Genomic DNA, 55,539 nt, shown 5'->3' with positions numbered 1-55,539 from the left:
TTCGTTCGCGTCGAGGTAGGACGTTCCCAGGTGCAGGAGGGCGGCGCCCAGCCGGTAGCGGCCCGTCGCATGATCCTGTTCGACGAACTCGACCCGTTGCAGCGTACGGAGAATCCCGTGCGCGGTGCCCCGCGCGAGACCGAGCGAGTCGGCTATCTCCGTGAGACCGTGATGGCCGGAGCCACGCGCGAGCAGCCGCAGCACGGCGGCGGCGCGTTCGATCGACTGGATGGGTCCCGGCACGCGTGAAACGTAATTGAGACGACCCGTGTCGGCAATGTCGAACAGGTAGGGCGGGCATCACGCCTGGACACAGGCCTGAAACGCCTTGTCTGCGCGCAGCGTGACCGGTCGGTCACACCTTGGGTGGTCGCAGGTGTCGACATTGTCGAACCGCACCTGTTGAACAGCTGTTCAGGCAGTCATACGTTCCGCCTCAATCACCACGGGGTGATCAGCCGTTCAAAGACGAATGGGAGGCCAGCGTGGGTCTCGGGTCAGTGTTCCTCAGCGAGGTGCTCGGTACGGGCGTCCTGCTGTTGCTGGGTGCGGGCGTGGTGGCCAACGTGCTGCTCGCCAAGTCGAAGGGTTTCGACGGCGGTTGGCTGTTGATCAACTTCGGCTGGGGCCTCGGTGTCTTCGCCGGTGTGTACGTCGCCTACAAGTCGGGCGCGCACCTCAACCCGGCGGTGACGGTGGGCATTCTCACCAGCGGTGCGGCCGAGTACGCACCTGGTGTGCCGGTCAGCTTCGGCTCGACGATCATCTACTTCGCCGGTGAGTTCCTCGGCGCGTTCCTCGGTGCCGTCCTCGCGTGGCTCGCCTACAAGCCGCACTTCGAGGAGACGCCGGACCACGGCCTCAAGCTCGCCGTCTTCTCCACCGGCCCGGCGATCCGCAGCTACACCTGGAACCTGGTGTGCGAGGTCATCGGCACGTTCGTCCTGGTCTTCGTGATCCTCGCGTTCGGCAAGACGCCGACCCAGATCGGCCCGCTGGCCGCCGCACTGCTGGTCGTCGGCATCGGTGCCTCCCTCGGTGGCCCCACCGGCTACGCGATCAACCCGGCCCGCGACCTCGGCCCGCGCATCGCACACGCCCTGCTTCCCATGGGCTACAAGGGTTCCGAGGGTGAGGCGATCGGCGAGAAGGACTCCGACTGGGGTTACTCCTGGGTGCCGGTCGTCGGCCCGCTCATCGGTGGCGCGCTCGCCGGTGTGATCGCTTCGCTCGCGTTCTGACGCTGACCATCCGGAAAGGACTTCTTCGATGTCGCAGTACGTTCTCGCCGTCGACCAGGGCACGACCAGCACGCGGGCGATCATCTTCGACCACAGCGGCTCCATCGTCGCCGTGGGCCAGAAGGAGCACGAGCAGATCTTCCCGCGCGCCGGCTGGGTCGAGCACAACCCGGTGGAGATCTCCGAGAACACCCGGTTCGTGATCGGCCAGGCGCTCTCCACCGCCGACCTCAACACCGGTGACCTCGCCGCCGTCGGCATCACCAACCAGCGCGAGACCGCGGTGGTGTGGGACAAGAACACCGGCGAACCGGTCTACAACGCGATCGTCTGGCAGGACACCCGCACCCAGGCCATCGTCGAGGAGCTCGGTGCGCTCGGCGGCGGTGCCGAGCGCTACAAGGCGAAGGTCGGCCTGCCGCTGGCGACCTACTTCTCCGGCCCGAAGATCCGCTGGATCCTCGACAACGTCGAGGGCGCCCGTGAGCGTGCCGAGGCCGGCGACCTGCTGTTCGGCAACACCGACACGTGGACGCTGTGGAACCTCACCGGCGGCCCCAACGGCGGTGTGCACGCAACTGACGTCACCAACGCGTCGCGGACCATGCTGATGGACCTCGACACGTTGTCCTGGGACGCGGAGATCGCCTCCGACATGGGCATCCCGCTGTCCATGCTGCCGGAGATCCGTTCCTCCTCCGAGGTCTACGGCACCGGTGGCCCCGGCGGGGTGCTGAAGGGCGTGCCGATCGCGGGCATCCTCGGCGACCAGCAAGCCGCGACGTTCGGCCAGGTCTGCTACGAGCCGGGCACCGCGAAGAACACCTACGGCACCGGCAACTTCATGTTGCTCAACACCGGTACCGAGAAGGTCGCCTCGAAGAACGGTCTGCTCACGACCGTCTGCTACAAGATCGGCGACGAGGCTCCCGTCTACGCGCTGGAAGGCTCCATCGCCGTCACCGGTTCGCTGGTGCAGTGGCTGCGCGACAACCTCGGCATCATCGGCTCGGCGGCGGAGATCGAGGCGCTGGCGAAGACGGTGGACGACAACGGTGGCGCGTACTTCGTGCCGGCGTTCTCCGGTCTGTTCGCGCCGTACTGGCGAGCGGACGCGCGTGGCGCGGTCGTCGGCCTGACCCGGTTCGTCAACAAGGGTCACCTGGCACGGGCCGTGCTGGAGGCGACGGCGTTCCAGACCCGCGAGGTGCTGGACGCGATGAACGCCGACTCCGGCGTGCCGCTGACCGAGCTGAAGGTCGACGGCGGCATGGTCGCCAACGAGCTGCTGATGCAGTTCCAGGCCGACGTTCTGGACGTGCCGGTGGTGCGTCCGGTCGTCGCCGAGACGACCGCTCTCGGTGCCGCGTACGCCGCCGGTCTGGCCGTCGGCTACTGGTCGGGGCTCGACGAGCTGCGCGCCAACTGGGCCGAGGACAAGCGCTGGACGCCCGCACTCGAGTCCGACGAGCGCGAGCGCGAGTACCGCAACTGGAAGAAGGCCGTCACCAAGTCGTTCGACTGGGTCGACGCCGACGTTCGCTGACTTCTTTCTTTAGGAGCTGAAGAAGTTGTTCGCAAGGCTGGATCCGGCTCGGCGTGCTCGGTCCCTGGAGACGTTGGGCAGCACGGAGTTCGACGTCCTCGTCGTCGGAGGTGGTGTGGTCGGCGCGGGCGCTGCTCTCGACGCGGCGTCGCGCGGCCTCTCCGTCGCGCTGGTCGAGGCCGACGACTGGGCGGCGGGCACGTCGAGCCGGTCCAGCAAGCTCGTCCACGGCGGGCTGCGGTACCTGGAGCAGCTGGAGTTCAAGCTGGTCCGGGAAGCTCTGAAGGAACGCGGCCTGTTGCTGCGCCGGCTCGCACCGCACCTGGTGCGGCCGGTGCCGTTCCTCTTCCCGCTGAAGAAGCAGTGGGAACGCGCGTACGTCGGTGCGGGCGTGATGTTGTACGACTCGATCGGCGGCGCCGGGGCCGTGCCGATGCACCGGCACCTCTCCCGTCGCAAGATGGCCGCAGTGGGTCCGTCAATCGACTCTTCTGCGTTCGCCGGCGCGATTCGGTACTACGACGCGCAGATGGACGACGCCCGGCTCGTGTCGACGCTGGTCCGCACGGCCGCGCAGCACGGTGCGACGGTGGTGTCGCGGGCCCGCGTGACTTCTCTGCTGCGGGTCGACGGCCGGGTCACCGGTGCCTCGGTGCGGGACGAGCTGTCCGGCGTGACGCACGTGGTGCGGGCGCGGCGGGTCATCAGCGCCACCGGGGTGTGGACCGACTCGCTCAACTCGATGTCGCCGGGTGCTCCGCCGTTCCACGTGCGGATGTCCAAGGGCGTGCACGTGCTGGTGGAGCGTTCGAAGATCCAGCTGGACGGCGGGCTGATCACGCAGACCGAGAAGTCGGTGCTGTTCGTGATCCCGTGGGGTGCCTACTGGATCATCGGCACCACCGACACGCCCTACTCCGGTTCGCCGGAAGACGTCACCGCCACCTCGGAAGACGTCTCCTACATCTTGGACCACGTCAACGCAGTGCTGCGGTCTCCGCTGACCGTGGACGACGTCGTTGGCACGTATGCGGGTCTGCGGCCGTTGCTCGCCGGGGCTTCCAGCGACACGTCGAAGCTCTCCCGCGAGCACGCCGTCGCCGAGCCCGAGCCGGGGTTCTTCGTGATCGCGGGCGGCAAGTACACGACGTATCGCGTGATGGCCGCCGACGTCGTGAACGCCGCGGTGTCCGGTCTGGGGCGCGCGGTGGCGCCTTCGCTGACCGCCCGGCTGCCGTTGTGCGGCGCCGTCGGTTTCCAAGAGCTGTGGGCGGACCGGGCTCGAGTCGCTGCGGAGTCCGGCCTGCCCACGTCCACTGTGGAGCGTCTGCTGCGCCGGTACGGCTCGGCCGTGTCCGACGTGCTGGCGTTGATCGCACAGGACTCCTCGCTGGCCACACCGGTGGCGGGGTATCTGGCGGCGGAGATCGTCTACGCCGTGACGCACGAGGGTGCGTTGGGGCTGGAGGACGTTCTCGCGCGGCGGACGCGGATCGCCATGGAGCACCTGGACTTCGGTGCTTCGGTCGCCGGTGAGGTCGCTGACCTGATCGCCGGTCCGCTGGGCTGGTCTTCTGATGAACGTGTTGCTGCTGTGGAGTCTTATAGGGCTAGCACGGAGTTGGCGGCGAGATGAGATGGACAGCGCGGAGCTGATCGAGAGGTTGCGGCGGGAAGGTGGCTTCCGGCTGCTCCCGCTGCTCGGGAACACCGGGCAGGTCGCAGGGGTGCACCTGGCCCGGTTCCTTCCCGGCGGGCAACTCGACGTGATCCAGGCGTGGGACGAGCGGTGGGCCGTGTGGGCCCGGATGCCGGACGCGCTCGACCCCGCCGCGCCGTTCGCCGGACCTGAGGGCGGTGTCGTGCAGAGCGGCCCGTTCGCTCGCGTGGTCTCGCCGTTGCTGCCGCTTCAGCCCGGCCTCAGCCGCTGAACACGTCCCACTTGTCCCACCACCGCACGACGTGGGACGGCGGTACCGCGTAGTGGCGGCTGTCGGGGTTCTTGGGACGCGTGCCGACGCGTGCCAGGAACTCGGTGTACCGCTTCTCGACGTCGTGGCGGAACCAGTCGGCGGGCACCGGGTAGAACTCGGGGTGTTCGCCTTCCAGGTCCACGAACACCACGGCGTCGGTGTCCGGTGCCAACGGTTTCAACGCGTCGGACAGCTGCCACTCGTCCGAGCGCTTGCCGAACACCTGCACCAGCCGTCCGCCGACCTCGAGGCGGTAGCGGCGTGGCTCCGACCGCACCTCCACCGGGAGCAAGGTCTTCCGGACGGCTTCCGCCGCGGCGCAGTAGACCGCGTAGGCGTGCACCTGATCGTTGCTCAGCTTGGTGAGGCTCGTCGTCACTTCCGCATGGTTCACCGACGTGGTTTTGTGCGTCAACGAACTGTCCACTCCTGACTGGGAAGTGGTCGTTCACCGCCGAATAACCACGCCTTAAGCGCGCGGCGCGAGTGTGCCGGACATGATCAGAGCACTCGCGCTGGCCGTGCTGGCCGTCGTGGCCACGGCCCCGGCCGCCCACGCCGCCAGTCCCGTCGGCATGACCGACGGCTTCTACGTCGACCCGGACTCCAACCCCGCCGTGTGGGTGCGCGACCACGCGGGCGACGGCCGCCAGGCCGCGATCAGGGCGAACATCTCCTCCAAGCCGATCGCCCGCTGGTTCGGTGCCTGGAGCGGCGACATCAAGACCTCGGTGTCGGCCCACGTGAACAAGGCCGGCACCAAGCTGCCCGTCCTGGTCGCCTACAACATCCCCGGCCGCGACGCGTGCGGCGGCCACTCCGGAGGCGGTGCCGGCACGCCGGAGGCCTACCGGACCTGGATCTCCTCCTTCGCCACGGCCATCGGCACGCGCCCGGCCGTGGTGGTGATCGAGCCGGACTCGCTGGCGGACTTCAACTGCATGGACAGCGCGAAGATCGCCGAACGGACGGCGATGATCAGGTACGCCACGGAGCAGTTCAAGGCCAAGGCGCCCAACACGTGGGCCTACCTCGACGCCGGCAACGCGCAGTGGGTGCCGGCCGCGACGATGGCCACCCGCCTGGATTCAGCGGGCGTGCGCAACGTGCGCGGGTTCTCGATCAACGTGTCCAACTACCACACCACCGCGGCCTCGACGGCGTACGGCAACTCCGTCAGCGGCGCGCTTCCCGGCTACACCAAGCCGTACGTGATCGACACCAGCCGCAACGGCAACGGCCACAACGGCGAGTGGTGCAACCCCGGCGGACGGAAGCTGGGCACGTCCGCCCGCACCGGTGGCGGCGCGGAGATGTTGTTGTGGGTCAAGGTTCCCGGCGACTCGGACGGGCGCTGTGGCAAGGCACCGGGGGTCGACGCGGGCCAGTTCGATCCGCAGCTCGCGTTCGACCTGGTGTACGGCTACTGAGTCTTGACCAGGGCACGGATCGGTGTGGGCCCGCGGTACTCCGCGAGCTTGCGCCGCGACTGGTGCTCGTCCAGGGCGACGTCCTCGAGCAGGTCGAAGAGCCTCCTGCTCCGCTCGACGGCCGCCTCGCCCTGGGCGAAGACCCTGGTGTAGCCGGACTCCGCGAACACCAGCGGCGACGCCTTCTCGAACTCGAACAGCGTGCACGCCGACTGGAACGCCGCGGACGTCGCCTCCTCGGGCACGATCCGCAGGATGGCGGAGTTCGCCAGCAGCCACACGAACTGCTCCTCCATCACCTGGTCGTCGCCGAGCCGCATCCGCAACGCCAGCTCGTGCAGGTAGAAGACGCACTTGGGCCCGTCGGGGCGGCGCATGACCGCCTGCCTGTCCAGGTCCTCGAGCGGCTGTCCGGTCGCGGCCTGCACGGCCCGCGCGTACTTCGGCGTCCGCAGCAGGCTGTTGACGGTCAGGACGTCGTAGGCGGTGATGCCGGTGGCCATCGCCTCCGTCATCGTGAGGGTGCGCAGGCTGTCCGGCGCCTGCGCGAGGTACGGGTCGAAAGCGTTGTGGTAGCGGCGGAGGAAGTCGTCGAAGTAGTCGATGTCCTTGCCGCACACGGTGAGGTACTGCGCGAGGTCGACGTCGCTGCCCCTGATCTTGCCGTGCTCGAGGTTGGAGACCTTGCTCGGATCCCAGCCGAGCTGCAGCGCCATCGCGCGGCCCCTCAAGCCGGTGAACCTCTGCCTGAGCCGGCGCAGTTCGTCGCCCAGGTCCCTGCTGTACGCGGTGGAAGTCGTCACGGTCACGACCTCGAACGTATGGGTTGGAACAACTCCATGCCACAGGCTCGTTCGGGTGAAAACGCGCTCTTGATCGCGCCGCTATGGTGGGGTTGGCCGCCGCCCTGACGATGGGAGTTGCGTTGATGAGGCGGCCCTGGATCCCCGCTCTTCTCGCCGCACTACTGGCTCTGGCCTTCGCCGTACCGGCCTCCGCACAGGCGACACCGCGTTCGGCGGTCTTCGGCGGTGGCCCGTTCTACGCCGACGGCCAGGCCGTGATGAACACCCTGCGCTCCTCCGGGTTCACGACGGTGATCCTCTGGAGCATCCACGTGCACCCCAACGGCGATCTCTACTACAACGACATCCTGCTCGTGCAGAACGGCCGCTACGTCGGCGACTCCGGCTGGCCCGCGCGCCTGCGGACGTTGAAGCAGGCCCCGACCTCCGTCAACCGCATCGAGGTGTCGGTCGGCTCGTGGGGCGTGCGGGACTGGGAGAACATCGCCGCGCTGATCAGCTCCGGCGGCACCGGTTCGTCCTCGATCCTGTACCGCAACTTCCAGGCTCTGAAGACCGCCACCGGCGCCGACGCGATCAACAACGACGACGAGTCGTTCTACCAGGTGGCCCCGACCGCGGCCTTCGCGCGGATGGCGGCGGGCCTCGGGTACTCGAAGTTCACGTTCGCGCCGTACACGAACCAGTCGTTCTGGGCGAGCCTCAAGTCGAACCTCGGCTCACTGGTAGACCGCGCGTACCTGCAGGGCTACGCGGGCGGCGCGGGCAACAACCCGGCGACCTGGAACCGCGCCCTGGGCATGACGGTCGACCCCGGCCTGTGGAGCAAACACGGCTCAGGCTGCTCGGCCGGCGACTCACCCGCCACCGTGCAGAGCAAGATGCGGTCGTGGAAGACCTCGGCCGGCATCACCGGCGGCTTCATGTGGCTCTACGACGACATGAAGGCGTGCGCGTCCCAAGGCACCGCCGCGGCCTACGCGACGGCGATCCGCAACGGCGTCAGCTAGTCGGGTCGAGCAGCTTGCGGAGCTCGGCCTCGAAGTCGACGTAGTCGTTCTCACGACCGGGGGCGACTACGTCGTAGGTCGAGTTCAGGAACTCCTGCATCTCCGACGACTGGACGTGGAACACGGCGTGCGACACGTCAGAGCGCAGCTCGAGCACGGCGGTGGTGGAGTTGTGGGGCCGCAGCGTCACGTCGCCGGCACCACTGGTGGTGATCAACCCGTCGGCGAGCAGGTCCCGGCTCACGAGCCACACGGTCTCCTGGCGTCCCATGCGGAACGTCATGGTCACGGCGTGCGGGTCGTCGGCGCGGTAGCCCAGCTCGACCTCGACGGGCAAGGGGCGCCCGGAGGGGGCGATGAAGGCGAAGACGGACTCGGCGCCCACTCGTGTCACGTTCGTCATGCCCCCTAAGACGTACAGCAGCCTCCGTGGATGCCTCGATCAGGAAAAGCGATCAGAACGTGATTTTCAATGGTCCCGAAGTATGACTTTTGACAACCGGCTCGGCTCACCAGGTGAGACGGGGCTGTGTACCTGTTCTGACCTGCGGGTATGTGTTCTTTGTGCTGGTGGGGTTCGGTCATCTGTGGAAGAAATCACCAGCTGGGACGAGCTGGATGCGGTATGGGGAAGGCCCGGATGCTGAGACGGGGAAGCTCGTTACCTTAATTCGACTTAAATGTGGAAGTGCTTTCTGTAGTTAATTCGGCACGGAAAGTGATGACCGCAAGGCGGTGAGGTCGGCGACGAGTGCCGCGGCGTCGTCCACGTCGGTCAGGCCGGGTTGCCGCGCGGCCGCAGCCGCCCACCCGGCAGCGGCGGCGCCGGCAGGCGATCCCCGGGATAGCCCTCGACCCGCCCGAACCGGTCCGTCTCCGCCTGCCACTCCTCCCGGAACCCGGCGATCTCGTCGTGCGTGCGCCCGACGAAGTTCCACCACATGACGATCTCCTCGCCGAACGGCTCGCCACCCAGCAACACGACCCGCGCACCGTCAACCGACGAGAGCGTCAGCGTCGAACGCCCAGTGCCGACGTACCCGAGCGAGCCAGGAGACAGCGCGGTCGAACCCAGCGTCACGTCCCCGGTGTCGAGCAGGACGCCGTGCTCGAACGACGGCGCCACGTCCAAGGTCAGCGACGCACCCGCGGGCAGCACGATCTCGGCGCCGAGCAGCGGGGTGAAAGTGCGCACGGGCGACGTCGACCCGGCCAGCGAGCCGAGGAACACGCGCACAGCGGCACCGTCCACCAGCACGGTCTGCGGGATGTAGTGCTGGAAGTCGCGCGGGGCGTCGCGGTGGCCGTCGGGCAGGGCGAGCCAGAGCTGTACGCCGTGGAGCACGGAGGACGCGGCGGTGGACACCTCGGAGTGCGCGATGCCGCGGCCTCCGGTCATCAGGTTGAGTTCGCCTGGGCGCACGTAGGCGTGGACGCCGTGGCTGTCGCGGTGCTCGATCTCGCCGGTGAACAGCCAGCTGACGGTTTGCAGGCCCGTGTGGGGGTGCGGGGCCACGTCCATGCTGACGTCGTCGGGGCCGTAGTGGTCGCAGAAGCACCACGCGCCGATGAGCGATCGTTGTTTTTGGGGGAGCGTCCGGCGGACCGACATCGCTCGCGGGCCGCCCAGGGGGACGTCGCGCGGCGTCAGGACCTCCACGTCGCCGGGGGAGGAGGTGCACGTGACTTCCGCGGGCTCGGCCTCGACATTGCTCACGCCGGTGATCGTAAGCGGTTCAGCTGACTCACAGCTGGCTCTTCCCCTGCGTACAGCCGCGGCGTCGAGCATGGGGCGGAGAACGAAGGAGAGTCACATGGACGTCGACCCGAACACCTCCAGCGGGTCCCGCTGGGAGCCAGGCGCCGCCACGGTGCCGCCACCGGCGCAGCCTGTTCCCGCCGGGCGGCCATCGCGCCGGCTCACCGGACCGGTGGTCGCGGGGGCGCTCGGCCTAGCGGTGCTCACCGGGGCCGGCGGGTTCGCCCTGGGCCACGCGGTGGCGGGCGACGGCGCGAGCGAGGTGCGGCAGGACTCGGGCCGGCTTCCCGGCGAAGGACAGCTCCCCGGCGGCAGGCAGCTGCCCGGTGAGGGACGCGGTGACGGCAGGTTCGGCACGCCGCCGGACGGCACGCAGGGTGAACTTCCGGAACAGGACGGGCAGGGGACATGACGCCGGACGCCGGACGAAGACGTCCGCTCGACTCCGGGGTGCGGGGCGTCGCCGTCGTGCTCCTGTGGGCCGGGCTCGCGCTCGTCACGTACTGGTGGGCCGCGGGCGGCGGGATCGGCGACCTCGGCGGCTGGGAGTCCGGGCTGAACTCGCTGGGCCGCCTCACCGGCCTGCTCGGGTCGGACCTGCTGCTCGTGCAGGTGCTGCTGATGGCGCGATTGCCGCTGCTGGAACGGGCGTTCGGCCAGGACCGCCTGATCGCGGTGCACCGGCTCACCGGCTTCACCTCGTTCAACCTCGTGCTCGCGCATCTGGTGCTGATCACGTGGGGGTACGCGGCGGGAGACCTGACCCGGTTTCCCGCGGAGCTCTGGGAACTCGTCGTCGACTACCCGGCGATGCTGCTCGCGCTCGCGGGCACGGCGTGTCTGGTGCTGACGGTCGTCACGAGCATTCGGGCGGCCCGCGCGAAACTGCGCTACGAGTCGTGGCACCTGCTGCACCTCTACGGCTACCTCGGCGTCGGCCTCGCGCTGCCGCACCAGCTGTGGACCGGCCAGGAGTTCCTCACCTCGACGGCCGCCACCGTCTACTGGTGGAGCCTGTGGGCGGTCGCGCTGGTCGCGGTGCTGGTGTGGCGGCTCGGACTGCCGTTGTGGCGCAACGCGCGGCATCGTCTGCGCGTGACGTCGGTCGTGCCGGAGGACGACGACGTCGTGTCGGTCTACCTGACCGGACAGGACCTCGGCAGGATGCCGGCGCAGGCCGGGCAGTTCTTCGGCTGGCGCTTCCTGAACCGGGCGGGGTGGACGCGCGCCAACCCGTACTCGCTGTCGGCCGCACCGGACGGTCGCAGCCTGCGCATCACCGTGCGGGGGCTCGGCGACGGCAGCACGGCGTTGCGGGAGATGCGCCCCGGCACGCCGGTGTTGTTCGAAGGCCCGTTCGGCAGGCTCACCGACCGCGCGCGAACCCGCCGCAAGGTCGCGTTGGTCGGAGCCGGTGTCGGCGTGGCGCCGCTGCGCGCGCTCGCGGAGGGACTCGGGTACGGACCGGGGCAAGCGGTCCTGCTGCACCGCTTCGCGCGTCGCCCGCTGTTCGCGGCCGAGTTCGGCGCGCTGGTGCGCGAACGCGGCCTGCACGTCGTCGATCTGCCGGGCCACCGCAGATCGGCCGGGTCGTGGCTGGGCGACGGCGTGCCGGTCGACGACCTGTCCGCGTTGCGGCACCTGGTGCCGGACATCGCCGAGCGCGACGTCTACGTGTGCGGGCCCGCACCGTGGGCGGAGTCCGTGCGTCGCGCCGCGAGCGCCGCGGGCGTCCCCGCTGACCACGTCCACGTCGAGGAATTCAGGTGGTGACCGGATGAAGCGCGTTCTGGCCTGGCTCCTGGGCACGGCGACCGCCGTCGTCCTGCTGTTCGGGTACCGCACCTCGTTGTCGGGGCCGATGACGGTGGCGGCCCAGCCGCTCGCCGGGAGCGCCGGCACGTCGTCCGGCGGCGCGAACACGGTGACGGGCCCCGCCGTCGACACGCGCTGGGGTCCGGTCCAGGTGCGGATCACCCTGGACAGCGGCAAGATCACCGCCGTCACCGTGCCGCAGTACCCGGACGGCAACCGCAAGGACGAGCAGATCAACGCTCGCGCGTTGCCGATCCTCGTGCAGGAGACGTTGCAGGCGCAGAGCGCCGACATCGACACCGTCAGCGGGGCGACGGTCACCAGCGAGGGCTACGTCGAGTCGTTGCAGGCCGCCCTCGACCAGGCAGGGTGACGTGATGGGCGATCACCGGCCGGAGCTGATCAACACGACCGGGTGAACAGTTGGGCCGCCTCCGCCGCCGATAGGTAGCACAACCCCTGTCGTAGGAGCAGCAAGTGATGATGGTGCGCGCCCGCGTCGGCGAGCTCGTGGAGAGCAACCGGTTCCAGATGTTCATCGTCGGCGTGATCGTGATCAACGCGATCACGCTGGGAGCCGAGACGTCGACCGTGCTGGAGGCGAAGTTCGGTCCGCTGTTGACGACGATCGACCACCTGGCGCTGGCGATCTTCACGGCCGAACTCGCGGCCCGGCTGTACGCGTTCGGCTGGAAGTTCTTCAAGGACCCGTGGAACGTCTTCGACTTCATCATCGTGGGCATCGCGCTGATCCCGGCCGCGGGGCCGCTGTCCGTGCTGCGCAGTCTCCGGATCCTGCGCGCGCTGCGGCTCGTCGCGATGGTGCCGAGCATGCGCCGGGTCGTCACGGCGCTGGTGCGGTCGATTCCCGGCCTGGTCTCGTTGTCGGGACTGCTGGTGCTGCTCGTCTACATCGGCGGCGTGATCGCGAGCAACCTGTTCGGCGACACCGGGGACCCGCGCTTCACCGGTCTGGGACCGACGTTGCTGACCCTGTTCCAGATCACGACGGGCGACGGCTGGTCGGACGTCATGCGCGACCTGATGGTGCAGAAGCCGTTCGCGTGGATCTTCTTCCTGATCTACCTGATGGTCGGCACGTTCACGATGCTCAACCTGTTCATCGCGGTCGTGTGCAGCGCGATGCAGGAGGAGGTCACGGTGCCCGCACCCCGTTCCGCGAACCACGACGACCTCCTGCTGATGGAGGTCCGCGCGCTCAGGGAAGAAGTGCGGGCGATGCGGCAGAACGCTTAGAAAAGCCAGGGGTCCCGATCGGCGACGCCGCCGTACACCGATCGGGACCCCTGCAACCCCCGCCTTCTACGGGGTGACCGGGATGTTCGACACGCCCTTCTTGGCCTTGGTGGCCGTGTTCGAGGCGTGGACGACATTCGGGTTGGCCTTGCACTTCGACGTGGACGACACGTACACCGCGTACTCGCCGACGTTGCCGAGGTCGGACTTGTTGCCGCGCCACACGTTGCCGCAGCCGTTGCCGAACGCCGGCGTGGTGCTCGGGTTGTGCGTCTCGTAGCCGTTCGCGAACGTGCCGGGCGAGGAGAAGGTGCCGGTGTTGTTCTCGATCCGGTAGTCGAAGCCCTTGACGTCGATCCAGGAGTCAGCGGAGTTCGCGCCGGAGATTCCGGTGCCGTTGAACGTGTTGCCGCTGATCAGGCCGCCCTGCGTGCCTTCCTTGACGTCGATGTGCTCCGCCGACACACCAGGGCCGATCCTGTTGTTCAGCACCTGAACGCGGTCGGACTTGTCGACGCCGCCGGAGTTGCCGTGGCACTTCCAGTTCGAGTTCGCCGAGCCGATGTAGACGCCCTCGCCGTAGTCCTTCGTCACGACGCCGGCGTCCGTGATCGTCGAGTTCTTGATCACGCCGTCCGCGGAGGAACGCCGGAAGTGCACGCCTTCCTCGTCGGTCTTGCGCACGGTCACGCCGTCGATCGTGACGTGGTGGGAGTTGTCGAGGATGATGCCCTTCTTCGACTCCGCCACCGTGATGCCCTTGATGTTCCAGTAGGGCGCGTTGTACAGCCACAGGCCGTAGCCGGAGTCCCAGCCCGCGGTCGGCGCCGGGCAGGCCGGGGCCGTGCCGGACGGGCCGTCGTTGACCAGCACCGCCGACGAGGGTCCGGTGAGCGTGATCGGGTTGCTCGACGTGCCGGCCTTCTGTGAGACGAACGAACCGCGGTAGGTGCCTGCCGCGAGCTGGATGACGTCGCCTGCCTTGGCGTTGAGCAGCGCGGCCCTGAGCTGGTCGGCGTTGGACACCGGGATGGTGGCCTGGGCGCCGAAGTTGTCCTCAGTGGACCCCGCCGCGAAGGTCGCCGGGATGTTCTTGAGGAACAACGACTTCGCCGAGTCTGTCTTGGTCGCGTCGACGCCGTGACCGCCGGTGTAGTCGCGCTGCTCGTTCTTCGCCCAGTCCGCGATGGCCGTGCCGCCGACGTCCAGGTGCTGGTACGCGCTGCCGTTCCAGCCGAACTGGTAGATCCGCGACTTCTCGCTGTAGAACGGGTCGTAGGAGCCACCGGTCGACAGCTGCTTCGTCATGCCGTTGTTGAAGAACACGTTGCGCGGTCCGGAAGCGCCTGACCACTTGACAGCCTTCTTGCCCGCGCCCCACCAGATCGGGAACCAGTTCGAGTCGTCGGGCCCGCCGCCGCCCTCCTCACCGCAGTTCGCGCGGCAGTTGCCGGAGCGGTGCGCGTAGGAGATCTTCACGCTGTTGTTCTCGAACAGGTTGTTGCGCTCCCACCCGCCGTGCAGGTTCAGGTCGGAGTCGAAGTCGTTGCCCACCACGACGTTGCCCGACGCGGACCACTGGAACGTGAAGTGCCGCAGGTTGCGCGACGTGTTGCCGGCGTAGAGCGAGTCCCACACCCGCGAACCGCGGAAGTAGCCGTTGCCGCCCTTGCCCTTGTTCCACGAACCGTCCAGGTAGTTGTCGACGATCTGCAGGTTCTTGGCTTCCTCGGTGACGATCGGGTGCGACCCGGTCATCTCCGCACGGATGCCCTTGACCCACGAGTTCGCCGCCCACTTGAAGACGATGCCGTGCATCTCGTCCGCAGGAGCCATGTTGCCGTAGTTGTTGGTGGCCTCGGCGGGGTTGAGGTTCGGCATCGCCTGCGAGAAGCCGAAGTTCTCGAACCCGACGCCGAGGACCGGGTCCACCAGCGGCGACACCTTCGAGTCGTACGTCGCCCCGTCGATAGCCGGTGAACCGTCCGAGGTGGAGTTGACCGGAACGTCGAACTCCAGCGGTTTGTCGAGCGTGACGGTGGTGCCCGACACCGATGCGACAGTGAAGATCTGCTGCCGCATGTGCATGTTCAGCATCGGGTACGGGGTGCCCGTCGCGAACTGCTGCTCGTAGAACTTGACCGAGTTCGCGGCACGGACGTTGACGAACATGCCCGCCTTGATCGCACTGGCGGAGGCGACCTTGATGGTGCGGTCACCGGCCTTGGCGGCGGTGCTCACCTTCGCGCCGGCCTTCCAGTGCACGTTGATCGTGCCCTCGAAGATGTCCTTGCGGTTCTCCGGAGCCGCCGCGTAGTCGCTCGCGTAGCTGGAGTGCACGCCGCGCGACTGGACCCGGAACAGGCCGCGGCCCGGCCACAGCCAGCCGCCCTTGCCCTGCCCGGACGTCATCCCGTCCTCGTCCCAGTCCGAACCGTCCGGCGTCAGCGAGTCGTACCGGGTGTTCGCGTCGGGCGTGTAGACGATCTTCGTCGCCGTCGCGCCGGCACCCCTGATGATCAGGTAGTCGGCGTCGACGTGCAGTTCCTTCGACACCTTCAGCTGGCCCGCCGGCAGCGTGATGGTGCTGAGCTTCGTGTAGCTCGCGCTGGGCGAGCACTGCGTCCTGATCGCGTCGATCGCGGCCTGGAGCCCCGCCGTGTCGTCGGCCGCGTCATTCGGGCGCACGTTGAACTGAGAGGCGAGTTCCGCCGCCGTGATCTGACAGGCGGCGCTCGGGTTCACCTCATTGTTTCCCGGCAGCACGCCATTGCCGCGATACCCGGCTTTCGACCAGTCGTACAGGCCGGAAACAGGTGCGCGGCGATTGCCTGACGAGACGTCCAGGCCTGTCAGCGCAGGTGCGGCGATCGCGGTGGCAGCGGGGACGGCCATCGAACCTATTAGGAGCAGAGATAGCAGGGGCAGGGAGGTTCGCATCATTGATTACCCTCGTTTGGCAGGGCGGGGCCATTTCTTTGTAGTAGAGGTGTAGACCTCTGTCAAACTTTCACATTCATGAAATAGATAATGTTGCAATGGTTTTCAATGACGGTTTTTGCCCCATCGAACAGTTTCCGGGGCAGCTCACGCGTCTGAATCGTGTGAGTCGATCGGGCCGGCCGTCCTCCGGGGGCCTCCGCTGAGGTCTCGCGGGCCTTGTACCGGGATTTTTGCCCAACCCGCGTGGAATTCGGCCCGTCCTGTCATCCGGTCGGTCGCAGAGAACCCACGAAAGAGCGGATGGTGACCCTCTTGCACGGGTTACGAGGCCTACCGGAACGCGGTGTCCGGCCCACCCGTTCGTGTCCGAACCAAGCCTGAACGGCGGATCGCTGACTGGGCCATCAGCTGCAAAGGTCAGTTCCTGTTCGGCAGTGAGCGTTCCAACGAACAGGAGCCACCCAGACCATGGCGAGCCCCACCGTGAAGCCGGTTCTGCGCACCGACTACCAGCGTTCCGTGGCGGACTACTGGAACAAGGAGAAGGACCCGGTCAACATCAAGCTCGGTGAGGTGGACGGTCTCTACCACCACCACTACGGGCTCGGCCAGTACGACCCCGCGGTGCTGGAGGCCCCGCCCGCGGTGCGCGACCAGGCGATCATCGCCGAGATGCACCGGCTCGAGACCGCGCAGGCCGAGGTGCTGCTGGACGCGTTCGGCGACGTTCCCGTGCGCGGCCATCTGATGGACGGCGGCTCCGGCCGCGGCGGCACGAGCTTCATGGCCAACGCCCGATTCGGTGCCCTGATCGACGGCGTCAGCATCTCCGAGGAGCAGGTGGCGTTCGCCAACGACCAGGCGGTCGAGCGCGATGTCGCGGACCAGGTCCGGTTCCACTTCAAGAACATGCTCGACACCGGCTTCGAGACCGGCTCGTTCAACGGCATCTGGACCAACGAGACCACGATGTACGTGGACCTCCAGCAGCTGTACGGCGAGTTCGCGCGACTGATCGCGCCGGGCGGCCGGTACGTCTGCATCACCGGCTGCTCCAACGACCTGACGGGCCTGCGTTCGCGGGCGGTCAGCCAGATCGACCAGCACTACATCTGCAACATCCACCCGCGCAGCGAGTACTTCAGGGCGTTGGCGGACAACGGGTTCGTGCCGATCAGCGTGGTCGACCTGACGCCGGAGACCATCCCGTATTGGGAGCTGCGCGCCAAGTCGTCCGTCGCGACAGGAGTCGAGGACCCGTTCCTCACCGCCTACAAGGAAGGGTCGTTCCACTACCTGTTGATCGTCGCGGACCGCATCTGATGAGGGATCTCCTCACCGGGCCGTCCGGGCTGGGCACTTCTGCTGCCCGGCTCGGACGGCCAGAGGCCGTTGCGCCGCCGCCCGAACCCGGTTACGCCGAACGTCCCTGGGGCGACGGCACCGCGCCACCGCTGTACGTGCCGGTGCTCGAACGCGAGGACGCCGTGCTCGCGGCCGCCGTGGACGAACGCCTGGTCGCGTGGGCTGGGGAGTGCGGTTTCGAGGAGCCGGAACGGTTCCTGGGCGGCATGTTCGGCCGGCTCGCGGTGCTGACCCACGTGGACACCGACGACGTCGACCAGTTGCTGATCGCGGCGAAGCTGAACGCGGCGTGGTGGGCCGCCGACGACCTGTACGCCGACAGCACCGAGATGGGCGCGATCCCGGCCGAACTGCCGCCGCGCCTGGCGCTGGCGATGGCCGCGATGGACCCGGTCGCACCCGCCGCCGAGTTCACCGCGGACCTCGAGGACAGAATCGCGTCCGACCCGGTGCTCGTCGGCCTGCGCTCGGGCATCGCACACCTCACGTCCCGCAGCACGGCGACCGTGGTGCAACGGGTCTGCTACTCGACGTTCGCGATGTTCGTGTCGTGGGGCGCTTATGCGGCGTGGCGGCACACCGGCAACTACCCGCCCGCGTGGCAGTACCTCGCGACCAGGCAGCACGACACCTTCTACACGTCGATGACGCTGATCGACGCGGTCGGAGGCTACGAGCTGCCCGCGCCGCTGTACTACGACCCGCGGGTGCGGCAGCTGCTCACGGCCGCCGGCACGGCGTCGGTCATGGTGAACGACCTGGTGTCGGTGGAGAAGGACGCCGCCGACGAGCAACCCGTCTGCAACATGGTGCTGCAGATCGCCGCCGACCAGGAGTGCTCGATCGCCGAGGCCACCGCACGGACCGTGGAGCTGCACAACCAGCTGGTGCGCGACTTCGAGGCCGGGCACAAGGCGTTGCTCGCGGTGCCGTCGGTGGAGCTGCACCGGTTCCTGAAGGGCACCAAGGCCTGGATGGGCGGCGGCTTCGAATGGCACACCACGCACCCGCGTTACAGGTGAAGCGTCCGCCTGAGCCACGCCATGCGCGTGGCTCGGGCGCGCCGGGACAGCGCGGCCTCCGGTGCGAGGTGGTCGAATCCGTGGCAGCCGCCGGGCCACACGTGCAGCTCGGCGTCTCCACCGGCCTCCCAGATCCGGGACGCGTAGCCGACGGCCTCGTCGCGGAACACGTCCACCGAGCCGACGTCGACGTAGGTCGGCGGTAGCCCGGAAAGATCAGTCGCGCGTGCCGGAGCGGCGAACGGTGACACGTCCGGACCGCCCCGCGCGTCACCCAGCAACGCCGTCCAGCCGGTGATGTTCGACGAACGCACCCAGATCGTGCCGTCGAGGAACTGGTGGCTGGACGGGGTCTCGCACCGGTCGTCGAGCATCGGGTAGATCAGCAGCTGGCCGCGGATCGCCGGGCCGCCGTGGTCGCGGGCCATGAGCGTCACCGCCGCCGCCAGCCCGCCGCCCGCGGACGTGCCCGCGACGATCGGAGACGCGAAACCGTTGCGCTCCATCCACGTCAGCGTCCGGTAGCAGTCCTGCACGGGCGCCGGATGCGGGTTCTCGGGTGCCAGCCGGTACTCGGGGGAGACCAGCGTGACGCCGAGCTCCTCGACCCACTCGGCCAGCACGTGCAGGTCGGAGCGGCGGGTGCCCGCGACCATCCCGCCGCCGTGCACGTGCAGCACGGGCGGGCCCTCGGGGCCCCTGGCAGGGCGCAGCACGAGCACGGGCACGCCGTCCGCGTCCTGTTCGGTGAACGTGACCGTGCCGCCCCTGGACAGTTCGGCGTCGGTCACGACCCGGTTGGCGGCTCGCCTCGCCGGGATCCCGTCCGCCGTGAGCGGTGGCCGGGAGAGGTCGATCGCCGCCGCGAGCTCCGGGTCGATCATCCCTTCACGCCCGTGTGCGCGAGGCCCTCGATGAACTGCCGCTGTGCCAGCACGAACACCACCAGGATCGGCACCGCCGTCATCGTCGCGGCGGCCAGCTGGACGTTGAACATCGGACCCTCGTAGATGTCGACGAACTGGGTCAGCGCCTGGGGAAGCGTGAACATGTCCGGTGTGGAAAGGTACACGATCGGTTCCAGGTAGAGGTTCCACGAGTGCAGGAACGTGAAGATCGCGACCGCGCCCAGCGCGGGCTTCGACAACGGCAGCGCGATCCGCCAGAAGATGCCGGCCCGGCCGAGACCGTCCATCCGGGCAGCTTCCTCCAGTTCGGGAGGCAGCGCGATGAAGAACTGGCGCATGATGAAGATCGCCAGCACACACGGCGCCCCGAAGATCGGCACGATGATCAACGGCCAGTGCGTGTTCGTCATCCCCAACGACTGGAAGGCCTGGAACAGCGGGACGATCGTGACCTCGCTCGGGATGAGCAGGCCGGTCAGCACGACGACGAACAGCACGTTCTGGCCGGGGAACCTGATGCGCGCGAACGCGTACCCGGCCATCGCGGCGACGGCCATCGTGCCGACCGTGACGATCACCGCGATGTAAAGACTGTTCCAGTACTGCTGCCCGAACGGCTGCAACTGGAAGACCTTCTGATAGGTGGAGAAGGTCCATTCCCGAGGGAGCAGGGACAACGAGAAGATCTCGTTGATCGGCTTCATCGACGAGGTGACCATCCACCACGTCGGGAACACGAACGGTATGCACAGCACGCAAAGCAGCCCGTACAAAGCGACCCTACGCCTCATGGAGCACCCACTTCCGGCGCATCCGCCACTGCAGCAACGTCAGAGCGGCGACGATGACGAACAACAGCACCGAGATCGTCGCGCCGTAACCGAAGTGGTGGAACTGGAACGCCTGCTGGTACAGGTAGTAGATCAACACGGTCGTGGACGTGCCGGGACCGCCCTGGGTGAGCACCGCGATCTGCGCGAACACCTGCAACGAGCCGACGATCGTGATGATCGACGTGAGCAGGATCGTCGGGCTGATCAACGGGATCGTGATGCTCCGGAACCGCCGCCACGCGCCCGCGCCGTCGATCTTCGCGGCCTCGTACAGCGGCGCCGGAACCCCTTGCAGCGCCGCGAGGAACAGCACCATGTTCAGCCCGACGTTCTTGATCACCTGCACGACGATCACCGACACCATCGCTGTGGACTCGCCCCGCAGCCAGTTCGGTCCGTCCACGCCGAAGACGCCGAGCAGCCCGTTCACGCTGCCGTCCGGCTGCAACATGAGCTGCCAGACCAGCGTCCACGCCACCAGCGACACCAGCACGGGGGAGAAGAACAGCGTGCGGAACAGCGTGGTGCCGCGCAGTTTCTGGTTGAGCAGCACCGCGAGCAGCAGAGCCAGCGACAGGTTCAGCACCACCAGCCCGGCGGCGAACCAGGCGGTGGCGACGAGCGACTCGCGCAGCTTCTCGTCGGCGAGGAGCTGCTTGTAGTTGTCACCGCCGATGAACTCGAACGTCCCGCCGAGCACGTTCCACTCGTTGAGGCTGTACCAGGCGACCAGCCCCAGCGGGATGAGCACGAACGCGAGGCTGCCGAGCAGAGCAGGCGCGACGAACAGGTAGCCGACCAGGTTGTCGCGCCTGCGATACGTCCAGAACGTCACTGGCGCTCCAACAACGGCTTGATCTTCGCGCACACGCCGTCGAGCACCTGACCGACGTTCGCGTCCGGCTTCCACAACGGGTCGAGCGCCGCGCGGATCGTCTGGTTCAACTCCTCCTGGCCCTGGTGGCTCGGCTTCACGACACCCTTGTTGATGCCCTCGATCACGACCGACTGGAGCTGCTCCGGCCTGATCAGCGGGTTGCTCTTGGCCAGGGTCTCGGCGTTGAGCAACGACGCGCGCACCGGCGGGAAGAACTGGGCGAGCTTCGCCGAGTTGGCCTCGTTGGTGAGGAACCCGAGGAAGTCCGCGGCGGCGTCGGCGTTCTTCGAGCGCTTCAGCACGCCGACACCGGCCTGGCCGATCACCGCGTAGTCGCCCTTCGGGCCCTGCGGCAGCGGCACGAGGGTCCAGGTGAACTTGGCGTCCTTCAACGCGCCCGCCCGCGAGATCTGGCTGACCGCCATGGAGGCGTCACCCGCGAAGAAGTCCACGGTCGTGCCGGGGCCGGGGATCGCCTTGTCCGTGAAGATCGACTTGTGGACGAACGTCATGGCGTCCTTCATCTCCTTGCTGGAGAAGCCGCACGACCTGCCGTCCTCGCTCCAGGCGTTCGCGCCCCAGCCGCGCCAGATCGACGAGAGCACCGCCCAGTTCTGGTACTTGAAGTCCGGCAGCACCAAGCCCTTGCCGGACGCGGCGGCGGCCGCCATCGCCTGGTCCCACGTCCAGGTCTCCGGCACGTCCTTGACCAGGCTGGTGTTCACGAAGAGCCCGAACGGCGAGGTGGAGAACGGGTACGCGTACAGCTCGCCGTCCTTCTCCCAGAGCTTGGTGGCGGACGGGACGAGCTCGTCGGCCTTCTCGACCTTGCCCCTGATCGGCGCGAGCGCCCCGGAGGCGACGAAGTCCGGCGCCGACTCCTCCAGGATCCACGCCAGGTCCGGCGCGTTGCCGCCGGCGATCTGCGTGGTGAGCGTGGTGGTGTAGCCGTCGGCGGGGATCGAGTCGAACTTGATCTCGGTGACGTCCGGGTGCGAGGCCTTGTACTCGGTCGCGATGTCGTTGAGCAGCTTGAGATGTGCCTCGTTCGCGGTCCACACGGTCATGCGCAGCGACTTGGGGCCGGTGGCCGCCGATCCGCTGCAGGCCGTGAGCGCCAGCAGTGCTGTGCAGATGAGCGCAATGAGTCGGGACATCGTTGTCTCCCAGGACTAGTAGCCGGACACGTCCGGCCAGCGGAGCTCGACGCCGTCGCGTTCCAGCCGGTGCTGGAAGTCCGCGAGCAGGCCGGGGGTGTTGCGCACCGCGCGAGGGGTGACTCGGTGCGCCAGGCAGAAGTCCGCGAGCGCGCCCGCGACCTCGCCGACGTTCCACTCGACCGGGTGCAGCCGGTGGGAACCGTTGGTGATGTGGGTGGTGCCGATGTTCTTGCCCGCCGGGAGCAGGTTCTCGACGCGCTGGGGGATGAGCGCGCCGAGCGGGATCTCGAACGGGCAGCTGGCGACGTCGAGGTAGTTGTCGCCGCCGGTCGAGGGGTGCAGGTCGATGCGGTACATGCCGACACCCACGGCGTCGGCGTGCTGCACGGCGCCCTTGTCGCCGCGCACGGCGAGCGAGAGGTCCTGTTCGACGATCGTGTACTCGGTTTTCATCCGCCGTGACTCGCGGATGTACGGCGCCTGGGCCAGACCGTCCGCGCTGCCGGTGACGTCGCCGCGCAGCCGCAGGCCGGGGAAGCCCGTGCCGCCGTCCGCTCGTGGTGCCTCGGTCTGCAGCCAGTACAGGACCGACTTCGAGAGTTCCCGTGCTGCCGCGATGTGCCTGTCCACGTCCGGCACGTCGATCACCGGCGACTCGAAGTAGTCGATCATCGGCCAGTTGACCAGGCAGATGTCGCTGTCGTAGGCGCCGTCGACGAAGTTGCGGCGGGCGGCGATGCGGCGGAACGTCCAGAGGTTGCTGTCGCCCGCGCTGAGCCGCTGGTCGGACAGGACGCTGAGCGGGTCGTCGTCCGGGTTCGGGGTGAAGGTGCGTTCGGCGATGCTCAGCGTGCGCGGGTCGGGGGAGCGGAACGACAGCATGCGGTCGCCCCAGTACGAAGGCTGGTACTCGCGCCAGAAGTCGTAGCGCGCGGGCTTGTCGATCGTGTGGTCGCCGTCGACGTGGTCGATCGCGAAGCACACCGACATCGCCTGCATGTTCGCCGGCTGCGCCGTCTCCGGTGCGCTGGGCTCGCCGGTGTCCAGAGTGGACTCGAAGCCCGTCACGTACTCGGTGCCGGACAACGGGAGCAGCTCGCCGGTCTCGGTCGCGTCGAGGATGTACGGCGCGGCCAGCTCGATCTCGGAGCCGTTGTGTTCGACGGTGACCGACACGATCCGGTCGCCGTCGGTGCGCGCCGAGATCGGCCTCGCGGGCTGGAGGACCGTGAGCTTGCCGCTGCCCCGGTACGGCGCGAGCATCTCGTCGATCACGGCGACGGCGACGCGGGGTTCGTGGCAGAGCCTGCTCACGTTGCCCGCGCCGGGGTTGAGCTCGCGCCACGCCCTTGCCTGAGGGGTAAGCGGGTAGTGGCGGCGGTAGTAGTCGCGGATGCCGTCCCGCAGCGCGCGGTACGAGGCGGTGACGCCGAAGCGCTCGACCCAGCTGTGCTCGTCCGGCGGCACGGCCTGGCTGGTGAGCTGCCCGCCGAGCCACTCGAACTCCTCGGTCAGCACGACCCGGCGACCGGCGCGCAGCAGCGCGAGTGCGGCGGCGACCCCGCCCAGTCCGCCGCCCACGACGACGACATCTGTGTTGTGCGGCAACAGGTTCCTCCAGATCAACCGAGCGTGGAGCCTTGAACGAACTCGCAGGCCAGCAGTTCCTGCGGGGTGGTGCCGTGTTCGAGCACCTCGGTCAGCGCCTGCACCGCCCGCCGCCCCATCTCGCGCCGGGGGATGCGGAACCCGGTCAGCTCCACGTCCTGCGGCGCGGGCCGGGTCGCGGCACCGAGCATGAGCACCGACAGGTCGCCGGGGACCGACAGGCCGCGCTCGCGGGCGGCGAGCACGAGCGCGGCACCGTCGGAGACCTCCTCGGCGAGCACGCAGGTGATCCCCGCGCCGACCAGCTGGTCGAGCCCGGCGAACTGGACGTGCGTGCCCTCGACACCGTGTGCCGCAACGGCTTGCTTGAACCCGCGCAACCGGTCGGCCGACGACTCCGCACCCGTTCCGGCGCCTGCGTAGGCGAACCTGCGGTGCCCGAGCGCGACCGCGCGGTCCACGAGATCCCGCACGGCGGCGGGATAGTCGGCGCCGACGTGCGGCACCGGGCCGCCCGCGTCGTCACGCCGGCCGATCGAGACGAACGGGACGGCCTCCGCCACGAGCTGGGCCAGGTCGTCCCTGTCGATCGAACGACCGAGCAGCACGCAACCGTCCGCCAGCCGGATCCTGCTGTCGTCGCTGAAGATCCGCCGCTTCCCGTCCGTCGCCTTGGCGCTGGTGAACAGCAGCAGATCGCAGCCCACCTCCTCCGCCTGCTCCTCGATGCCCTCCAGGAACGGCTGGTAGAAGTCCGAACGGGTGCTCGGGAAGACGGCCTCGTAGGTGAAGACGCCGAGGATGCGGTTGCGCTGGTCGTGCAGCCGGCGCGCGATCGGGTTCGCGACGTAGCCGGTCCGCCTGATCACCTCCAGCACACGGGCCCGCGTGTCCTCCGCGATCCGGACGCCGCTGTCGGTCCGGTTGTTGAGCACCAGGGACACCGTGGCCTGGCTGACGCCTGCCATCCGCGCGATGTCCTGCTGGGTGAGCCTCTTGGCCATGGGCACCTGCCAATTCGAATTGGCACGGAGTCTGCGTCAGCACCCGCATCGCCGTCAACCCTGTAATAATTCGAATTAGCATCTTGACGGGCGCAGCCTGGCCGGACGAAGGTCCTCGGCCAAGGAGGTAGGCCCGTGAACGCATTCAGCCGACGCAGCCTGATCACCGGTGCCACCGCGATCGGACTGCTCGCCACCCTGCCCACGCCGGCGCACGCCCTGCCCGCGCCGCCACCCGTGACCCCGGACCGCAGCTTGTTCGAGCCTGACGAACAGCGGTTCGCGCAGTACCTGATGCTCGTCTCGCCGATGGTCTCGGACATGAACGCCGGCGGCTTCTTCGGCGGTGGCTGGTGGCGCAGCCCGAACGTCTCGTACAACGCCCGCGTTCAGGAGCACGTCTACACGCTGGCGTGGTTCGCGACGCAGTCCCGCGCGTGGAACCCGTACCGCGGCAACGGCCTGGTGCTCGCCGCGCTGGACGCCGGGCTCGGCCACTACCTCGGGCTGCAGCACGCCGACGGCTCGTGGCCGGAGTACTCGGCGGACCAGCACTCGCTCGCGGCGACCGGGTTCGCCATGGGCTACCTGAGCAAGACGAACGCGCTGCTCAAGCGCGCCGGAGCGTTGCCGTCCCGGCAGGCGCAGATCACCGCCGCGCTGCGCAGGGCCATGACCTGGTTCCTCGACCCGTCGAACGGCACGGTCTGGCAGTCGCCGCTGACCTGGGCGAACCAGACCACCTCCGGGCTCGCAGGGTCGGCGCTCGCGTTGAAGCAGGACCCGGATCCCGCGCTGCGGCAGCGCCTCACCGAGGCGTTCCGGCGGTTGACCACCGTCGGGCAGAGTCCCGCGGGCTTCTTCTACGAGGAGTCCGGCGCCGACACCAACTACAACTTCGAGGTCATGCTGCCCGAACTGGCCGACGCGTGGCGGCAGTCCGGCGACCCGAACCTCGTCGCCATGACCAGGAGGTACACCGACTGGCTCGGCTACAACCTGCTGCGCGAACCGGACGGCTCCGGCTGGTTCGCGAACATCGCCACGAACTCGCGCACGTCCTCGAGGTTCTACGCCGACGTGCGGCCCGATCCCGAACGGACCGCGCTCAACGCCCAGTTCGTGTCGGAGGTACCGGACCTCGCCGCGTTCGTGTCCAGTCGTGAGGACCTCGCCGCCGCACGGGCCGAGTGGGCGGCCTCGTCCGCTCCGGTGCCCGCGCTGATCAAGCCGGACACGTCACCGCGCATCCTGGCGCACGCCATCTACGGCGAGCGCTACCCGAGCCGTGCCGAGCGGACGGCCGCGATCGCGCGGTTGCCGTACCACCGCGCGCATTTCACGGAGCGGCGCAGCGACCAGGGGCAGGACTTCCTGTTCGTGCGGCGTCCACGGTGGTATGTCGGTGGCTACTTCGGTGCTCGTCGCGCGACCTCGTTGGCGCGCACCGGGTTGACGTTCCTGTGGCACCCGGTGGCGGGCACACTGGTGCAGTCGATGAACAACAACAACCACGCGTGCTGGGCCACCGTGTTCCCCGGCCAGGCGCCGGACTCGAACGGCCCGCAGCAGGCCGAGTTCCCCGGTGGCGAGCCGTACCGGTTCCGCTATCGCACGCCGTCGGGCTCGGTGGTGACCGAGGTGACGGTGGGCGACCGGATCGTGCGGTCGGTGCGGGCCCAGTCCGCGGCCACTGAGCAGATTCCCTTGGTGGTGAAGGATTCCGACACGGTGGCGCTCGACCCGCGTGGCCTCACCCTGACCCGCGGCCGGACCGTGATCCGGTTCGACTGGGGGCGGCAACTGGATCCGCGGCTGCGCACGGCGTCCACGATCACCTATCCCGGCCGGAGCATGCAGATCCTCACCGTCCCGCACGACGGCACGTTCACTCTCACGATCACGGCGCGTTAGTCCACTGAGGACGGAATGTTTCACCCTTATGTCGCAGCGCTCTCTCGCATGTGCGCGCAGCTCACGGGGTATTCGGTGAATCCAAACCCCTTGGCCCTGCGATTCACGCGAGGGAGTGATCGTGATGGCACACGTGCGACGTCTGGTGGACGACCTCACTGGCGACGAGTTCGATCAACCGGTTCCCTTCGGCCTGGTGTACCCGATCTGCACCGCGGACGGCTCCGCGCCGCCGAGCCAGCGCGGCCGGACGTGGGAGCACCTCGTGGCCTGCGACCGGAAGCTCCGGCCGGTGGTGTGACGGGTGATCACCGCGGGTAACTTGCCGTGGTGGACATCAAGCACGAAGTGACCCAGCCCGAGTCGTCCCTGCTGGCGAGTTACCCGGACTACCTCGACGCCCAGCGGCTCGTGGACCGGATGTCCGACGACGGCTTCCCGGTGGAGAGCGTGCGGATCATCGGCGACGGGATCCGGACGGTCGAGCAGGTGACCGGGCGCATGACGCGGGGCCGTGCCGCCGTGACGGGCGCGGCCAGCGGTGCGTGGTTCGGTGTGTTCATCGGCCTGCTGTTCGGCCTGTTCACCGCCGGCAGCAGCTGGATCTGGTTCGTGCTGATCAGCCTCGTCGTGGGCGCGTTCTGGGGCGCGGTCTTCGGGTTCGTGGCGCACTGGACCACGCGCGGTCGCCGTGACTTCGCGAGCACCATGACGCTGCAGGCACGGCGGTACGAGGTGCACGTCGACAAGGAGCAGGCCGCGCAGGCGGCGAAGTACGTGCTCTAGGAGCCGCCGATGCTCACCCGCACCGTGAACCCGTCCTCGTCGCGGCCCATCGACACGTAGTCGCACGTGCGGTGCAGGATCCACAGGCCGAGCCCGGCGGACAGGGTCTCGGCCGTCGGCATCAGGCCCGCCAGCGGGTCGGACGGGCCGGGGCCCTGGTCGGTCACCGACACCACGACCCGCGCGTCGTCCGACCACAGCCGGAACCGCACCGGGGCGATGCCGTGCGTCAGGCCGTTCGTGACGATCTCGCTGGCCGCGTAGACGACGTCGTGCGCGTCGTCCTCGCTCAGCCCCATCGCGTCGATCGCCGTTCCCACGGCCTCGCGCACGCCGCGGGCGCTCGGGTCGACGAGTTCGACCAGCGGGGAGAGGTGTTCGAGCACGTCCGGGACCTGCGTCGACGCGGCGAGGCCCTCGCGGTAGCCGGGGTTCTTGTCGTGTGCGCCGGGCGTGGTGGAGATGTTCGGGTGCGTGCGGACGACGTCGGCCAGCACCTCGGCGGGCGTCGTCCTGGTGTCGTACGGGCACAGGCCCCACACCGGGAACTCGGCGTAGGCCAGGTTCACGGCGGCCTCGTAACGCGCCCACCAGTCCCACGGCGCGCCCATGCCGGGGTGCGGCACGTCGCCGACCACGCGCATCTGCTGTGCGCCGCCCGCGGTGTGCTCCGCGAACAGGCTCCGGTAGCTGGAGATGGCCTCCGACGGCCGTGCGTACTGGTCAGCGCCCGGCATGTAGGTGACCGCGGCGTCGCGGCCGAGCGCGCCACGCAGCAGAGCGGTGTTCTGCTCGGCGCACGCGACGATCGACGGCTCGCCGGCGCGCAGGCCGTTCTCGAGGAACGGCACGGCGTGCGCGAGGAAGTCGTCGTCGGAGCCGTAGAAGGCGGTCTCGTGGAAGAAACCGGTCACGAGAGTGATGCTACGCGCGCTGCGGGCCGAGAACTGCGATACCGTTCTACTCGGGTTGAGCAGCCAGCCCTTGTGACGGTCGTGCGTGCCGTCCCTACTGGAGGTTGCCGCGTGCTCCCCAACAGTCAAGTTCCCTTCCGGTCCACCCGCGAGAGAGTGGGCGACACCGTCCTCGTCCGCGTCGCCGGCGAGATCGACGTCTCGACCGCCCAATACCTGGCCGACTGCCTCGGCGAGGCGGTGCGGACGGTCACCCCGCCCGCGTCCGTCGTGCTGGACCTGAGCGGCGTGCGGTTCCTCGGTGCTCAGGGCATCGGCCTGCTGCTCGACCACCAGGACCTCTGCCTGCGCCGTGGCAGCGCGCTCGTGATCGTCGCGAACACCGCTGCGGTCCTGCGCCCGCTGCAGGCGCTGGAGCTGATGAGCGTGCTGGGCGTCCGGTCGAGCGTGCTGGAGGCGATGGCGCCGGCCTAGGCGCGTTCGGAGTCGCTGCGCAGCACGCAGAACTCGTTGCCCTCGGGATCGGCCAGGATCGCCCAGCCGGTCCCGTCGGCGTCGCGGTGATCGCCGACGAACGTCGCGCCGAGGCCCAGCAGCCGTTCGACCTCCTCGTCGCGTGAGGTGTCCGGGCGCAGGCACAGGTGGAGCCGGTTCTTCACCGTCTTGGGCTCCGGCACCTCGTTGAAGTAGAGCACCGGGCCCTCGGCCAGCAGGACCTCGGTCTCCCGGTCGCCCGGCTTGTCGTCCGGGTGCAGCGGGCGACCGGTGACCTTGCTCCAGAACAACGCCAGCTCGTAGGCGTTCGCGCAGTCGATCGCCACGTTCTGCAACACCGATGTCATGCGCGCCAGCCTATTGCGGCGCTAGAGCATCGGCGGCATCAGCCGGTAGCTCTCCGCGTAGTAGTCGTCGGAGCGACGGCGATAGCCCTCGTGGTCGTCCGGGTCGTACTCGGGCGCGTTCTTGATCTGCTCCCTGGTGCGGTCGACGTGGACCTTGCGTTCCTCGTGGTCCACGCGCCGCACCGTGCCGACCGGGAGCACGACCCGGTGGCCGAAGATCCACGGGCCGGTGTCGACCATCAGGCAGTCGTGCGGCACCTCGGCGTTGTCCTGGTCGATCTTGCCGATGCCGCCGTCGGTTGCCTCGACGGCATAGCCGATCAGTCCGGTGTCGGGGCGATCCGCGAGGTCCTGTTCCGGCTCATCGGCCCACGACGGATCGCGCCACACCCACGGCATGAACGGGACGGGTTGCATGCTCGGCCTCCTTCAGTCCGGGCATGGGGTACCCCGTCAGGCCCTGTCGAGGAACTTCTTCATCATGCCGATCTGCGCGGTGCGGGACTTGTCGATCCGGTCCGCGAGGTCCTTCACCTCCTGGTCGGCGCCGCTGCCCGTCTCCCACCGGGCCATCTGCACGGCGTCGTCCTGGTGGGCGATCATGACGTTGAGCAGGCGTTGGTCGAACGCCGCGCCCCGCAGCGCGGCCAACCTCGCGACCTCCTCGGGATCGGACTGCCGCATGCCGCCGTGGCCCGAGTGGGAGTCCGGCGGTGCCGTCAGCGGCTCTCCCCACGACGTCAGCCAGTCCTTCATCGTGCCGACCTCGGTCGTCTGGGTCTGCTCGATCGCGGCCGCGAGCATGCGCAGCTCCTGGTTGTGGGCACGGTCCTTCGCGAGGGCGACCATCTCCACTCCCTGCTGGTGATGCGGGAGCATCATCTGCAGGAACATCACGTCCAGCGGATCGCCGCGCAACACGGCGTCCGGCTGCGTGGTCGCGCAGCCGGACACCACGAAGGCGAGCGCCAGCACCAGGAACCGCATCAGAGGCGTCGCCACAGGGCGGGCGTGTTCGGCGGCTCCCACCCGGCGAGGGCGGTGTGCGCGAGCTGGCACTCGTAGTTCACACCGGCGTAGGTGACGCGGTTGCCGATCGAGTAGGTCGTACCCGCGGCCCACGTTCCGCCCGCCGGCGGGGGAGTCGTGGTGGTCGTGGTCGGCGGGGGCGTGGTGGTCGTCGTGGTCGGGGGAGGCGTGCTGCCGCCGCCGAAGTCGACGTCCGAGCACGTGTAGAAGGCCTCGTTGCTGCCGACCACGCGCTGCCAGATCGAGTAGAGGATGTGCCGCCCGGAACGGCCGGGGAGGTTCAGCGTCCAGTTCGTGAACGTGCTGGGGTTCTGGCCGTTGAACGTCTGCAGGTGCACGAGGTCCGACCAGCGCAGCGGCTGCGTCGGGTTCCAGCCGTCCCTGGTGATGTAGAACTCGAAGTTGCTGTTCGAGTGCGGTGCCGACGCGTGGTAGGTCACCGTCAGCGGCCCGGCCGAGACGCGCTTGGCTGGCCAGTCCGCGCGTTGCAGGTCGAGGCCGCGGTACTTGTCGCGGCCCGCGCTGCACAGCTTGCCGTCCGGGATGAGCTCGCGGTGACGCCCGCCGGCCTCGAGCAGCGAGACCTCGTTCCAGTCGTAGTAGGCCTGCGTGCCACCGGCGGCGACGGCCGCCTTGCACGCATCGGACTTCGGGGTCTCCGGGCCCTCGTTCTTGCACGTGTAGACCCGGCTGGCCGGATCGGACATCGTGCCGTGGGCGATCGCGGGCGTCGTGGGGACGAGGAACGCGACGACCACCACGGCAGTGGACGTGAGGCTCGCTAGGGCAAGCCGAGTACGTGACTTCACAACGCCTCCTGGCAGGCGGAGGTGGCGAAACACTTCCGCGAGGAGGTGGTTCGCGTGTCGGGTCGGCGGCCCTGGTTCACAAGTGTAAACAAGTGGTTGAACCATTTCATTGGACCAACCGGACGAATCGCCCGTGGTGCCGGGCCGCGCCGACCGGCTGGTCGATCATTAGGCTTCGGTCATGTCCCGTCCGAGACCCGACGACGCGCGCACGCTCGCCGAACTGATCGCTGAGCTGCGCGCGCTGAAGGTGTGGGCGGGCAACCCTTCGCTGCGGCAGATGGAGAAGCTGTCGGGCCTGGCGCGCAGCACCCTGGCCGACGCGCTGAGCCCGCACCGCAAGACCGCGCCGGCGTTGGAGGTGCTCCAAGGGCTGCTGAAGGCGTTCCAGGTGACCGACGCGGGTCCGTGGATCACCGCGTGGCGCCGGGTGCAGACGGAACCGGCCCGCACTCCGCCCGCCGTGGTGCCGCGGCAGTTGCCCGCGGTCGTGCCGGGGTTCAGCGGTCGTGCCAAGGCGTTCAAAGAACTCACCGCGCTGCTGGAGGGCGGCAGCAGGCTCGCGGTGGTGTGCGGGATTCCCGGCGTGGGCAAGACCGCGCTCGCCGTGCAGTGGGCGCACCAGGTCGCGACCCGGTTCCCGGACGGCCAGGTGCACCTCGACCTGCGCGGCTACTCGTCCGGCCCGCCGGTGAGCCCGGACCAGGCGCTGGCGCTGGCGATCCGCGCGTTCGGCGTGTCCGGTGAGGACATCCCGTTGCAGCAGGAAGCCATGGTCGGCATGTACCGGTCGATCACGTCCGACAAACGCGTGCTGGTCGTGGTGGACAACGCGCCGAGCGCCGCGCACGTCCGTCCGCTGGTGCCGGGCGGCTCGGGCTGCATGACGGTCGTGACGAGTCGCGATCGTTTGGCCGGGCTCGTCGCCCGCGATGGCGCGCATCGGCTGGAACTCGGTGTGCTCACGCCGGAGGAAGCACCCGCCGTGGTGATCAGCGTGCTGGGCCCGGAACGGGTGCTGCGCGAGGAGCGGGCGGTCGAGGAACTGGTGCGGCTGTGCGGGTATCTGCCGCTGGCGTTGCGGATCACCGCCGCGAACCTCGCCGACCGTCCACATCAGACGATCGCGGAACTGATGGCGGAACTGACCGCCGGTGACCGCCTGACCGCGCTGGAGGTGGAGGGCGACGAGGACGCCGCGGTGCGCACGACGTTCGACCACTCCTACGCGACGCTCGATCCGGCGGCGCGGATGTTGTTCCGCCGCATGGGGTTCGCGCCTGGCCCGGAGCTGCCGGCGCGCGCCGCCACCGCGTTGCTCGGAAGGCCGGGAGCCGACGCCGTGCTGCGCACGCTCGTCGCGGCACACCTCGTGGAGGTCAAGACCGCCGATCGGTACGGACTGCACGACCTGTTGCGTCTCTACGCGCGAGAGCGTTACGCCGCAGAGGAAGACGCCTCAGATGAGTCCCTCGACCGGCTGTACGCGCAGTACCTCGACATGGCGGTCGCCGCCGCACGCGTGGTGCGGCCGGACTTCTCGGTGCTGGCCGAGATCACGCCCGAGTACGCGTTCTCCGGCGCTCCCGAGGCGTTGCAGTGGTTCGACGCCGAACGCGCGACCCTGGTGACCATGATCGAACGGGCGGCGGCCCGATGGCGTGGCTGCTCACCGACGCGTTGCGCGGCTGCTACTGGCTGCGCCGCCACACCGCGGAATGGCTTGCTGTCGCTCAGGTCGGTCTGCAGGCCGCCGAGGAACGACGGGACGCTGGCGCGTGCGCGGCGATGCACCTGTCGCTCGGCACCGCGCACTGGGGCACGGGCGACTACCGCGTCGCCGCAGGGCACTTCGAGCACGCCGTCGAGTTCAGCCGGCAGGCGGGCGACCGGTTCCGCGAGTTCAGCACGCTGGGCAACCTCGGTGACGTCTACGCGGAGCTGGGGTCGCTGGAGGAGGCGATCGGCTGCTTCCGCCGTGAGCTGGCCTTCTACGCCGAGATCGGCGACACGGCCCGGCGGGCCCGCGCGCTGGGCAACCTCGGCCAGACCGAGATGCGCCTCGGCCGGTTGGTCGAGGCGGCCGCCGACCTGCGTGCCGCGGTCGAGTTGCGGGAGGAGATCGGCCAGACGCGCCTGGCCGCGAACTCGCTCGGCGCGCTCGGGGTCGTGCACCGCTACCTCGGCGACCTCGACCAGGCGGCGCACTTCCTCGAACGGGCGCGGCAGCTCAACCACGACCACGAGGACCGGGTCAGCGAGGCGGCCGCCCTGGACGACCTGGCCCGCGTGCACCGCGACGCGGGCCGTGCGGACGAGGCGCTGCGGTGTGCCGAGCAGGCGTTGTCGCTCGCCAAGGGGTCCGGCCGGGTCGAGATCGACGCGCTGATCACCGTCGCCTCGGTCCGCGGCCGCCGCGAGGACCTGCGTCTGGCGTGGCGCAGGGCGCTCGACATCGGATACGGGCACGGCGTGGCGGACGCCCTGGTCGAACTGGCCTGGCTGGATCTCGCCGCCGGTGACGTCGAGGCGGCCGTGCGGGACGCGACGCAGGGCTGTGAACGGGCCGTGGAGACCGGCCAGAACGTCCTCGCCGGCCTCGCGCTCGTCGCCCTGAGCAGGGCACAGGAGGAGCAGGGCGACCTGGACGGGGCCGCCGACGCCGGTCGCCGGGCAGCGTCGATGCTGGCCGACGCGGGCTATCAGGGTGTCCGGGATCGTCCGAACGGCTTGTGAGCCGCTCCCGCGCTTGGTAGATCCATGACCAAGGGGGCTCCATGAAGAAGTTGACTGCGTCGATGGCCGCTGCGCTGGTGCTGGGCGTGCTCGCCGCACCGGCCGCGCAGGCCACCTGTGATCCCGTGTACGACCCGGGATCGGGTTGTCCCGGCACGTTCGTGCTGAACCCGGAACCGGTGCCGGGCGGGGTGGTCCACGCCGAGGGTCAGTTCGCCGCCGAGCTCACGGTGACGCTGCGGAGGCAGACGTTCGTCAAGGACACCGCCGACGACGGCCTCGACGTCCACCTGTGGGTGCTCTATGGCCCGTGGAACGGCCAGCAGACGAAGGAACCGATCGCCGTGGCGTCCGGCCTCGGCGCGAAGACGGACGTCGAGTGGGCGTCTCCGGCGGGGGTGTCCGTGACCTGGTTCCAGGTGCGGGTGTGCGTCGGGTCCGGCGAGACGAACTGTGGACGGTGGGTGGGATGACCATGAAGAAGACGGCCCTGGGTTTCGCTCTGGCACTGGCTTTCGGGTTGTGCGCGGCACCGTCCGCGCTCGCGGCCGGGTGCGGTGAGGATCCCGGTGACCCGGTCTACGACCCCGGTGACACGGTCTGCACCTTCGGGATGGCGCCCGCCATGCCCGGTGCCGAGGCGAGCGTCCACGGCAGGTACTTCTACCGCTATCCGCGAGTGGACGAGTCGTCGTACCTGAAGGACACCGCCGACGACGGCCTGGCCGCCTACCTGTGGGTGCGCACCGTCGTGGGAGGGACGCCGACGGACAAGTGGATCTTCCGCGCCTCCGGGGCAGGAGCGACCACGACCGTGACCAACAACTGGCCCGATGCCGACGCGTTCTACCTGAGGGTGTGCGTCGGCGAGGGCACGGCGAACTGCTCCGACTGGCGCGGCTGACCGGATCTGTCCGGGGTCGTCCGAACGTCTTTCCTGGTCGCGGTGCCGGGGCCGACGCTGGGGCGGTGCTGAAGACGAAGACGCGTTGCCGGTCCACCTTGGGGGTGTGGACCGTCAGCGCGAACCCCGTGCCACCGTCCAGCGTGATCCTGCCTCGCAGCAGCTGACACCGATGAGTTCTAGTACGTCGTCCTCGACGCCCGTCGAGGTGCTGGATCCGGACGGCAACAGCCTGTCGCTGGCCGCCCTGCCCCTGGGTTCGTCGTAGAGTCGGAGAGATGAGCGACGAGAACGTGCTGGGCCGCATCAACGAGCTGGTCGACGAAGAGCACAAGCTGCGCCAGCGGCTCGCGTCCGGGGAGATCTCCACGGACGAGGAGCACGCCCGGCTGCGGTCGTTGGAAGAAGCCCTCGACCAGTGCTGGGACCTGCTGCGGCGGCGCCGGTCGGCCCGGTCGCTGGGTGGCGACGCGGAGGACGTTCCCGCCCGCACGGTCGGCGAGGTCGAGGGTTACCTGCAGTAGGTCAGTTCCTGGTGTCGCGGAAGATGATCCAGCGCATCACGCTGTACATGAACGCGGCCTCGCACGCGCCGGCGACGATGCGGGACAGGTGGTACTGCAGGCCGATCTCGGTCAGCGCGCTGCCGACGCCGAGGATGAACGCCAGGTAGTTGATCAGGATCGCCACGGTGTAGAGCCCTGCCTGCGGGCCCACTGGCGCGTGCGAGCGGAAGTTCAGCGCCCGGTTGAGCACGAAGCTCAGGCCGAACGCGAGCACGTAGGCGATCGTGAACGCGATCGGCACCGGCAGGCCGAGGCCGCTGCGGAACAGCGTGAGCAGCAGCAGGTCGATGCCGAACGTGAACCCGTTGATCAGGGCGAACCCGAGGAAGCTCGGCGCGACGACGCGGGAGAGCCCGAACGGCAACCGCCTCACGACGACGTCCATCAGGTCGTGGAACCTCGTGCCGAGGTCTCGGTCGTTCAGGGTGGTGCCGGTCATGGTCACGACAGTGCCACGGCCGGGCGGGACGAAAGCGACGAAACGGCCCTTGATCGACAGGGCGTCCACAGGAGTTCAGCGGGTGTTCAGGTGGTTGAACCGCCGCCAACGCGTGGGGCTCATCCCGTGCACCTTGCCGAACGTCCGCGCGAAGTAGCCGGCGTCCGGGACGCCCACCTGCCGCCCGATGTCGCCGACCGGCAGGTCCGTCCCGGCCAGCAGGCGCCGTGCCTGGACCATCCGGCGCTCGGTGATCCACTCCTGCACCGTGCGGCCGGTCCGCCTGCGCACGGTCGAGGTCAGGTGGCCGGGGGAGATGCTGACCGCGGCGGCGACCTCGCGCAGCGACAACGGTTCCGGGTAGCGCCGCTCGATCACCTCGAACACCTCGGCCAGCAGCGGTTCGGCGTTCTCGCGCAGGTCGCCGACGACGTCCGCGGCCAGCCTCGACACCCCGACCAGCAGCAGCGTCAGGTGCGCCGGCACGGCTTCCCGGTAGCCGTCGGGGCGTTGCGCGAGTTCCGCGTGCAGTGCCTCCACGCGGGCGGTCCATTCCGTGCGGTGCTCGACGGGAACCTTCAGTCGCAACGCACCCGTCGCGCCGCCGTGGACGAACGGGAACAGCAGCGGGTGCGTGCGCCACGCCAGGTGCGCGCCGGGGGTGTCCGGGCCGAGCGCGTCGGTGGTGAAGAAGACGCCCCAGCCGCGTGCGCCGAGCAGGTCGTCGCTGCGGGCCTGGCCCATCACGTCGCCGGGCGCGATGACGAACAGGTCGCCGGCCTCGACCTGCCTGACCTGACGGCCGTGCCGCACCACGCCGCCGGCCGTCTCGAAGTAGGCCAGGCCGGGGAAGTCGTGGGAGTGGGCCTCGTGCGAGCCGTCGAAGTCCGCGCCGTGCCCGAGCCGCACGGTCATGACGGGGAGGTCGCCGGGAGCGGGCTGCCAGGAGTACTTCGCGGGCCCGTCGCCCTTCATCGGTGTTCGAATCGCGCGCACCGTCAAATCGTCCCACTCAAACCGTGGATCGGCACAGAAATCCTGGTCCGGCAGCGATCAGAATGAGTTCATGGCCGAAACATCGTCCCAGGAGCGGGACTACCTGCCTGGCATGGGCAAGCACTACCTGCTGCCGTTCTACGACGTGCTGCACCGGGTGTCCGGGTTGCACGCGATCCATCAGGAGATGGTCGAGGTGGCCGGTCTGAGCGCCGGGCAGCGCGTGCTCGACGTCGGCTGCGGCACCGGGAACCTGCTGCGCTCCACCGGAAAGCGTCATCGCGACGTCGAACTCGTCGGCGTGGACCCCGACCTGAAGATGCTGGCGCGGGCGGAGCGCAAGCTGCGGCGGGCCGGGCTGACGGCGAAGCTGGACCGGGGGTTCGCGCAGGAGCTGACGTTCCCCGACGCCTCGTTCGACGTCGTCTTCTCCAGCCTGATGCTGCACCACCTCGACGACCCCTCGAAGGGCGAGATGCTCGCCGAGGTGCGTCGCGTGCTGCGGCCGGGCGGCCTGCTCGTGCTCGCCGACATCGCGCACCACGGCCACGCGGCGAAGGGGATCGCCGACGCCGGGTTCACCGCGGAACCGACCAGGACGCGGAAGGTGCGGATGTTCGGGGAGATCGGGATCGAGGTCGCGAGAGTCCACTAGGGACAGGTCCATTGTCGACCGATTGAACGCGCATGATGTTGCTTTGCTGCCAACAGTTCCGATTGTTCACGAACTTGCCGGTTACCGTCGTGGGAGCGCTATCTCCCATCTAAGCTGCCCGCCGTGACAGATGCGACGGGAAGTCTGGTGGCGCAGCGCTACCGGCTCGTTCAGGTGATCGGCGTCGGCGGCATGGGCCGGGTGTGGCTCGGCCGGGACGAGGTCATCGGCCGTGAGGTGGCCATCAAGGAACTGCTGCTGCCGGTCGGGCTCGACCCCCAGCAGCGGGCGTTGCTGTGCCAGCGGGCCATGCGGGAGGCGCAGCTCGCCGGCCAGCTCAACCACCCCGGCATCGTCACCGTGCACGACGTCGTCGAGTACAACGGCACCCCGATGATCGTCATGGAGTACGTCCGGGGCGGCTCGCTCTCCGACGCCGTCAAGGCCCAAGGCGCGCTGCCCCCGGACCAGGTCGCCTACATCGCCACATCGATGCTGAGCGCGTTGCGGGTGGCGCACCAGGCCGGGATCGTGCACCGCGATCTCAAGCCCGCCAACGTGTTGCTGTCCGGCGACCGCGTCGTCATCACCGACTTCGGCATCGCGCGGCTCACCGGCGACGTCCCGCTGACCACCGACGGTTCGATCGTCGGCACCCCCGCGTACATGGCGCCCGAGCAGGGCACCGGCGCGCCGATCACGCCGGCGACCGACATGTGGTCGCTCGGCGCCACCCTGTACGCCGCCGTGGAGGGCAGGCCGCCGTACCAGGGCCAGGACTTCATGACGACCCTGTCGATGCTGCTCACCCAGGACCCGCCGCCCCCGCAACGCGCCGGGCACCTCGCGTCCCTGCTGGGCGGGCTGCTGCGCAAGAACCCCGCCGAACGCGCGTCGGTCGACCAGGCGCTGGCGATGCTCGCCGGTGCGCCCGTCGTGCTGCCGGTCGTGGCCAAGCAGGGCGTCAGCCGGCGCACGTTGCTGCTGGCGGGAGCCGGCGCGCTCGCGGTGGCCGGCGGCGGCACCGCGTGGTGGCTCAGCACCAGGAACAACGACGGCGAGGCGGCCGAACTGCCGTCCACCAAGGACAACAACAAGGCGGCCTCCAACAAGGAGGGCGGCTCCGAGCAGTCGACGACCTCGTCGAAGGCCCAGCCGGGACGCCCGGAGGAGTACACCGAGCACGTCCAGCTCGCCGACCACACGTACGCGATCGCCTCCATCGCCTGGAGCCCGGACGGCAAGTTCCTGGCCAGCGCCCAGGACGGCCTGGGTGACAGCGGTGACACCGTCCGGATCTGGGACACCACGACCAACAAGGTCGTCGGCACCGTCCAGCTCCCGGACGGTCCCGGCGGCGCGGCGGCCACCGCGGTCGCGATCAGCCCGGACGGCAAGATCCTCGCGGCGGGCGGCAACCGCACCGGCGACTTCACCACGTACCTGTGGAACCTCGCCGACCGCACCATGATCGGCGGCCTCGACGAGAGCCGTTCGATCATGAAGACCCTGCGCTTCCACCCGGACGGCAAGACCCTCGCCGGCGTCACCCACACCGGCCGCCTGCAGATCTGGGACGTCGCGACGCGCAAGGTCAAGATCGGTCTGACCGAGGCCCAGGGCAGCAGCGAGCTCTCCTTCAGCCCGGACGGAAAGCTCCTCGCCTACGCGGGCACGAAGTACCAGGAGATCAAGATCGTCGACCCGGCCACCGGCAAGACGGTCAAGACCATCAACGACTCGACCGGCGACGGCGGCACGTTCTCGCCCGACGGCAAGTCGCTCGCGGTCATCGACGGCGACGGCAAGAACGCGATGCAGCTCTGGGACGTCGAGTCGGGCCAGAGCAAGGCGGTGTTCCTGCGCGCGGACGACGGCCTGACGGTGTCGAGCGCGCTGTTCCACCCGGACGGCGACACGATCGCGGTCTGGGGACAGGGCAACTTCGTCCAGCTGTGGGACGTGGAGACGAAGAAGATCCGCGCGACGGTGATCGGTGCGGCCGGGCAGATCCAGGCGGTGGCGTTCTCGCCGGACGGCAAGCGGATCGCGGCGGGTGGCGACGACAAGACCGTCAGGATCTGGAAGTTGTGAGTGCGCGGAGCGTGATGCGCTCGTCACAAGTGGTGCGACTGAACGAAACGCGCGGTTCCTAGCGTCGAGATCCATGACCCTTGACGAGGTTGTGGAGCCCGCGCCGGTACGTGCGGCGTCCAAAGAGACGCTCGAGGACTACACCCTTCGGTTCGCACCCAGGACGTACCGGCGCTGGACGCCCGCCGTCGTCGGGGCGTCCGCGCTGGGCGGGATCGCCTACATGGCGGACTTCTCGATCGGCGCGGGCATCGGGCTCGCGCACGGCACCGGGAACGCCTTGCTGGCCATCGCGTTCGCCGCGATCGTCATCTTCGTGACGGGGTTCCCGCTGGCCTACTACGCGGCGCGGTACAACATCGACCTCGACCTGATCACCCGCGGATCGGGCTTCGGCTACTACGGCTCGGTCATCACGAGCGTGATCTTCGCGAGCTTCACGTTCATCTTCTTCGCGCTCGAAGGCTCGATCATGGCGCAGGGTCTGCGGTACGCGCTGGGGCTGCCGCTGTGGCTGGGGTATCTCGCGTCGACACTCGTGATCATCCCGCTGGTGATCTACGGGATGAAGGTGCTCGCGAAGCTGCAGAGCTGGACGAACCCGTTGTGGTTGCTGCTGATGGTGGCGCCGCTGCTCTACCTGGTGATCGCGGACCCGGACTCGGTCAGCCGCTGGCTCGCCTACGGGGACACCGGCGTGAACACCGCGGCGGTGATGCTCGGCGCGGGCGTGTGCCTGTCGTTGATGGGGCAGATCGGCGAGCAGATCGACTACCTGCGGTTCATGCCGCCTCGCACGGCGGAGAACCGGCGGGCGTGGTGGACGTCGATGATCATGGCCGGACCGGGCTGGGTCGTGTTCGGCGCGCTGAAGCAGGCGATCGGCGCGTTCATGGCCGTCTACGTGCTCGACGCGGTCGGCAAGGTCGCGGCGGTGGAGCCGATCGAGCAGTTCACCGGGGTGTTCAAGCAGTTCATGCCGGCGTGGCTGGTGGTGCCGCTGGCGCTGGTGCTCGTGGTGCTGAGCCAGGTGAAGATCAACGTCACCAACGCCTACTCGGGATCACTGGCGTGGACGAACTCCTTCACCCGCGTCACCAAGCACTATCCGGGGCGACTGGTGTTCGTGCTGGTCAACCTCGTGATCGCGCTGGTGCTGATGGAAGCGGACATGTTCAGCTTCCTCAACAACCTGCTGAGCTTCTACTCGAACTGCGCGATGGCGTGGGTCGTCACGGTCGCGGCGGACATCGCGATCAACAAGTACCTGCTCAAGCTCTCGCCCAAGCAGCCGGAGTTCCGCCGCGGCATGCTGTTCGCGGTCAACCCGGTGGGCGTCGGGTCGTTCCTCGCCTCGTCGATCTTCTCCATCTCGGTCTACTTCGGACTGTTCGGCCCGGCGATCCAGCCCTACTCGCCGCTGGTGGCGGTCGGCATCCCGATCGTGCTGACGCCGTTGCTCGCGATCCTCACGCGCGGCCGGTTCTACCTGCGCCGCACCGACGACGGCATCGCGGAGCCGGTGCTCGACGAGGACGGCAACCCGAGCGGGACGCGGTACGAGTGCGTGGTGTGCACGGAGTCCTACGAGCGACCGGACATGACGGCCAGCGCTCTCGGCGGTGAGATCTGCTCGTTGTGCCTGAGCACCGACCGTGACGGCCGCCACGTGCTTCCTGCTTCCTGACCGGCGTGGCTCCACGGGCGAGGTCCGTTCCCATCGAGCAAACTGCACGTCATGCAGGAATGGGCCTTGCTCGCCGTCGCGGCCGTGCTGATCATCGTGGTGGTGTCGTACGCCGCGCCCAAACTGGGCGTGGCCGCACCCGTGCTGCTCGTGCTCGTCGGCATGGCGTGCAGTCAGGTGCCCGGAGCGCCGCACCTGGTCGTGGAACCCGAGTGGATCCTGGTGATCGTGCTGCCGCCGATCCTGTACTCGGCGGCGGTGAACGTGCCGGTGGTCGACTTCAGACGCAACTTCGCGACCATCGGCGCGCTGTCGGTGCTGCTCGTGGTCGTGTCCGCGTTCGGAACCGGCCTGCTGATCTGGTGGCTGCTGCCCGAGATCGGCTTCGCGGCCGCGCTCGCGCTCGGCGCGGTGATCAGCCCGCCGGACGCGGTCGCCGCCACGTCGATCGGCAAGAAGCTCGGCCTGCCGCCCAGGCTCGTCACGATCCTCGAGGGCGAGGGCCTGGTCAACGACGCGACCGCGCTCGTGCTGCTGCGCACGGCCATCGTCGCGATCACGGCCAGCGTGTCGTTCGGCAGTGCGGTGGGCGACTTCGCGTACGCCGTGTCGGTGGGCGTGGTGATCGGCGCCGCGGTCGGCATCGTGTCGGTGTGGGCGCGGTCGAAGATCCAGGGCCAGCCGGTGCTCACGACCGCGATCTCGTACGTCGTCCCGTTCCTGGCGTTCATCCCGGCCGAGGAGGTGCACGCGTCCGGCGTGATCGCCGTGGTCGTGGCCGGCCTGATCACCGGTCATCAGAGCGCCAAGCGCTTCACCGCGCACGACCGCATCTCCGAGCGCACCAACTGGCGCACGATCCAGCTGATCCTGGAGAACGGCGTCTTCCTGCTGGTGGGCTTCGAACTCACGTCGGTCGTCGCCACCGTGGCGGACGACGGTCTGGCGCGGACGCTGGTGATCGGCGTGCTGGCCACCGTCGCGCTGGTCCTGCTGCGCGTGGCGTTCACCATCCCGGTGATCGCCCTGCTGCGCCGCCAGCAACGCCGAGCGGACGCGTTCACCAGCAAACTCGAGGCCTTCGCCGACCGGTTCGTCGCACGCGGCCCCAAGCCCGGCGAGGAGAAGCGGTACGACCGCGGAATCCGGATGCTGCAACGCAAACAGGCCGACGTGGCCTTCTACGCCACCGAGGGCCTGAGTTGGCGGGGCGGCGCGGTGCTCGCCTGGTCTGGCATGCGCGGCGTGGTGACGGTGGCGGCCGCCCAGACGCTGCCGGAAGACCTGCCGTTCCGCAACGAACTCATCCTGATCGCCTTCACGGTCGCGATCCTCACCCTGGTCGTGCAGGGCGGCTCGTTGCCGCTGGTGATCAGGTGGCTGGGCATCCGCGGCAACGACGAGGACCACGAACGCCGCGAGTACGCCCGGCTGGCGGGCGAACTGGTGACGGCGAGCCGGACGTTGCTGGAGAGCTCGACGTTGTGCCGCGAGAACGGTGAGCCGTTCGACGAGCACCTGCTGGAGCAGACGCTGGAGCGCACCATCGCGATGAGCGAGGGCATCGAGAAGAAGTTCCTGGAGCAGGACCCGGACAAGTCGCTGCACCAGCGTTTCGAACTGCAGCGGATGATGACGGACGCGCAGCAGAACGCCCTGCTGGACGCGCGTGCCGGGGGAACCTACGCCTCGCACACGCTGGAACGCGCGCAGACCTTCGTGGACAGTCAGAGCACCCGGTTCATGTGACGTGGCGGCCGGCGTGGCCGCGGCCGCGCGAACGAACAAAGGTCCCTGCACGTGATCTCACGTCGTGCAGCCCCAGCCGGTGTTACTGGAACAGGTTGCCGACCTTCGCCTCCACGTCCACGGTGTTGCGCGGCGAAGCCCCGAGCGTCAACCGGGACACGATCCGATACCGGTCCCCCCGGTAGATCGAATGCACGTACTCCACCTGCCGCCCTTCGGCATCGGTCGTCAGCCGCTCGAACAACAACGCCGGTGCCAGCTCAGGAACTCCGAGCAGACCGGCCTCGGAATCGTTCACCACGGTCGGCTCGATCGACTGCACGGCCTCGGAAACGTGGACGCCGTGCTCGCGCAGCCGTTCGTAGAAGTCGCCGGACTCCATGTCGTGCAACGTCAACGCGGGCGCGACCAGGGCGGGCACGTGCAGGTACTCCAGCGCCATCGGCTCGCCGTCGACCAGGCGCAGGCGGGCGATGTAGTGGATCTCGGCGGCGGGGGAGAGGTGCAGGCGGCGGCCCACTCGGGCGCCCGCCGGGATGCGGGCGTGTTCGAGCACCCTGGACGACCACGTGCCGCCCGCCTGGGGCAGGGACATGGATCCGGTGTCGGAGACCATTTCCTGGGTGATCTTGGCGCGCGCGACGAAGGTGCCCCTGCCGTGCTGGCGGACGAGCAGGCCGGTGTTGACCAGTTCCTCCACGGCCGAGCGGACGGTGGGTCGGGAGACCGAGAGCTGCTGGCACAGCACGCGTTCGGCGGGGATCGGGGCGCCCGCCGGGTGGGTCTCGATGAGTTCGAGCAGGTAGTCGCGGACCTGCTCACGCTTGAGGATTGCCTCGGCCATGCCCCTCCGCTCGGTCGGCGGCCAGTATGGCATACCACTGGTAAGTAACCAGTCGATTGAAGATCAGAGCGCTCCCACGCATCCAACCAGGGGATTGACCTGAGAAGTGGTCTATGCCACTTTCTACCTCACCCGACCAGACCTGACCAATTGGTCACATCCCAGCGAGAGGTGAGTCGTGTCGCGCTCCGCTGCCTTGTTAGTCCTGGCGCTCACGTTGTCGGCCTGCGGTACGTCCGCGGGCGGCGGCGGTGGCAAGCAGGAGATCACCGTGTGGCTCATGAAGGACACGGCCACCGAGGAGTTCGTGTCGAAGTTCGAGAGCGAGTTCGAACGTGATCACGCCGATCTCGACCTGAAGATCCAGATTCAGGAGTGGAACGGCATCACGCAGAAGGTGACCAGTGCCCTGGCCAGCACTGATCCGCCGGACGTGATCGAGGTCGGCAACACCCAGGTCGCCCAGTACGTGGCCAGCAAGGGCGTCACGGACCTGTCCGCCAAGAAGAGCGAGCTTCAGGGCGACGACTGGATTCCTGGCCTCAGCGAACCGGGTGCGGTGGACGGCAAGCAGTTCGGCGTGCCGTTCTACGCGGCCAACCGGGTCGTCATCTACCGCAAGGACCTGTTCGAGGCCGCCCAGGTCACGCCGCCGAAGACCCGCGAGGAGTGGCTCACCGCCACCGCCAAGCTCGACCAGGGCGACCAGCAGGGGATCTACCTGCCCGGCCAGAACTGGTACACGCTGTCCGGGTTCGTCTGGGACGAGGGCGGTGACCTGGCCGAGCAGAGCGGCGACAAGTGGAGCGGCTCGCTGAACACGCCGCAGGCGTTGGCGGGCATGGACTTCTACAAGAAGCTTCAGGCGCTCGGTGACGGGCCGAAGGACTCCGACGAGGCCAAGCCGCAGCAGACGGACGTGGTCGCGGGCGGCAAGGTCGCGCAGTTCATCGCGGTGCCCGGTGCGGCGAAGCTCGTCACGAAGGCCAACCCGGAGCTCGAAGGCAAGATCGGCTTCTTCCCGATCCCCGGCAAGACCGCGGACAAGCCCGGCGCGGTGTTCACCGGCGGCTCCGACCTCATCGTCCCGCTCGCGTCGAGCAGGCAGGACGGCGCGTACGAGGTCGTCAAGGCGCTCGCCGGCGAGAAGTGGCAGGTGGAGCTCGCGAAGGCGATGAACTACGTGCCGAACCGCAAGTCGCTCGCGTCCTCGGTGGGCGGTGATCCCGGCACGGCGGCGATGGCGCAGGGCGCGGCCAACGGGCACGCCACCCCGAACTCGCCGAACTGGGCGGCGGTCGAGGCGCGCAACCCGATCAAGGAGTTCCAGACCGCGGTCCTGACCGGCGCCGATCCCGCGACGGCCGCCAAGTCCGCGGACGAAGTGATCACCCAAGCGCTCAACTCGGGCAAATGACGCTCCTGGCCGAAAGGCCGGTGCGGGAGACCGCACCGGCCGCCCCGAAGCGCCGCAAACGCCCGGTGCTGCCGTACCTGCTGATCGCGCCGACCCTGGTCACCACCGCGTACCTGCTGGTGTACCCGCTGGTCCGCAACGTGATCATCTCGCTGCAGGAGTTCGGGCTGCCGCAGCTCGTGCGCGGCGACGCGAAGTTCGTCGGACTGGCGAACTACGTGAAGGTGTTGTCCGACCCCGAGTTCTGGGGCGTGGTCAAGCGCACGCTCTGGTTCACCGCGATCAACGTCGTGCTCATCATGGTTCTGTCCACTTTGGTCGCCTTGCTGCTCGTCAGGCTCGGGAAGTGGCTCCGGCTGCTGGTGATGGGCGGGCTCGTGCTCACCTGGGCGACGCCGATCATCGCGGCGACCACGGTGTTCCAGTGGCTCTTCCAGTCGAGGCTCGGCGTCGTGAATTGGGCGCTGGTCTCGCTGGGCTTCGAGGAGTACCGCGACTACACCTGGTTCGCGGACGGCGAGGCGACGTTCGGCATCCTCATCACGCTGATCGTGTGGCAGTCGATCCCGTTCGCCGCGCTGTCGCTGTACGCGGCGATGATCACCGTGCCGCAGGAGCTGTACGAGGCCGCGCGCATCGACGGCGCCGGCGCGTGGCGGGTGTTCTCGACCATCACGTTCCCCATGCTGCGCGCCATGTTCGGGCTGATCACGTGCCTGGAGGTGATCTGGGTCGTCAAGGCGTTCGTGCAGATCTGGGTGATCAGCCAGGGCGGTCCCGGCCGGGCCACCACGACGTTGCCGGTCTACGCCTTCCAGGTCGCGCAGTCGTTGCAGCGCTACGACCTCGGTGCGGCCGTGTCGATGCTCATGGTGGCGTTGCTCGTGGTCGCGCTGCTGGCGTACTTCCGCCAGCTCTACCGGCAGGAGCGAGACGCATGATCGGACGGATCTCCCGGACCACGGCGGCGTTGATCGTCTTCGTGATCTCGGTCTTCCCCGTGTACTGGATGGTGCTCACGGCCTTCAAGCCCACCAAGGACATCCAGAGCGCGACACCGACGTTCCTGCCGATCCCGGTCACGTTCGACCACTTCGGCACGGCGATCGCCGCGAAGGGGTTCTTCTCGTTCTGGCGCAACAGCCTTCTCGTGGCGGGCGGGGCGGTGGTGCTGGCGTTGCTGGTGGCCCTGCTCGCGGCGTTCGCGATCGCGCGGTTGCAGTGGAAGGGCCGCCGGGCGTTCGTGCTGATGGTGTTCGTCGCGCAGATGACGCCGTGGGAGGCCCTGCTCATCCCGATCTACGTGATCGCCAGGGACACCGGAATGCTCGACACGCTGTGGATCCTCACGCTGGTCTACTTCATGATGACGCTGCCGTTCACCATCGTGACGTTGCGCGGGTTCCTCGCCGCCATCCCGGTCGACCTGGAAGAGGCGGCGCAGGTCGACGGCTGCACGCGCGGGCAGGCGTTCCGCAAGGTCGTGTTCCCGTTGCTCGCACCAGGTCTGCTGGCGACGTCGCTGTTCGGGTTCATCACCGCGTGGAACGAGTTCGCCTTCGCCAACGTGCTGATCATCAAGGACCAGGACGACCGGACGCTGCCGGTCTGGCTGTCCTCGTTCAACAACACCTTCGGCACCGACTGGGGGGCCACGATGGCCGCGTCGACGCTGTTCATGCTGCCGGTGCTGCTGATCTTCGTCGTGTTGCAGGGCCGGGTGACCACCGGCATCGTCGGAGGGGCGGTGAAGGGGTGATCGTTCCACTCCCGACCAGGATCGTGCGCCGCAGCAAGGGGTTCACGCTGGACTGCGACACGAGTGTTCGCGTCACACCGGGCGCCGAGCCCGTGGCCAGGCTCCTGCGCTCGCTCCTCAGGCCGGCCACCGGACTCCCGTTGCCGATCGCGGACCACGGCCAGATCGTCATCGCGCTGGACGCCAAACTCGTCGGCCTCGGCGCGGAGGGCTACGCGCTGACCGTCAACGAACACGGCGTCCTGCTGCGCGCGGGCACCAAGGAAGGCCTGACGCACGGCGTTCAGACGATCCGTCAGCTCCTGCCGGCCGAGGCGCTCAAGCCGTCCCGCGTGTCCGAAGTGGACTGGACGCTGCCGGGTGTCGACATCCGCGACGTGCCCAGACTGCCGTGGCGCGGGTTCATGCTCGACGTCTCCCGGCACTTCCAGCCGGTGCCCGTGCTGCGCAGGTTCATCGACCTGATGGCCCTGCACAAGCTCAACGTCCTGCACCTGCACCTCACCGACGACCAGGGCTGGCGCATGCCGGTGCCCGCCCACCCGTTGCTGACCTCGGTCGGCGGCTGGCGCACCGAGACGAACGGTGACGGCGTCCCGCACGGCGGCACCTACACCCGTGCCGAGCTGGAAGGCCTCGTGGCGTTCGCGGCCGAGCGCGGTGTCCGGGTCATGCCGGAGATCGAGATGCCCGGCCACGCCCGCGCGGCACTGGCGGCCTACCCCGATCTCGGCATCGCCCCGGAACCGCTGCCGGTCTGGACCCGTTGGGGCATCAGCGATGCCGCGTTCGGCCTGCACGCCATGGGCTTCGTCCGCGAGGTCCTGGCCGAGGTGCTGGAGGTGTTCCCCGGCGAGCACGTCCACCTCGGCGGCGACGAGTGCCTGCTGCCCGAGGACGTGCACGGCCAGTTCCTCCGCCAGGCGAGCCAGTACCTGCTCGACCGCGGCCGGGTGCCGGCCGCCTGGGAACCGACCGGCGACCCGCGGTCCGTCGTCATGCCGTGGAAGGACGAAACCCAAGCGGCGAAGGCACTGGAGCGCGGCCAGCCGGTCGTGATGGCCCCACACACCTCCACCTACCTCGACTACCCGCAGTCGGACGCGCCGCACGAACCACCCGGCCAGCCCGGGTACGTCGTGACGGCACGGGACGTCTACCACGTGCCGCTGCCCGACGGCGTGCTAGGCGCCCAGTGCCAGCTGTGGACCGAGCACGTCCGCTCCCGTGACCACCTGGAATACCTGGCATTTCCCCGTCTTGCCGCGCTGGCCGACACCCTCTGGTCCCAGCGCCCCGAGTGGGAGGGCTTCACCACCAGGATGCGCCTCCACTCGTCAAGGCTCGCCGCCCTGTCCATCCCTGCCGAAATGAGGAGAGAACGTTGCGAGCACTCCTAGCCGCGTCCTGCGCGGCCCTGGCGGTGGCAGCACTGGCCGTGGCGCCCAGCGCGTTCGCCGCCGACGCGATCACCGCCCAGTACCGGACCAGCGCGTCCGGTGCGACGACCGACCAGGCCGAACCGTGGTTCAAACTGGTCAACTCGGGCAGCACGAGCGTGCCGCTGTCCGACGTGAAGATCCGCTACTACTTCAAGAGCGACACCCCGGACGTCGGCTACCGGTTCGCCTGCTCGTGGGCCGTGCGCGGCTGCGGCAACGTGACCGGCCAGTTCGGCACGCTGACCGGCGGTCCTGCCGACCGCTACCTGGAGGTCGGCTTCACCTCCGGCGCCGGCACGCTGAACCCCGGCGCCGACTCCGGTGACCTGCAACTCCGCTTCTACCGCACCAACTGGGGCCCGATCGCCCAGTCCGACGACTACTCGTTCCGCGGCGAGAGCACGTACTCGGCGTGGAACAAGGTGACCGTCTACCGCGGCAGCACGCTGCTGTGGGGCACCCCGCCGGGCGGCAGCCCGCCCACCACCACGACGACCTCTTCGACGCCGAACCCCAACGGCCCCAAGATGTTCGACGACTTCGCGTACAACAACTCGAGCGACTCGCGGATCAGCCAGCGCGGCTGGACCGTCCGCTCGGGCGGTGGCGGCCCCGGCGTCCCCGGCGCCGAGTGGGACGCGTCGCGCGTGACGTTCCCGACCGTCGACGGCCAGAAGGTCCTGCGCCTGGACTCGTGGAACAACGGCTCCGCCGCCAAGCAGACCGAGATGTTCCACCAGCGCAAGTTCTTCGAGGGCACCTACGCGTCGCGCGTGAAGTTCAGCGACGCGCCCGTGTTCGGCCCGGACGGTGACCACGTCGTGCAGACGTTCTTCACCATCACCCCGCTCGACGCGCCGATGGCCCCGAACTACGGCGAGATCGACTTCGAGTACCTGCCCAACGGCGGATGGGGCGAACCGGCCAACGTCATGTACGAGACCACCTGGGAGACCTACCAGAACGAACCGTGGGTCGCCGACAACATCCACAACGAGCAGCGCGTCAGCTACAACGGCTGGCACGACCTCGTTTTCCAGGTGGCGAACGGCCGCGTGAAGTACTACATCGACGGCGTGCTGGTCGCCGACCACGGCGACAAGTACTACCCGGAGACGCCGATGTCGATCAACTTCAACCTGTGGTTCATCTCGGGCGGCCTGCAGGGCAGCAGCGCCGAGCGGGCCTACCAGCAGGACGTCGACTACGTGTACTTCGCCAAGGACCAGGTGCTCAGCCCGGCCCAGGTGAAGACGGCGGTGCAGGACTACCGCACCGCGGGCGTCGCGCACGTCGACAACGTCTGATCAGGCCAGCAGTTTCTCCAGTGTGATCGGCAGATCGCGGACCCGGACACCCGTGGCGTGGTGGACGGCGTTCGCGATCGCGCCGGCCGCGCCCACGATGCCGAGCTCGCCGATGCCCTTCGCGCCCAGGCCGCTGACCAGCGGGTCAGGGTGGTCGAGGAACCGGACGTCGATCCTGGGGACGTCCGCGTGCACCGGCACGAGGTAAGAGGCGAGGTTGGCGTTCGCGAAGCGACCGGTGGCGTGGTCGATCTCGGTGGACTCCAGCAGTGCCTGGCCGATGGCCATCACGACGGCGCCCTGGATCTGGCTGCGGGCCGCCTTGGCGTTGACGATCGTGCCCGCGTCGATCACCGACAGCCAGCGGGTCACGCGGGGTTCGCCGGTGAGCCGGTGCACGCGGACCTCGCAGAAGTGCGCGCCGAACGAGCGGTAGCCGTGTTCCGGGTCCACGAGCTGCGGTGAGGTGCCGACGGCCTCGACACCGCCGACGTCGCAGTGGGTGAGCAGGGTGCCGAAGCTCATCGTCAGGCCGCCGCCGGAGATGCTGCCGTCGCGGTAGGTGACTTCCCTGCCGTGGAACGGGGAACGCGGGTTCGTCGTGGCGAGCGAGATCAGCTCGGTGCGTGCCTTCGCGGCGGCGTCCTGGACCGCGGGTCCGTTGCTGCACGTCGAGACCGAACCGCCGGCGTTGGCCGCGGCGGGGGACGACGAGTCGCCCAGTTCCGGGCGCACGCGGTCGATCGGGACGCCCAGGGCGTCGGCGGCCAGGACGGCGAAGACGGTGTACTGGCCGGTGCCGAGGTCCGCGCCCGTGCCGGACACGGTGACGGTGCCGTCCGCGGCGAGCCTGACCTTCACCGACGCCTTGTCGCGCCAGGCCGCGTAGGTCGCGGTGCCCATGCCGGTGCCGACGAGCCAGTCGCCGTCCTGGGTCGCGCGCGGCTGTTTCGGGCGCTGTGCCCAGCCGAACTCCTCGGCGCCTCGCCGGTAGCACTCGTCGAGGTGCTTGCTGGACCAGGGTTTCTTCGAGTTCGGGACGACGGAGGCGTAGTTGCGCAGCCTGATCTCGAGCGGGTCGACGCCCAACTGCCCGGCGAGTTCGTCCATCGCGCTCTCCAGGGCGAACGACCCGTTCGCCTCGGCCGGTGCGCGCATCACGGTGGCGGCGCCGAGGTTGAGCGGCACGACCTTCTTGGTGGTGCGGAGGTTCGGGCTGGCGTAGGTGGTCTGCACCCAGCCCGCCGGGCTCTCGGAGAAGGTGCCGGCCAGGCCGCGGCTCGACACGCTGTCGTTGGTGATCGACGTGAGCGTGCCGTCCTGCTCGCTCGTCAACGTGATCGTCTGCCGGGTGAGCGGCCGATGCCCGGCCACCGCGAACACCTGCTCGCGGGTGAGGACGGCCTTGACGGGGCGCCCGAGCGCTCTGGCCGCCGCGCACGCCAGCGGTACCTGCGCCCAGTTGCCCCACTTGCCGCCGAAGCCGCCGCCGACGTGCGGACTGAGCACGTGGATCTTCGCCGGGTCGACGCCGAGCGTTTCGGACAGTCGTGTCTGCACGAGCAGGGCGCCTTGGGAGGTCGAGTAGACCGTGAGGTGGTCGCCGTTCCACGTCGCCACAGTGGCGTGCGGTTCCATCGCGCAGTGGTGTTGCACAGGTGAGGTGTAGTCGGCCGTGAACGTCACCGGGCCTTCAGCTACCGCGCTGCGCACCTCTTCGACGTCCTCGACCTTCTGCACGGTCCGGCCGGGGAACTCGGTGACGTGGGGGAGCTGCTGGTAGGTCGCCGTGACCAGGCTCGCCGCGTCCCGCGCCTGTTCCCACGACTCGGCGACGACGAACCCGACGGGCTGACCGAAGTACCGGATCTCCTTGTCCTGCAACGGAGGGAGGCGCTCGTCGTTCTGCTCCTGGACGTACGCGAAGAGCTTGAGCGGGGTGAACGGCGTGTACACCGCGAGCACGCCGGGGGCGCTGAGCGCGGCGGCGGTGTCTATCGCGGTGACCGAGCCCCTGGCGATCGTGCTGGTGACCAGGTACCCGTGGGCGACGCCCGGGATCTTCGTGTCGGCGGCGTAGGGTGCCGCGCCGGTGACCTTGATGCGGCCGTCGACGCGGTCGACCGGCTGCCCGATCACCGCACGCCTGCCGCGTCGAGCAGGGCGCGGACGATCGTGCGCTTCAGCAGGCTGGTCTTGAACGCGTTGTGCGCCAGCGGCCTCGCTCCGTCCACAGCGGACTCCGCGGCGTCAGTGAACGTGCGTTCCACGGCTACCGAGCCTTTCAGTGCGTCCTCGACGGCTCTGAGCCGCCACGGTTTCGTGCCCACGCCGCCCGCCGCGAGCCGCACGTCCTGAACGACACCGCGTTTGACGTCGATCGCCGCCGCGACGGACGTGAGCGCGAACTCGTAGGACTGCCGGTCGCGGATCTTGAGGTACGTGGCGTGCCGGGCCCACGAGAGCGTCGGCACGACCACCTCGGCGATCAGCTCACCGGGTGCGAGCACGTTCTCCCGGTCCGGTGTGGTCCCCGGCAGCAGGTAGAAGTCCTCCAGCGGCACCGTTCGCTCGCCGTCCCTGCTCCGCAGCACGACCTGCGCCTCCATCGCGACGAACGCCACCGCGACGTCGCTGGCGTGGGCGGCGACGCACGAGTCGCTGGTGCCGAGGATCGCGTGACCGCGGTTGACTCCGGTGAGCGCCGGGCACCCGCTGCCCGGCCGCCTCTTGTTGCAGGCCGACGTCACGTCGCGGAAGTAGTCACAACGCGTGCGCTGCAACAGGTTTCCGCCGATGCTGGCCATGTTCCGCAGCTGACCGGACGCGCTGAGCAGCAACGCGCGCGAGATCATCGGGTGCGTCGACGCGACCAGCGGGTGGTTCGCGACGTCGCTCATCCGCTCCAGCGCGCCGATCCGCAGCCCGCCCCGCATCCGGATTCCCCTGAGCGGCAGGCGGTTGACGTCGATCACCTGGTCCGGCGTCAGGACGTCGAGCTTCATCAGGTCGACCAGCGTGGTGCCACCGGCGAGGAACGCGGACCCCGGCCTGGCGAGCCTGAGGGCGTCGGTGACGGTCGACGGCGCGGAGTAGTCGAAGGCGTGCATCAGCTCTCCCTGGCCTGCTTGATCGCCTGGAGGATGTTCGGGTAGGCGCCGCACCGGCAGAGGTTGCCGGACATGGCCTCCCGGATCTGCTCGTCGGACCGCGCTTCGCGTTCCTCGACGACCTTGACCGCCGACATGATCTGCCCGGACGTGCAGAAACCGCACTGGAAGCCGTCGTGGTCGATGAACGCCCGCTGCACCGGATGCAGGTCGTCGCCGTCCGCGAGCCCTTCGATGGTCGTGACCTCCTTGCCCTGCAAGGTGACCGCGAGCGTCAGGCACGACAGCACGCGCCGGTCGTCGACGTGGACCGTGCAGGCACCGCACTGGCCGCGGTCGCAGCCCTTCTTCGTGCCGGTCAGCCCGAGCCGCTCCCGCAGCGCGTCCAGCAACGTGACGCGCGGGTCGAGGGTCAACCGCTGTCGCTCGCCGTTGACCAGGAACGAGACCTCGGTTCCTCCGCCGTCCGGCGCCGCGACCGCCTCGAGAGCCGGACTGAGCGCGACGCCCGCGGAGACCGCCGCCGCCTGCCCGAAGAACTGCCGCCTGGTCGTCATGTGACCCCCTGTGCTCGGGGCCACACAAGCAGTAAGGGTTCAGCTGGTCAATGAGGTGGGCGTGGTTCCGGTACAAGGTTCATCAGCGTGAACCGGGCCGGCGGGTTTGCCGTGGTGCCGGGGAGGCCGATCCGCCGGGTGATCGCTGACTGGTGGGGGAGGGGGCGGCCTCGTGCTGCGGAAGATCCGGCTGTGGGAAGTGCTCGGGATGGTCCTGCTCGGCCTCGTCGTCGGCGGCGCCATGGGGGTGCTCGGCGTCGAGGAACCCTGGACGTACGTGGTGGGCGGGGCCCTCGTGGTCGTCGTGGTGCCCGTGCTGCTGCGCAGGCTGGCGCGCCGGTGATCAGGAGGCGGTCACGGTCTCGCAGGTGACCTTCTCGCCGGGCCTCCCGGTCACGGTCGCCAACTCCTTCATGCCGTCGAGCAGGATGCGGCACGACAACACCTGATCGCCCCTGGGCGTGGCGGAGACCTGCGCCTTCTCGCCCGCGTTGACCACGACCTCGAACTTCCACGGCAGTGCCGTCGAGACGGTGGCGGACTGCGGGGTCTCCTTGCGGTAGCGGGTGGGCGACTGGGCGAACGTCACGTCGACGGCCGTCTCGGCGGGCTGGGACTCGACCTCGTACGTGATGGCCCACGCCTTGCCCACCAACGTGTTCCAGCCGCCGAAGTGGTTCACCAGGACCACGGTCCCGGTGCCGATCACGGTCAGCACGACGAGGACGATGAGCGTCGTCTTCATAGGACAGACGTTAGGGGTGAACAGCGTGCACCGGCATCGTTCGGTGGTGTGACTCGCGGGTCATTCCGGGGGACTACGCGCCGCGCTCCAGGTACTTCTTGATGCAGTGGACCACACCCTGACGGCTGGCGAACGCGTTGAAGTCGGCGAGCCGGTGGACCGAGAACCCCATCTCGCTCCACAGCCGCTCCATCTCGTCGTCGATCACGGCGAGGTCGGCGTTCTCGCCGTGGCCGAACGTGGGCAGGTAGACGTTCCTGCCCTTGTCCGCGCTGTTCTCGACGAGGCAGTTGTTCCAGGTGATGTGGTGCCACGGCCGCACGTTGACCGTCGTGTCGGCCACAGCGCCCGCCGCCGCGAACTCGGCGACCACCTCGCGCAGTTCGGCGCCGTCGGGGGTGTCGGCGAACGCGCGCAGGGCGGCGAACGTGAGCTGCTGGGAGATGTGCGACCGGTGCACGAGCGGGTTGCGCACGACGTCGAAGCCGCGTGCCTCGAAGTCCGCCGCGATCTCGTCGTAGGCGTTCTGCAGGCCGTACGGCGACTTGGTGCCGAGTGCGGTGTCCGCGAGCGCGGGGCTGCCGACCAGCACGCGGAAGCGGCCGTCCACCCGTCCGACCAGCGTGACGAACATGTCGATGTGGAAGATCGGCTGGACGTCTCCGACGCCTCCGCCCGGGATGTCCAGGTGGTACTCACCGGCCTCGACCGTCGCGTAGTACGCCTTGAGCCCCAACGGGCGTTTCGTGCCGACCAGGACCAGTTCGCGGTCGCTGTCGACGTGCCTGCGGAACAGCTCCCGGACGAACTCCACGACCGTCCGCCCCGCCGGCACCGAGATCGGCAGCTCACCGCTCTGGACGAGCTCCAGCGTGTCCAGGAAGTAGTCGGTGCCGAGCACCCAGAAGTCGTCGCCGATCAGGCAGTTGCCACCCTGGAACACCAGCGGTGCCTGGGTCGCCCGCACCGGGCCGAACTCCTCGACGGCGTCCGCGATCAGCGAGTCGCCGGAGCGGGGGAACGACCACGGTTCCAGCAGGTAGGTCCCGGCCTCGCCCTGGTCGGTGAGCGCGAGGTAGCCGTCCTCCGCCCAGTCCGTGAAGTCCACGTAGTCGGGCATCGGCACGTACTGGGCGGTGTGCCCGGCCTCGGTGAACCAGCCCTCGACGGTCTCGCGGTCGCTTTCGTGGTGCACCACGACGAACCCGGTGCCCGGCCGCAGCGCGCCGATCACCGACCGGTAGCCGGCCGCCAGTTCCGGGGTGTGCACGCCGTAGGACGGGAACGCGAACAGCAACCGGTCGATCGACCCCGACCACGAGGACACCAGGCTGGGGCGGGCGATGCCGGGCGTCGTCCGCAGCTGGTTCAGCACGCCGATGCGGGACGGGGCGAGCGACGGGACGCGATCGCCGTCCGTGCGGCGGTACGGGGGTGCGTCGGGAACGAGGAACCGGAAGGCGGCGTCGCCGTGCAGACCCATGCCGCCGATCCTAGTGGCGCGTCTCGGAACGTTGGCGGTGAATTCACGCTCAGCAGGGCGCCTCGCGGCGCCGCCCCCACGCCCCGTACAACCAGTACGAGGACGTGGGGGCGACACCACGATGCACCCGTCTGACCGCGAATTCCCCCGGCTACGTTCCGAGCCACACCACGAGTGACGTCGCGACGCCGGCGGGCG

At 69.0% G+C, this 55,539-nt stretch carries 58 protein-coding genes and 1 pseudogene (1 of these 59 only partly in view); 31 read left to right on the top strand and 28 right to left on the bottom strand.

Annotated elements, in window-relative coordinates; genetic code table 11:
- On the bottom strand, window positions 1-243 hold the 5' end (the start) of the coding sequence (locus tag ACH413_RS46145) for an IclR family transcriptional regulator (protein WP_360039485.1). It extends 522 nt beyond the left edge of the window; 243 of the gene's 765 nt are visible here — the first part of the coding sequence; its start codon is at window positions 241-243; its stop codon lies beyond the left edge, outside the window.
- Window positions 244-485: 242 nt separating this feature from the next.
- On the opposite strand from ACH413_RS46145, the gene ACH413_RS46140 reads away from it, so the two are divergent.
- From ACH413_RS46140 to ACH413_RS46125, 4 genes are read left to right on the top strand one after another with little or no spacing between them, the layout of a single operon-like run.
- Entirely contained in the window at window positions 486-1,241 is a 756-nt protein-coding gene (locus tag ACH413_RS46140; RefSeq protein ID WP_360039482.1) for an MIP/aquaporin family protein, read from the top strand.
- A gap of 28 nt (window positions 1,242-1,269) precedes the next feature.
- Window positions 1,270-2,787, top strand: a complete 1,518-nt coding sequence (glpK, locus tag ACH413_RS46135) for a glycerol kinase GlpK (RefSeq protein WP_360039480.1) — start codon at window positions 1,270-1,272, stop codon at window positions 2,785-2,787.
- A 25-nt stretch (window positions 2,788-2,812) separates the two neighbouring features.
- Entirely contained in the window at window positions 2,813-4,423 is a 1,611-nt protein-coding gene (locus ACH413_RS46130) for a glycerol-3-phosphate dehydrogenase/oxidase (RefSeq protein WP_396426133.1), read from the top strand.
- A 1-nt stretch (window position 4,424) separates the two neighbouring features.
- Window positions 4,425-4,718, top strand: a complete 294-nt coding sequence (locus ACH413_RS46125; RefSeq protein WP_360039477.1) for a hypothetical protein — start codon at window positions 4,425-4,427, stop codon at window positions 4,716-4,718.
- On the opposite strand, the gene ACH413_RS46120 is transcribed toward ACH413_RS46125, so the two are convergent.
- Window positions 4,708-5,139: a hypothetical protein gene (locus ACH413_RS46120; RefSeq protein WP_360039474.1), complete on the bottom strand. Its 432-nt coding sequence runs from the start codon at window positions 5,137-5,139 to the stop codon at window positions 4,708-4,710. The two genes, ACH413_RS46125 and ACH413_RS46120, sit on opposite strands and share 11 nt — an antisense overlap.
- Before the next feature lie 118 nt (window positions 5,140-5,257).
- On the opposite strand from ACH413_RS46120, the gene ACH413_RS46115 reads away from it, so the two are divergent.
- Window positions 5,258-6,190 carry a glycoside hydrolase family 6 protein gene (locus ACH413_RS46115; protein WP_360039471.1) on the top strand — a complete coding sequence of 311 codons (933 nt, stop codon included), beginning with the start codon at window positions 5,258-5,260 and terminating at the stop codon, window positions 6,188-6,190.
- On the opposite strand, the gene ACH413_RS46110 is transcribed toward ACH413_RS46115, so the two are convergent.
- Window positions 6,184-6,999, bottom strand: a complete 816-nt coding sequence (locus tag ACH413_RS46110) for a helix-turn-helix transcriptional regulator (RefSeq protein WP_360039468.1) — start codon at window positions 6,997-6,999, stop codon at window positions 6,184-6,186. The genes ACH413_RS46115 and ACH413_RS46110 overlap by 7 nt on opposite strands.
- Before the next feature lie 119 nt (window positions 7,000-7,118).
- On the opposite strand from ACH413_RS46110, the gene ACH413_RS46105 reads away from it, so the two are divergent.
- The gene (locus tag ACH413_RS46105) at window positions 7,119-8,006 is read left to right on the top strand and encodes a lysyl endopeptidase (protein ID WP_360039466.1); all 888 of its coding nucleotides are present in this window, start codon (window positions 7,119-7,121) and stop codon (window positions 8,004-8,006) included.
- On the opposite strand, the gene ACH413_RS46100 is transcribed toward ACH413_RS46105, so the two are convergent.
- Window positions 7,999-8,409 carry an SsgA family sporulation/cell division regulator gene (locus tag ACH413_RS46100; protein WP_093589641.1) on the bottom strand — a complete coding sequence of 137 codons (411 nt, stop codon included), beginning with the start codon at window positions 8,407-8,409 and terminating at the stop codon, window positions 7,999-8,001. The genes ACH413_RS46105 and ACH413_RS46100 overlap by 8 nt on opposite strands.
- Before the next feature lie 372 nt (window positions 8,410-8,781).
- On the bottom strand, window positions 8,782-9,723 hold the full coding sequence (locus ACH413_RS46095) for a pirin family protein (protein ID WP_360039463.1): 942 nt from the start codon (window positions 9,721-9,723) through the stop codon (window positions 8,782-8,784).
- Window positions 9,724-9,820: 97 nt separating this feature from the next.
- On the opposite strand from ACH413_RS46095, the gene ACH413_RS46090 reads away from it, so the two are divergent.
- The 4 genes from ACH413_RS46090 to ACH413_RS46075 all read left to right on the top strand — a co-directional run bounded on the left by ACH413_RS46090 (window position 9,821) and on the right by ACH413_RS46075 (window position 12,837).
- Window positions 9,821-10,177, top strand: a complete 357-nt coding sequence (locus ACH413_RS46090; protein ID WP_360039460.1) for a hypothetical protein — start codon at window positions 9,821-9,823, stop codon at window positions 10,175-10,177.
- Entirely contained in the window at window positions 10,174-11,538 is a 1,365-nt protein-coding gene (locus ACH413_RS46085) for a ferredoxin reductase family protein (protein ID WP_360039457.1), read from the top strand. Before ACH413_RS46090 ends, ACH413_RS46085 begins: the two co-directional genes overlap by 4 nt.
- A 4-nt stretch (window positions 11,539-11,542) precedes the next feature.
- Window positions 11,543-11,953: an FMN-binding protein gene (locus tag ACH413_RS46080; protein WP_360039454.1), complete on the top strand. Its 411-nt coding sequence runs from the start codon at window positions 11,543-11,545 to the stop codon at window positions 11,951-11,953.
- Window positions 11,954-12,060: 107 nt separating this feature from the next.
- Window positions 12,061-12,837, top strand: coding sequence for an ion transporter (locus ACH413_RS46075; protein WP_360039565.1), 777 nt, complete (start codon window positions 12,061-12,063; stop codon window positions 12,835-12,837).
- Between the two features lie 66 nt (window positions 12,838-12,903).
- Here the strand turns inward: ACH413_RS46075 and ACH413_RS46070 are convergent, their stop codons facing one another.
- Window positions 12,904-15,732: a right-handed parallel beta-helix repeat-containing protein gene (locus ACH413_RS46070; protein WP_360039451.1), complete on the bottom strand. Its 2,829-nt coding sequence runs from the start codon at window positions 15,730-15,732 to the stop codon at window positions 12,904-12,906.
- 516 nt (window positions 15,733-16,248) lie between these two features.
- Between ACH413_RS46070 and ACH413_RS46065 the strand changes: the two genes are divergently transcribed.
- Together ACH413_RS46065 and ACH413_RS46060 are read left to right on the top strand one after the other, a co-directional pair.
- Entirely contained in the window at window positions 16,249-17,103 is an 855-nt protein-coding gene (locus tag ACH413_RS46065; protein WP_360039449.1) for a geranyl diphosphate 2-C-methyltransferase, read from the top strand.
- Window positions 17,103-18,167, top strand: coding sequence for a family 2 encapsulin nanocompartment cargo protein terpene cyclase (locus tag ACH413_RS46060; protein ID WP_360039446.1), 1,065 nt, complete (start codon window positions 17,103-17,105; stop codon window positions 18,165-18,167). Before ACH413_RS46065 ends, ACH413_RS46060 begins: the two co-directional genes overlap by 1 nt.
- Here the strand turns inward: ACH413_RS46060 and ACH413_RS46055 are convergent.
- From ACH413_RS46055 to ACH413_RS46030, 6 genes are read right to left on the bottom strand one after another with little or no spacing between them, the layout of a single operon-like run.
- Window positions 18,158-19,051 carry an alpha/beta hydrolase gene (locus tag ACH413_RS46055; protein ID WP_360039443.1) on the bottom strand — a complete coding sequence of 298 codons (894 nt, stop codon included), beginning with the start codon at window positions 19,049-19,051 and terminating at the stop codon, window positions 18,158-18,160. The two genes, ACH413_RS46060 and ACH413_RS46055, sit on opposite strands and share 10 nt — an antisense overlap.
- On the bottom strand, window positions 19,048-19,866 hold the full coding sequence (locus ACH413_RS46050) for a carbohydrate ABC transporter permease (RefSeq protein ID WP_360039440.1): 819 nt from the start codon (window positions 19,864-19,866) through the stop codon (window positions 19,048-19,050). The genes ACH413_RS46055 and ACH413_RS46050 overlap by 4 nt, the downstream gene beginning before the upstream one ends.
- Entirely contained in the window at window positions 19,856-20,743 is an 888-nt protein-coding gene (locus ACH413_RS46045; RefSeq protein ID WP_360039437.1) for a sugar ABC transporter permease, read from the bottom strand. Before ACH413_RS46045 ends, ACH413_RS46050 begins: the two co-directional genes overlap by 11 nt.
- Window positions 20,740-21,942: a sugar ABC transporter substrate-binding protein gene (locus ACH413_RS46040; protein ID WP_360039435.1), complete on the bottom strand. Its 1,203-nt coding sequence runs from the start codon at window positions 21,940-21,942 to the stop codon at window positions 20,740-20,742. Before ACH413_RS46040 ends, ACH413_RS46045 begins: the two co-directional genes overlap by 4 nt.
- Before the next feature lie 15 nt (window positions 21,943-21,957).
- Entirely contained in the window at window positions 21,958-23,553 is a 1,596-nt protein-coding gene (locus ACH413_RS46035; RefSeq protein WP_360039432.1) for an FAD-dependent oxidoreductase, read from the bottom strand.
- 14 nt (window positions 23,554-23,567) lie between these two features.
- A complete protein-coding gene (locus ACH413_RS46030; protein WP_360039429.1) occupies window positions 23,568-24,557 on the bottom strand; it encodes a LacI family DNA-binding transcriptional regulator in 990 nt (329 codons plus the stop codon).
- A 135-nt stretch (window positions 24,558-24,692) separates the two neighbouring features.
- Between ACH413_RS46030 and ACH413_RS46025 the strand changes: the two genes are divergently transcribed.
- The 3 genes from ACH413_RS46025 (at window position 24,693) to ACH413_RS46015 (ending at window position 27,257) form a co-directional block, all read left to right on the top strand.
- A complete protein-coding gene (locus tag ACH413_RS46025; protein ID WP_360039426.1) occupies window positions 24,693-26,471 on the top strand; it encodes a hypothetical protein in 1,779 nt (592 codons plus the stop codon).
- A 124-nt stretch (window positions 26,472-26,595) separates the two neighbouring features.
- Window positions 26,596-26,772, top strand: coding sequence for a hypothetical protein (locus ACH413_RS46020; protein ID WP_360039423.1), 177 nt, complete (start codon window positions 26,596-26,598; stop codon window positions 26,770-26,772).
- A 29-nt stretch (window positions 26,773-26,801) separates the two neighbouring features.
- Window positions 26,802-27,257, top strand: a complete 456-nt coding sequence (locus ACH413_RS46015; protein ID WP_360039420.1) for a general stress protein — start codon at window positions 26,802-26,804, stop codon at window positions 27,255-27,257.
- Here ACH413_RS46015 and ACH413_RS46010 read toward each other — a convergent pair.
- Window positions 27,254-28,171, bottom strand: a complete 918-nt coding sequence (locus ACH413_RS46010; RefSeq protein WP_360039417.1) for a sensor histidine kinase — start codon at window positions 28,169-28,171, stop codon at window positions 27,254-27,256. The two genes, ACH413_RS46015 and ACH413_RS46010, sit on opposite strands and share 4 nt — an antisense overlap.
- Window positions 28,172-28,327: 156 nt before the next feature.
- On the opposite strand from ACH413_RS46010, the gene ACH413_RS46005 reads away from it, so the two are divergent.
- On the top strand, window positions 28,328-28,645 hold the full coding sequence (locus ACH413_RS46005) for an STAS domain-containing protein (protein WP_360039414.1): 318 nt from the start codon (window positions 28,328-28,330) through the stop codon (window positions 28,643-28,645).
- Here ACH413_RS46005 and ACH413_RS46000 read toward each other — a convergent pair.
- From ACH413_RS46000 to ACH413_RS45980, 5 genes are all read right to left on the bottom strand, one after another.
- Window positions 28,642-29,013 carry a VOC family protein gene (locus tag ACH413_RS46000; protein WP_360039411.1) on the bottom strand — a complete coding sequence of 124 codons (372 nt, stop codon included), beginning with the start codon at window positions 29,011-29,013 and terminating at the stop codon, window positions 28,642-28,644. The genes ACH413_RS46005 and ACH413_RS46000 overlap by 4 nt on opposite strands.
- A gap of 21 nt (window positions 29,014-29,034) precedes the next feature.
- Window positions 29,035-29,430 (bottom strand): PRC-barrel domain containing protein, encoded by a 396-nt coding sequence (locus ACH413_RS45995; RefSeq protein ID WP_360039408.1) that lies wholly within the window; start codon window positions 29,428-29,430, stop codon window positions 29,035-29,037.
- 36 nt (window positions 29,431-29,466) lie between these two features.
- Window positions 29,467-30,015, bottom strand: coding sequence for a DUF305 domain-containing protein (locus ACH413_RS45990; RefSeq protein WP_360039405.1), 549 nt, complete (start codon window positions 30,013-30,015; stop codon window positions 29,467-29,469).
- Window positions 30,000-30,851: a lytic polysaccharide monooxygenase gene (locus tag ACH413_RS45985; protein ID WP_360039402.1), complete on the bottom strand. Its 852-nt coding sequence runs from the start codon at window positions 30,849-30,851 to the stop codon at window positions 30,000-30,002. Before ACH413_RS45985 ends, ACH413_RS45990 begins: the two co-directional genes overlap by 16 nt.
- 168 nt (window positions 30,852-31,019) lie before the next feature.
- On the bottom strand, window positions 31,020-31,445 hold the full coding sequence (locus ACH413_RS45980; protein WP_360039399.1) for a hypothetical protein: 426 nt from the start codon (window positions 31,443-31,445) through the stop codon (window positions 31,020-31,022).
- Between ACH413_RS45980 and ACH413_RS45975 the strand changes: the two are divergent.
- Window positions 31,342-31,902: pseudogene (locus tag ACH413_RS45975) on the top strand (hypothetical protein); the annotation flags it as partial. The gene ACH413_RS45980 and the pseudogene ACH413_RS45975 sit on opposite strands and share 104 nt — an antisense overlap.
- A 173-nt stretch (window positions 31,903-32,075) precedes the next feature.
- Here ACH413_RS45975 and ACH413_RS45970 read toward each other — a convergent pair.
- Both ACH413_RS45970 and ACH413_RS45965 read right to left on the bottom strand, forming a co-directional pair.
- Window positions 32,076-32,204, bottom strand: a complete 129-nt coding sequence (locus ACH413_RS45970) for a hypothetical protein (protein WP_360039396.1) — start codon at window positions 32,202-32,204, stop codon at window positions 32,076-32,078.
- Between the two features lie 84 nt (window positions 32,205-32,288).
- On the bottom strand, window positions 32,289-32,486 hold the full coding sequence (locus ACH413_RS45965; protein WP_360039393.1) for a hypothetical protein: 198 nt from the start codon (window positions 32,484-32,486) through the stop codon (window positions 32,289-32,291).
- Between the two features lie 21 nt (window positions 32,487-32,507).
- On the opposite strand from ACH413_RS45965, the gene ACH413_RS45960 reads away from it, so the two are divergent.
- The 4 genes from ACH413_RS45960 to ACH413_RS45945 all read left to right on the top strand — a co-directional run bounded on the left by ACH413_RS45960 (window position 32,508) and on the right by ACH413_RS45945 (window position 35,015).
- A complete protein-coding gene (locus ACH413_RS45960) occupies window positions 32,508-33,587 on the top strand; it encodes a tetratricopeptide repeat protein (protein ID WP_360039390.1) in 1,080 nt (359 codons plus the stop codon).
- 41 nt (window positions 33,588-33,628) lie between these two features.
- Window positions 33,629-34,060: a hypothetical protein gene (locus ACH413_RS45955; protein ID WP_360039387.1), complete on the top strand. Its 432-nt coding sequence runs from the start codon at window positions 33,629-33,631 to the stop codon at window positions 34,058-34,060.
- Window positions 34,057-34,491 carry a hypothetical protein gene (locus ACH413_RS45950; protein ID WP_360039384.1) on the top strand — a complete coding sequence of 145 codons (435 nt, stop codon included), beginning with the start codon at window positions 34,057-34,059 and terminating at the stop codon, window positions 34,489-34,491. Before ACH413_RS45955 ends, ACH413_RS45950 begins: the two co-directional genes overlap by 4 nt.
- Before the next feature lie 278 nt (window positions 34,492-34,769).
- Entirely contained in the window at window positions 34,770-35,015 is a 246-nt protein-coding gene (locus ACH413_RS45945; RefSeq protein ID WP_360039381.1) for a DUF2630 family protein, read from the top strand.
- A 1-nt stretch (window position 35,016) separates the two neighbouring features.
- On the opposite strand, the gene ACH413_RS45940 is transcribed toward ACH413_RS45945, so the two are convergent.
- Window positions 35,017-35,496, bottom strand: coding sequence for a GtrA family protein (locus tag ACH413_RS45940; RefSeq protein WP_396426122.1), 480 nt, complete (start codon window positions 35,494-35,496; stop codon window positions 35,017-35,019).
- Window positions 35,497-35,571: 75 nt separating this feature from the next.
- Window positions 35,572-36,492, bottom strand: coding sequence for an AraC family transcriptional regulator (locus ACH413_RS45935; RefSeq protein ID WP_360039378.1), 921 nt, complete (start codon window positions 36,490-36,492; stop codon window positions 35,572-35,574).
- A gap of 70 nt (window positions 36,493-36,562) precedes the next feature.
- Between ACH413_RS45935 and ACH413_RS45930 the strand changes: the two genes are divergently transcribed.
- The 4 genes from ACH413_RS45930 (at window position 36,563) to ACH413_RS45915 (ending at window position 42,677) form a co-directional block, all read left to right on the top strand.
- The gene (locus tag ACH413_RS45930; protein ID WP_360039375.1) at window positions 36,563-37,147 is read left to right on the top strand and encodes a methyltransferase domain-containing protein; all 585 of its coding nucleotides are present in this window, start codon (window positions 36,563-36,565) and stop codon (window positions 37,145-37,147) included.
- Window positions 37,148-37,270: 123 nt separating this feature from the next.
- Window positions 37,271-39,241, top strand: a complete 1,971-nt coding sequence (locus tag ACH413_RS45925) for a serine/threonine-protein kinase (protein ID WP_360039373.1) — start codon at window positions 37,271-37,273, stop codon at window positions 39,239-39,241.
- A gap of 73 nt (window positions 39,242-39,314) precedes the next feature.
- Window positions 39,315-40,928, top strand: coding sequence for an allantoin permease (locus ACH413_RS45920; RefSeq protein WP_360039371.1), 1,614 nt, complete (start codon window positions 39,315-39,317; stop codon window positions 40,926-40,928).
- Window positions 40,929-40,979: 51 nt separating this feature from the next.
- A complete protein-coding gene (locus tag ACH413_RS45915) occupies window positions 40,980-42,677 on the top strand; it encodes a sodium:proton antiporter (RefSeq protein ID WP_360039368.1) in 1,698 nt (565 codons plus the stop codon).
- 82 nt (window positions 42,678-42,759) lie between these two features.
- Here the strand turns inward: ACH413_RS45915 and ACH413_RS45910 are convergent, their stop codons facing one another.
- Window positions 42,760-43,521: a GntR family transcriptional regulator gene (locus ACH413_RS45910; protein ID WP_360039365.1), complete on the bottom strand. Its 762-nt coding sequence runs from the start codon at window positions 43,519-43,521 to the stop codon at window positions 42,760-42,762.
- 178 nt (window positions 43,522-43,699) lie between these two features.
- On the opposite strand from ACH413_RS45910, the gene ACH413_RS45905 reads away from it, so the two are divergent.
- The 5 genes from ACH413_RS45905 to ACH413_RS45885 are packed head-to-tail and all read left to right on the top strand — an operon-like array spanning window position 43,700 to window position 49,446.
- On the top strand, window positions 43,700-44,938 hold the full coding sequence (locus ACH413_RS45905; protein WP_360039363.1) for an extracellular solute-binding protein: 1,239 nt from the start codon (window positions 43,700-43,702) through the stop codon (window positions 44,936-44,938).
- Entirely contained in the window at window positions 44,935-45,879 is a 945-nt protein-coding gene (locus tag ACH413_RS45900) for a sugar ABC transporter permease (protein ID WP_360039360.1), read from the top strand. Before ACH413_RS45905 ends, ACH413_RS45900 begins: the two co-directional genes overlap by 4 nt.
- Window positions 45,876-46,697 (top strand): carbohydrate ABC transporter permease, encoded by an 822-nt coding sequence (locus ACH413_RS45895; protein WP_360039357.1) that lies wholly within the window; start codon window positions 45,876-45,878, stop codon window positions 46,695-46,697. Before ACH413_RS45900 ends, ACH413_RS45895 begins: the two co-directional genes overlap by 4 nt.
- A complete protein-coding gene (locus tag ACH413_RS45890; RefSeq protein ID WP_360039354.1) occupies window positions 46,694-48,097 on the top strand; it encodes a beta-N-acetylhexosaminidase in 1,404 nt (467 codons plus the stop codon). The genes ACH413_RS45895 and ACH413_RS45890 overlap by 4 nt, the downstream gene beginning before the upstream one ends.
- Complete coding sequence (locus tag ACH413_RS45885; RefSeq protein ID WP_360039351.1) at window positions 48,082-49,446, top strand: cellulose binding domain-containing protein; 1,365 nt, start codon at window positions 48,082-48,084, stop codon at window positions 49,444-49,446. The genes ACH413_RS45890 and ACH413_RS45885 overlap by 16 nt, the downstream gene beginning before the upstream one ends.
- Here the strand turns inward: ACH413_RS45885 and ACH413_RS45880 are convergent, their stop codons facing one another.
- Genes ACH413_RS45880 through ACH413_RS45870 form a run of 3 tightly spaced genes read right to left on the bottom strand, consistent with a single transcriptional unit; the run spans window position 49,447 to window position 53,113 of the window.
- Window positions 49,447-51,585: a xanthine dehydrogenase family protein molybdopterin-binding subunit gene (locus ACH413_RS45880; RefSeq protein ID WP_360039348.1), complete on the bottom strand. Its 2,139-nt coding sequence runs from the start codon at window positions 51,583-51,585 to the stop codon at window positions 49,447-49,449.
- Entirely contained in the window at window positions 51,582-52,556 is a 975-nt protein-coding gene (locus tag ACH413_RS45875) for a xanthine dehydrogenase family protein subunit M (RefSeq protein ID WP_360039345.1), read from the bottom strand. The genes ACH413_RS45880 and ACH413_RS45875 overlap by 4 nt, the downstream gene beginning before the upstream one ends.
- On the bottom strand, window positions 52,556-53,113 hold the full coding sequence (locus ACH413_RS45870) for a 2Fe-2S iron-sulfur cluster-binding protein (protein WP_360039342.1): 558 nt from the start codon (window positions 53,111-53,113) through the stop codon (window positions 52,556-52,558). The genes ACH413_RS45875 and ACH413_RS45870 overlap by 1 nt, the downstream gene beginning before the upstream one ends.
- Before the next feature lie 172 nt (window positions 53,114-53,285).
- Here ACH413_RS45870 and ACH413_RS45865 point away from each other — a divergent pair, with 172 nt between their 5' ends.
- Entirely contained in the window at window positions 53,286-53,456 is a 171-nt protein-coding gene (locus ACH413_RS45865; protein ID WP_360039339.1) for a hypothetical protein, read from the top strand.
- Here the strand turns inward: ACH413_RS45865 and ACH413_RS45860 are convergent, their stop codons facing one another.
- Entirely contained in the window at window positions 53,457-53,858 is a 402-nt protein-coding gene (locus ACH413_RS45860) for a hypothetical protein (protein WP_360039336.1), read from the bottom strand.
- 73 nt (window positions 53,859-53,931) lie between these two features.
- A complete protein-coding gene (locus ACH413_RS45855; protein ID WP_360039333.1) occupies window positions 53,932-55,341 on the bottom strand; it encodes a hypothetical protein in 1,410 nt (469 codons plus the stop codon).
- Window positions 55,342-55,539: the final 198 nt, after the last annotated feature.

This window comes from Lentzea sp. NPDC020367 (assembly GCF_044387305.1).
Classification (GTDB): Bacteria; Actinomycetota; Actinomycetes; order Mycobacteriales; family Pseudonocardiaceae; genus Lentzea.
Note: the sequence above shows the minus strand (reverse complement) of the source record. Positions and strands in the feature narration are given on the sequence as shown.

What these genes read in the sequence shown, in the direction of transcription:
- ACH413_RS46080 (WP_360039454.1), top strand. Translation starts at nt 11,543, where the DNA reads ATGAAGCGCGTTCTGGCCTGGCTCCTGGGCACGGCGACCGCCGTCGTC.
- ACH413_RS45940 (WP_396426122.1), bottom strand. Translation starts at nt 35,496, where the DNA reads ATGACCGGCACCACCCTGAACGACCGAGACCTCGGCACGAGGTTCCAC.
- ACH413_RS46060 (WP_360039446.1), top strand. Translation starts at nt 17,103, where the DNA reads ATGAGGGATCTCCTCACCGGGCCGTCCGGGCTGGGCACTTCTGCTGCC.
- ACH413_RS46075 (WP_360039565.1), top strand. Translation starts at nt 12,061, where the DNA reads ATGATGGTGCGCGCCCGCGTCGGCGAGCTCGTGGAGAGCAACCGGTTC.
- ACH413_RS46085 (WP_360039457.1), top strand. Translation starts at nt 10,174, where the DNA reads ATGACGCCGGACGCCGGACGAAGACGTCCGCTCGACTCCGGGGTGCGG.
- ACH413_RS45875 (WP_360039345.1), bottom strand. Translation starts at nt 52,556, where the DNA reads ATGCACGCCTTCGACTACTCCGCGCCGTCGACCGTCACCGACGCCCTC.
- ACH413_RS46125 (WP_360039477.1), top strand. Translation starts at nt 4,425, where the DNA reads ATGGACAGCGCGGAGCTGATCGAGAGGTTGCGGCGGGAAGGTGGCTTC.
- ACH413_RS46020 (WP_360039423.1), top strand. Translation starts at nt 26,596, where the DNA reads ATGGCACACGTGCGACGTCTGGTGGACGACCTCACTGGCGACGAGTTC.
- ACH413_RS45930 (WP_360039375.1), top strand. Translation starts at nt 36,563, where the DNA reads ATGGCCGAAACATCGTCCCAGGAGCGGGACTACCTGCCTGGCATGGGC.
- ACH413_RS46090 (WP_360039460.1), top strand. Translation starts at nt 9,821, where the DNA reads ATGGACGTCGACCCGAACACCTCCAGCGGGTCCCGCTGGGAGCCAGGC.
- ACH413_RS46105 (WP_360039466.1), top strand. Translation starts at nt 7,119, where the DNA reads ATGAGGCGGCCCTGGATCCCCGCTCTTCTCGCCGCACTACTGGCTCTG.
- ACH413_RS45860 (WP_360039336.1), bottom strand. Translation starts at nt 53,858, where the DNA reads ATGAAGACGACGCTCATCGTCCTCGTCGTGCTGACCGTGATCGGCACC.
- ACH413_RS45965 (WP_360039393.1), bottom strand. Translation starts at nt 32,486, where the DNA reads ATGGTCACCAGGGTCGCGCGTTCGGCGTCGAACCACTGCAACGCCTCG.
- ACH413_RS46030 (WP_360039429.1), bottom strand. Translation starts at nt 24,557, where the DNA reads ATGGCCAAGAGGCTCACCCAGCAGGACATCGCGCGGATGGCAGGCGTC.
- ACH413_RS45995 (WP_360039408.1), bottom strand. Translation starts at nt 29,430, where the DNA reads ATGCAACCCGTCCCGTTCATGCCGTGGGTGTGGCGCGATCCGTCGTGG.
- ACH413_RS45915 (WP_360039368.1), top strand. Translation starts at nt 40,980, where the DNA reads ATGCAGGAATGGGCCTTGCTCGCCGTCGCGGCCGTGCTGATCATCGTG.
- ACH413_RS46100 (WP_093589641.1), bottom strand. Translation starts at nt 8,409, where the DNA reads ATGACGAACGTGACACGAGTGGGCGCCGAGTCCGTCTTCGCCTTCATC.
- ACH413_RS45855 (WP_360039333.1), bottom strand. Translation starts at nt 55,341, where the DNA reads ATGGGTCTGCACGGCGACGCCGCCTTCCGGTTCCTCGTTCCCGACGCA.
- ACH413_RS46040 (WP_360039435.1), bottom strand. Translation starts at nt 21,942, where the DNA reads ATGTCCCGACTCATTGCGCTCATCTGCACAGCACTGCTGGCGCTCACG.
- ACH413_RS45920 (WP_360039371.1), top strand. Translation starts at nt 39,315, where the DNA reads ATGACCCTTGACGAGGTTGTGGAGCCCGCGCCGGTACGTGCGGCGTCC.
- ACH413_RS45945 (WP_360039381.1), top strand. Translation starts at nt 34,770, where the DNA reads ATGAGCGACGAGAACGTGCTGGGCCGCATCAACGAGCTGGTCGACGAA.
- ACH413_RS46115 (WP_360039471.1), top strand. Translation starts at nt 5,258, where the DNA reads ATGATCAGAGCACTCGCGCTGGCCGTGCTGGCCGTCGTGGCCACGGCC.
- ACH413_RS45960 (WP_360039390.1), top strand. Translation starts at nt 32,508, where the DNA reads ATGGCGTGGCTGCTCACCGACGCGTTGCGCGGCTGCTACTGGCTGCGC.
- ACH413_RS46070 (WP_360039451.1), bottom strand. Translation starts at nt 15,732, where the DNA reads ATGGCCGTCCCCGCTGCCACCGCGATCGCCGCACCTGCGCTGACAGGC.
- ACH413_RS45895 (WP_360039357.1), top strand. Translation starts at nt 45,876, where the DNA reads ATGATCGGACGGATCTCCCGGACCACGGCGGCGTTGATCGTCTTCGTG.
- ACH413_RS46050 (WP_360039440.1), bottom strand. Translation starts at nt 19,866, where the DNA reads ATGAGGCGTAGGGTCGCTTTGTACGGGCTGCTTTGCGTGCTGTGCATA.
- glpK (WP_360039480.1), top strand. Translation starts at nt 1,270, where the DNA reads ATGTCGCAGTACGTTCTCGCCGTCGACCAGGGCACGACCAGCACGCGG.
- ACH413_RS46000 (WP_360039411.1), bottom strand. Translation starts at nt 29,013, where the DNA reads ATGACATCGGTGTTGCAGAACGTGGCGATCGACTGCGCGAACGCCTAC.
- ACH413_RS45900 (WP_360039360.1), top strand. Translation starts at nt 44,935, where the DNA reads ATGACGCTCCTGGCCGAAAGGCCGGTGCGGGAGACCGCACCGGCCGCC.
- ACH413_RS45870 (WP_360039342.1), bottom strand. Translation starts at nt 53,113, where the DNA reads ATGACGACCAGGCGGCAGTTCTTCGGGCAGGCGGCGGCGGTCTCCGCG.
- ACH413_RS46055 (WP_360039443.1), bottom strand. Translation starts at nt 19,051, where the DNA reads ATGATCGACCCGGAGCTCGCGGCGGCGATCGACCTCTCCCGGCCACCG.
- ACH413_RS45950 (WP_360039384.1), top strand. Translation starts at nt 34,057, where the DNA reads ATGACCATGAAGAAGACGGCCCTGGGTTTCGCTCTGGCACTGGCTTTC.
- ACH413_RS45955 (WP_360039387.1), top strand. Translation starts at nt 33,629, where the DNA reads ATGAAGAAGTTGACTGCGTCGATGGCCGCTGCGCTGGTGCTGGGCGTG.
- ACH413_RS45910 (WP_360039365.1), bottom strand. Translation starts at nt 43,521, where the DNA reads ATGGCCGAGGCAATCCTCAAGCGTGAGCAGGTCCGCGACTACCTGCTC.
- ACH413_RS46065 (WP_360039449.1), top strand. Translation starts at nt 16,249, where the DNA reads ATGGCGAGCCCCACCGTGAAGCCGGTTCTGCGCACCGACTACCAGCGT.